The 57,671-nt window shown below is 55.3% G+C and carries 49 protein-coding genes, 6 tRNA genes and 3 rRNA genes (2 of these 58 running past the window's edge); 46 read left to right on the forward strand and 12 right to left on the reverse strand.

The features are described from left to right. From dapF to corA, 6 genes are all read left to right on the forward strand, one after another. Window positions 1-523: the 3' portion of a diaminopimelate epimerase gene (gene dapF, locus ACLI4M_RS10685; protein ID WP_133622253.1), read on the forward strand. The gene continues 302 nt to the left of window position 1, outside the view; only the last 523 of its 825 coding nucleotides appear in the window; the start codon falls outside the window, past its left edge; the stop codon is at window positions 521-523. Continuing rightward, window positions 520-1,230, forward strand: a complete 711-nt coding sequence (locus tag ACLI4M_RS10690) for a DUF484 domain-containing protein (RefSeq protein ID WP_048914365.1) — start codon at window positions 520-522, stop codon at window positions 1,228-1,230. The genes dapF and ACLI4M_RS10690 overlap by 4 nt, the downstream gene beginning before the upstream one ends. Continuing rightward, window positions 1,227-2,135 (forward strand): tyrosine recombinase XerC, encoded by a 909-nt coding sequence (gene xerC / locus ACLI4M_RS10695; protein ID WP_048914366.1) that lies wholly within the window; start codon window positions 1,227-1,229, stop codon window positions 2,133-2,135. Before ACLI4M_RS10690 ends, xerC begins: the two co-directional genes overlap by 4 nt. Then, window positions 2,135-2,851 (forward strand): 5-amino-6-(5-phospho-D-ribitylamino)uracil phosphatase YigB, encoded by a 717-nt coding sequence (gene yigB / locus ACLI4M_RS10700; protein ID WP_133622252.1) that lies wholly within the window; start codon window positions 2,135-2,137, stop codon window positions 2,849-2,851. The genes xerC and yigB overlap by 1 nt, the downstream gene beginning before the upstream one ends. Window positions 2,852-2,910: 59 nt before the next feature. Then, the gene (uvrD, locus tag ACLI4M_RS10705) at window positions 2,911-5,073 is read left to right on the forward strand and encodes a DNA helicase II (protein ID WP_048914368.1); all 2,163 of its coding nucleotides are present in this window, start codon (window positions 2,911-2,913) and stop codon (window positions 5,071-5,073) included. 288 nt (window positions 5,074-5,361) lie between these two features. After that, a complete protein-coding gene (gene corA / locus ACLI4M_RS10710) occupies window positions 5,362-6,321 on the forward strand; it encodes a magnesium/cobalt transporter CorA (RefSeq protein ID WP_048914369.1) in 960 nt (319 codons plus the stop codon). Between the two features lie 48 nt (window positions 6,322-6,369). On the opposite strand, the gene ACLI4M_RS10715 is transcribed toward corA, so the two are convergent. After that, on the reverse strand, window positions 6,370-7,095 hold the full coding sequence (locus tag ACLI4M_RS10715; RefSeq protein WP_413449789.1) for an ankyrin repeat domain-containing protein: 726 nt from the start codon (window positions 7,093-7,095) through the stop codon (window positions 6,370-6,372). Between the two features lie 230 nt (window positions 7,096-7,325). Between ACLI4M_RS10715 and ACLI4M_RS10720 the strand changes: the two genes are divergently transcribed. Then, a complete protein-coding gene (locus ACLI4M_RS10720) occupies window positions 7,326-8,369 on the forward strand; it encodes an AbrB family transcriptional regulator (RefSeq protein WP_048914370.1) in 1,044 nt (347 codons plus the stop codon). 1 nt (window position 8,370) lies between these two features. Here ACLI4M_RS10720 and ACLI4M_RS10725 read toward each other — a convergent pair whose 3' ends face one another. After that, window positions 8,371-8,841, reverse strand: coding sequence for a thioesterase family protein (locus ACLI4M_RS10725; RefSeq protein ID WP_099753792.1), 471 nt, complete (start codon window positions 8,839-8,841; stop codon window positions 8,371-8,373). Window positions 8,842-9,013: 172 nt separating this feature from the next. Here ACLI4M_RS10725 and pldA point away from each other — a divergent pair, with 172 nt between their 5' ends. Beyond that, window positions 9,014-9,889 carry a phospholipase A gene (gene pldA, locus ACLI4M_RS10730; RefSeq protein ID WP_048914372.1) on the forward strand — a complete coding sequence of 292 codons (876 nt, stop codon included), beginning with the start codon at window positions 9,014-9,016 and terminating at the stop codon, window positions 9,887-9,889. Window positions 9,890-9,958: 69 nt separating this feature from the next. Beyond that, window positions 9,959-11,791, forward strand: coding sequence for an ATP-dependent DNA helicase RecQ (recQ, locus tag ACLI4M_RS10735; RefSeq protein ID WP_048914373.1), 1,833 nt, complete (start codon window positions 9,959-9,961; stop codon window positions 11,789-11,791). Window positions 11,792-11,823: 32 nt separating this feature from the next. Here recQ and rhtB read toward each other — a convergent pair whose 3' ends face one another. Continuing rightward, window positions 11,824-12,447: a homoserine/homoserine lactone efflux protein gene (gene rhtB / locus ACLI4M_RS10740; RefSeq protein ID WP_133622250.1), complete on the reverse strand. Its 624-nt coding sequence runs from the start codon at window positions 12,445-12,447 to the stop codon at window positions 11,824-11,826. Window positions 12,448-12,560: 113 nt separating this feature from the next. On the opposite strand from rhtB, the gene pldB reads away from it, so the two are divergent. Both pldB and yigL read left to right on the forward strand, forming a co-directional pair. Then, a complete protein-coding gene (pldB, locus tag ACLI4M_RS10745; protein ID WP_133622249.1) occupies window positions 12,561-13,553 on the forward strand; it encodes a lysophospholipase L2 in 993 nt (330 codons plus the stop codon). A 59-nt stretch (window positions 13,554-13,612) separates the two neighbouring features. After that, window positions 13,613-14,413 (forward strand): sugar/pyridoxal phosphate phosphatase YigL, encoded by an 801-nt coding sequence (gene yigL / locus ACLI4M_RS10750; protein WP_133622248.1) that lies wholly within the window; start codon window positions 13,613-13,615, stop codon window positions 14,411-14,413. 38 nt (window positions 14,414-14,451) lie between these two features. Here yigL and glpQ read toward each other — a convergent pair whose 3' ends face one another. The 4 genes from glpQ to metR all read right to left on the reverse strand — a co-directional run bounded on the left by glpQ (window position 14,452) and on the right by metR (window position 18,739). Then, complete coding sequence (gene glpQ, locus ACLI4M_RS10755) at window positions 14,452-15,501, reverse strand: glycerophosphodiester phosphodiesterase (RefSeq protein WP_133622247.1); 1,050 nt, start codon at window positions 15,499-15,501, stop codon at window positions 14,452-14,454. Between the two features lie 14 nt (window positions 15,502-15,515). Next, window positions 15,516-16,862 (reverse strand): glycerol-3-phosphate transporter, encoded by a 1,347-nt coding sequence (gene glpT, locus ACLI4M_RS10760; protein WP_048914380.1) that lies wholly within the window; start codon window positions 16,860-16,862, stop codon window positions 15,516-15,518. Window positions 16,863-17,219: 357 nt separating this feature from the next. After that, a complete protein-coding gene (locus tag ACLI4M_RS10765) occupies window positions 17,220-17,702 on the reverse strand; it encodes a DUF1456 family protein (protein WP_048914381.1) in 483 nt (160 codons plus the stop codon). Window positions 17,703-17,800: 98 nt separating this feature from the next. Continuing rightward, window positions 17,801-18,739, reverse strand: a complete 939-nt coding sequence (gene metR, locus ACLI4M_RS10770) for an HTH-type transcriptional regulator MetR (protein ID WP_048914382.1) — start codon at window positions 18,737-18,739, stop codon at window positions 17,801-17,803. 136 nt (window positions 18,740-18,875) lie between these two features. Here metR and metE point away from each other — a divergent pair, with 136 nt between their 5' ends. Further along, window positions 18,876-21,146, forward strand: coding sequence for a 5-methyltetrahydropteroyltriglutamate--homocysteine S-methyltransferase (metE, locus tag ACLI4M_RS10775; protein ID WP_133622246.1), 2,271 nt, complete (start codon window positions 18,876-18,878; stop codon window positions 21,144-21,146). Between the two features lie 47 nt (window positions 21,147-21,193). On the opposite strand, the gene ACLI4M_RS10780 is transcribed toward metE, so the two are convergent. Then, on the reverse strand, window positions 21,194-22,030 hold the full coding sequence (locus ACLI4M_RS10780; protein ID WP_048914384.1) for a dienelactone hydrolase family protein: 837 nt from the start codon (window positions 22,028-22,030) through the stop codon (window positions 21,194-21,196). A 287-nt stretch (window positions 22,031-22,317) separates the two neighbouring features. Here ACLI4M_RS10780 and udp point away from each other — a divergent pair, with 287 nt between their 5' ends. The 9 genes from udp to tatD all read left to right on the forward strand — a co-directional run bounded on the left by udp (window position 22,318) and on the right by tatD (window position 30,405). After that, window positions 22,318-23,079 (forward strand): uridine phosphorylase, encoded by a 762-nt coding sequence (udp, locus tag ACLI4M_RS10785; RefSeq protein WP_133622245.1) that lies wholly within the window; start codon window positions 22,318-22,320, stop codon window positions 23,077-23,079. Window positions 23,080-23,257: 178 nt separating this feature from the next. Next, entirely contained in the window at window positions 23,258-24,787 is a 1,530-nt protein-coding gene (gene rmuC, locus ACLI4M_RS10790) for a DNA recombination protein RmuC (protein WP_133622244.1), read from the forward strand. Window positions 24,788-24,861: 74 nt separating this feature from the next. Then, the gene (gene ubiE, locus ACLI4M_RS10795) at window positions 24,862-25,617 is read left to right on the forward strand and encodes a bifunctional demethylmenaquinone methyltransferase/2-methoxy-6-polyprenyl-1,4-benzoquinol methylase UbiE (protein WP_048914387.1); all 756 of its coding nucleotides are present in this window, start codon (window positions 24,862-24,864) and stop codon (window positions 25,615-25,617) included. A gap of 12 nt (window positions 25,618-25,629) precedes the next feature. Then, window positions 25,630-26,235, forward strand: coding sequence for a ubiquinone biosynthesis protein UbiJ (ubiJ, locus tag ACLI4M_RS10800; protein ID WP_133622243.1), 606 nt, complete (start codon window positions 25,630-25,632; stop codon window positions 26,233-26,235). After that, window positions 26,232-27,869 carry a ubiquinone biosynthesis regulatory protein kinase UbiB gene (ubiB, locus tag ACLI4M_RS10805; RefSeq protein ID WP_048914389.1) on the forward strand — a complete coding sequence of 546 codons (1,638 nt, stop codon included), beginning with the start codon at window positions 26,232-26,234 and terminating at the stop codon, window positions 27,867-27,869. The genes ubiJ and ubiB overlap by 4 nt, the downstream gene beginning before the upstream one ends. Before the next feature lie 118 nt (window positions 27,870-27,987). After that, window positions 27,988-28,239 carry a twin-arginine translocase TatA/TatE family subunit gene (gene tatA, locus ACLI4M_RS10810; RefSeq protein ID WP_133622242.1) on the forward strand — a complete coding sequence of 84 codons (252 nt, stop codon included), beginning with the start codon at window positions 27,988-27,990 and terminating at the stop codon, window positions 28,237-28,239. A 3-nt stretch (window positions 28,240-28,242) separates the two neighbouring features. Continuing rightward, window positions 28,243-28,791, forward strand: coding sequence for a Sec-independent protein translocase protein TatB (gene tatB / locus ACLI4M_RS10815; protein ID WP_133622241.1), 549 nt, complete (start codon window positions 28,243-28,245; stop codon window positions 28,789-28,791). Continuing rightward, complete coding sequence (gene tatC / locus ACLI4M_RS10820) at window positions 28,781-29,545, forward strand: Sec-independent protein translocase subunit TatC (RefSeq protein ID WP_048914392.1); 765 nt, start codon at window positions 28,781-28,783, stop codon at window positions 29,543-29,545. The genes tatB and tatC overlap by 11 nt, the downstream gene beginning before the upstream one ends. 80 nt (window positions 29,546-29,625) lie before the next feature. Further along, complete coding sequence (gene tatD, locus ACLI4M_RS10825) at window positions 29,626-30,405, forward strand: 3'-5' ssDNA/RNA exonuclease TatD (protein ID WP_133622240.1); 780 nt, start codon at window positions 29,626-29,628, stop codon at window positions 30,403-30,405. A gap of 45 nt (window positions 30,406-30,450) precedes the next feature. Here the strand turns inward: tatD and rfaH are convergent, their stop codons facing one another. Then, the gene (gene rfaH / locus ACLI4M_RS10830; protein WP_048914394.1) at window positions 30,451-30,939 is read right to left on the reverse strand and encodes a transcription/translation regulatory transformer protein RfaH; all 489 of its coding nucleotides are present in this window, start codon (window positions 30,937-30,939) and stop codon (window positions 30,451-30,453) included. Between the two features lie 393 nt (window positions 30,940-31,332). On the opposite strand from rfaH, the gene ubiD reads away from it, so the two are divergent. Both ubiD and fre read left to right on the forward strand, forming a co-directional pair. Continuing rightward, window positions 31,333-32,817: a 4-hydroxy-3-polyprenylbenzoate decarboxylase gene (gene ubiD / locus ACLI4M_RS10835; protein WP_099753785.1), complete on the forward strand. Its 1,485-nt coding sequence runs from the start codon at window positions 31,333-31,335 to the stop codon at window positions 32,815-32,817. 45 nt (window positions 32,818-32,862) lie between these two features. Beyond that, on the forward strand, window positions 32,863-33,564 hold the full coding sequence (fre, locus tag ACLI4M_RS10840) for an NAD(P)H-flavin reductase (RefSeq protein ID WP_048914396.1): 702 nt from the start codon (window positions 32,863-32,865) through the stop codon (window positions 33,562-33,564). Window positions 33,565-33,654: 90 nt separating this feature from the next. Here the strand turns inward: fre and fadA are convergent, their stop codons facing one another. Further along, entirely contained in the window at window positions 33,655-34,818 is a 1,164-nt protein-coding gene (gene fadA / locus ACLI4M_RS10845; RefSeq protein ID WP_133622239.1) for an acetyl-CoA C-acyltransferase FadA, read from the reverse strand. Window positions 34,819-34,828: 10 nt separating this feature from the next. Continuing rightward, window positions 34,829-37,015, reverse strand: a complete 2,187-nt coding sequence (gene fadB / locus ACLI4M_RS10850; RefSeq protein WP_133622238.1) for a fatty acid oxidation complex subunit alpha FadB — start codon at window positions 37,013-37,015, stop codon at window positions 34,829-34,831. A gap of 186 nt (window positions 37,016-37,201) precedes the next feature. On the opposite strand from fadB, the gene pepQ reads away from it, so the two are divergent. The 11 genes from pepQ to birA all read left to right on the forward strand — a co-directional run bounded on the left by pepQ (window position 37,202) and on the right by birA (window position 49,185). Then, complete coding sequence (gene pepQ, locus ACLI4M_RS10855; protein WP_133622237.1) at window positions 37,202-38,533, forward strand: Xaa-Pro dipeptidase; 1,332 nt, start codon at window positions 37,202-37,204, stop codon at window positions 38,531-38,533. Further along, window positions 38,533-39,144: an IMPACT family protein gene (locus tag ACLI4M_RS10860; protein WP_133622236.1), complete on the forward strand. Its 612-nt coding sequence runs from the start codon at window positions 38,533-38,535 to the stop codon at window positions 39,142-39,144. Before pepQ ends, ACLI4M_RS10860 begins: the two co-directional genes overlap by 1 nt. Window positions 39,145-39,172: 28 nt before the next feature. Continuing rightward, on the forward strand, window positions 39,173-40,624 hold the full coding sequence (gene trkH, locus ACLI4M_RS10865) for a Trk system potassium transporter TrkH (RefSeq protein WP_048914401.1): 1,452 nt from the start codon (window positions 39,173-39,175) through the stop codon (window positions 40,622-40,624). 14 nt (window positions 40,625-40,638) lie between these two features. After that, window positions 40,639-41,175 (forward strand): menaquinone-dependent protoporphyrinogen IX dehydrogenase, encoded by a 537-nt coding sequence (gene hemG, locus ACLI4M_RS10870; protein WP_133622235.1) that lies wholly within the window; start codon window positions 40,639-40,641, stop codon window positions 41,173-41,175. Window positions 41,176-41,584: 409 nt separating this feature from the next. After that, window positions 41,585-43,125 (forward strand): 16S ribosomal RNA (locus tag ACLI4M_RS10875). 73 nt (window positions 43,126-43,198) lie between these two features. After that, window positions 43,199-43,275, forward strand: a tRNA-Ile gene (locus tag ACLI4M_RS10880). 134 nt (window positions 43,276-43,409) lie between these two features. Beyond that, window positions 43,410-43,485, forward strand: a tRNA-Ala gene (locus tag ACLI4M_RS10885). A 207-nt stretch (window positions 43,486-43,692) separates the two neighbouring features. After that, window positions 43,693-46,599: ribosomal RNA gene (locus tag ACLI4M_RS10890) — 23S ribosomal RNA — on the forward strand. A 208-nt stretch (window positions 46,600-46,807) separates the two neighbouring features. Next, window positions 46,808-46,923, forward strand: a 5S ribosomal RNA gene (gene rrf, locus ACLI4M_RS10895). Together the 16S, 23S and 5S rRNA genes with 2 tRNA genes alongside form the textbook arrangement of a ribosomal RNA operon. Window positions 46,924-47,188: 265 nt before the next feature. Next, window positions 47,189-48,226, forward strand: a complete 1,038-nt coding sequence (murB, locus tag ACLI4M_RS10900; protein ID WP_133622234.1) for a UDP-N-acetylmuramate dehydrogenase — start codon at window positions 47,189-47,191, stop codon at window positions 48,224-48,226. After that, a complete protein-coding gene (gene birA / locus ACLI4M_RS10905; RefSeq protein ID WP_133622233.1) occupies window positions 48,223-49,185 on the forward strand; it encodes a bifunctional biotin--[acetyl-CoA-carboxylase] ligase/biotin operon repressor BirA in 963 nt (320 codons plus the stop codon). Before murB ends, birA begins: the two co-directional genes overlap by 4 nt. A 23-nt stretch (window positions 49,186-49,208) precedes the next feature. On the opposite strand, the gene coaA is transcribed toward birA, so the two are convergent. Continuing rightward, window positions 49,209-50,159: a type I pantothenate kinase gene (coaA, locus tag ACLI4M_RS10910; protein ID WP_133622232.1), complete on the reverse strand. Its 951-nt coding sequence runs from the start codon at window positions 50,157-50,159 to the stop codon at window positions 49,209-49,211. Window positions 50,160-50,644: 485 nt separating this feature from the next. Here coaA and ACLI4M_RS10915 point away from each other — a divergent pair. The 12 genes from ACLI4M_RS10915 to rpoB form a co-directional block, all read left to right on the forward strand. Continuing rightward, window positions 50,645-50,720 (forward strand) — tRNA-Thr (locus tag ACLI4M_RS10915). 20 nt (window positions 50,721-50,740) lie between these two features. Next, a tRNA-Tyr gene (locus ACLI4M_RS10920) sits at window positions 50,741-50,825 on the forward strand. 212 nt (window positions 50,826-51,037) lie between these two features. Next, a tRNA-Gly gene (locus ACLI4M_RS10925) sits at window positions 51,038-51,112 on the forward strand. A 6-nt stretch (window positions 51,113-51,118) separates the two neighbouring features. Beyond that, window positions 51,119-51,194: transfer RNA gene (locus tag ACLI4M_RS10930), tRNA-Thr, on the forward strand. Between the two features lie 125 nt (window positions 51,195-51,319). Then, window positions 51,320-52,504 (forward strand): elongation factor Tu, encoded by a 1,185-nt coding sequence (gene tuf, locus ACLI4M_RS10935; protein WP_133622231.1) that lies wholly within the window; start codon window positions 51,320-51,322, stop codon window positions 52,502-52,504. A 269-nt stretch (window positions 52,505-52,773) separates the two neighbouring features. Beyond that, complete coding sequence (gene secE / locus ACLI4M_RS10940) at window positions 52,774-53,157, forward strand: preprotein translocase subunit SecE (RefSeq protein ID WP_048914308.1); 384 nt, start codon at window positions 52,774-52,776, stop codon at window positions 53,155-53,157. A gap of 1 nt (window position 53,158) precedes the next feature. Continuing rightward, window positions 53,159-53,704, forward strand: a complete 546-nt coding sequence (gene nusG, locus ACLI4M_RS10945) for a transcription termination/antitermination protein NusG (RefSeq protein ID WP_017803043.1) — start codon at window positions 53,159-53,161, stop codon at window positions 53,702-53,704. A 158-nt stretch (window positions 53,705-53,862) separates the two neighbouring features. After that, complete coding sequence (gene rplK, locus ACLI4M_RS10950) at window positions 53,863-54,291, forward strand: 50S ribosomal protein L11 (protein ID WP_012439921.1); 429 nt, start codon at window positions 53,863-53,865, stop codon at window positions 54,289-54,291. A gap of 3 nt (window positions 54,292-54,294) precedes the next feature. Further along, entirely contained in the window at window positions 54,295-54,999 is a 705-nt protein-coding gene (gene rplA / locus ACLI4M_RS10955; protein ID WP_048914309.1) for a 50S ribosomal protein L1, read from the forward strand. Window positions 55,000-55,295: 296 nt separating this feature from the next. Continuing rightward, on the forward strand, window positions 55,296-55,799 hold the full coding sequence (gene rplJ, locus ACLI4M_RS10960) for a 50S ribosomal protein L10 (protein WP_048914310.1): 504 nt from the start codon (window positions 55,296-55,298) through the stop codon (window positions 55,797-55,799). A 73-nt stretch (window positions 55,800-55,872) separates the two neighbouring features. Beyond that, entirely contained in the window at window positions 55,873-56,238 is a 366-nt protein-coding gene (gene rplL, locus ACLI4M_RS10965; RefSeq protein ID WP_048914311.1) for a 50S ribosomal protein L7/L12, read from the forward strand. Between the two features lie 338 nt (window positions 56,239-56,576). Next, window positions 56,577-57,671, forward strand: partial view of a DNA-directed RNA polymerase subunit beta gene (gene rpoB / locus ACLI4M_RS10970; protein WP_048914312.1) — the 5' end (the start) only. 2,934 nt of this gene lie beyond the right edge of the window; 1,095 of the gene's 4,029 nt are visible here — the first part of the coding sequence; the start codon lies at window positions 56,577-56,579; its stop codon lies beyond the right edge, outside the window.

The raw sequence follows: 57,671 nt of genomic DNA on the forward strand, positions 1-57,671 counted from the left end.
TGGCCGCATGGTGCTGAGCGTCAACCAGGATGAACTGGTGTGCGTGAATATGGGCGAGCCAAATTTTGAGCCGCAGCAGGTGCCGTTCCGCGCCAACAAAGCCGAATCTATCTACCTGATGCGCGCCGCCGAGCAGACCATCATGTGCGGCGTGGTGTCGATGGGTAATCCTCACTGCGTGCTGCAGGTTGAAAGCATTCAGACCGCCACGGTCGAGGTTCTCGGACCGGTGCTGGAAAGCCACGAGCGCTTTCCGGAGCGCGTCAATGTCGGCTTTATGGAAGTGGTCAGCCGTGAACACATTCGCCTGCGCGTCTATGAACGCGGCGCGGGAGAAACTCAGGCCTGCGGCAGCGGCGCCTGTGCAGCGGTGGCGGTGGGAATTCAGCAGGCGCTGCTGAGCGATAAAGTGCGGGTCGACCTGCCTGGCGGCACGTTGCACATCGCCTGGAAAGGTCCGGGGCATCCGCTATATATGACCGGGCCAGCCACTCACGTTTACGACGGGTTTATTCATCTATGAAATATGTCGGGGAGCCACAGCAGGAAGAGAGCGAACTTCTGCTGGACGATCGCGCCGTCAGCGATTTTCTGCTGCAAAATCCAGACTTCTTTATTCGCAATGCGCGCCAGGTTGAACAGATGCTGGTACCGCACCCGGTCCGCGGCACCGTGTCGCTGGTCGAGTGGCAGCTGGCGCGCCAGCGCAACCATATCCAGCAGCTGGAAGAAGAGATTACGCTGCTGATGGAGCAGGCGAGCGCCAACCAGCAGCTGTTCGATCGGCTGTTTGCGCTGCAGGCGCAGCTGGCTTCGGCCCCGAGCCTGCATGAGATGCTGAATCGTCTGCACCGCTGGGCGCGTGAATTTGGGCTGGCCGGGGCGAACATCCGCCTGTTCAGCGAGAAATGGCATATCGGTGCGCCATCCGATTTCACCCAGCTGGCGTTGCCGCGTCAGGCTTTCGAATCCGTGCGCATTCAGCGTCTTGGCAAGCAGAATCACTATCTCGGCAGCCTCAACGGCCCTGAACTGCTGCTGCTGTTACCGCAGGCGAAAGCCATCGGTTCAGTCGCCATGTCGCTGCTGGGCGAAGAGGGCGACCTCGGCGTGTTGATCTTCAGCAGCCGCGACAGCCAGCACTATCAGTCCGGGATGGGTACCGTCCTGCTCCAGCACCTGGCGCTAATGCTGCCGCAGCTGCTGTCGCGCTGGATTGAGCGCGTGTGAGCAGCGAATCGCCTCTGCAACCTGCCGTAGAGGGCTTCCTGCGTTACCTGAAGGTTGAGCGCCAGCTCAGCCCGCTGACCCAGATCAACTACCAGCGCCAGCTGACGGCAGTTATCGCCCTGCTGGACGAACTCAAGGTCAGCGACTGGCCGCGCCTCGATGCCGCGCTGGTACGTTCGCTGGCTGCACGCAGCAGCCGCAGCGGACTGAAACCCGCCAGCCTGGCGCTGCGCCTCTCTGCGCTGCGCAGTTTTCTTGACTGGCTGATTAGCCAGGGCGTGATTAAAGCGAACCCGGCGAAAGGGGTGGCGACGCCGCGTGCGCCGCGCCACCTGCCGAAAAATATTGATGTCGATGAAGTGGATCGCCTGCTGGAGATCGACCTTAACGATCCGCTGGCGGTGCGTGACCGGGCGATGCTGGAAGTGATGTACGGCGCAGGGCTGCGTCTGTCTGAACTGGTCGGTATCGACCTCGGTCATCTCGACCTCGCGACGGGTGAAGTCTGGGTGATGGGTAAAGGCAGCAAAGAGCGCCGCCTGCCGATTGGCCGCACGGCGGTGCTGTGGCTTGAACACTGGCTGGCGCTGCGCGAGCTGTTTGCACCCGAAGATAACGCGCTGTTCCTGGCGAAACAGGGCCGGCGTATCTCGGCGCGCAATGTACAGAAGCGCTTTGCCGAATGGGGGGTGAAGCAGGGGCTGTCGGGCCACGTACATCCGCACAAACTGCGCCACTCTTTTGCCACGCATATGCTGGAATCCAGCGGAGATTTGCGTGCGGTGCAGGAGCTGCTGGGTCATGCCAACCTGACCACCACCCAGATCTATACTCATCTCGACTTTCAACACCTGGCGTCGGTTTACGATGCTGCTCATCCCCGTGCGAAACGAGGAAAATCCTGATGCACTTTTACCGACCACTGCGCCCGATTGCGGCGATGACCTTCGATCTCGACGATACCCTGTATGACAACTCACCGGTGATCCGTCGTACGACTAAAGAGTCCCACGCTGCGCTGCAGGCGCATCATCCTTTACTGAAGGATTACAGCGTTGAACAGTATCAGCAGGTGCGCGATCGCCTGCTGGCCGCCGAGCCGGAAATCTATCATGACGTTAGCGAATGGCGCCGCCGTGCGGTTGAGCAGGCGATGCTGGATGTCGGCATTGCTGCGACCCAGGCCGCCAGCGGCTCGCGCGAGGTGATGGACGTGTTCGCCCACTGGCGCAGCCAGATCGACATTCCTGAAGAGACGCACCAGACGCTGAGCGCGCTGGCCAAACGCATTCCGCTGGTGGCGATCACCAACGGTAACGCTGAACCGCATCTGTGCGGGCTGGATCACTACTTCCAGTTTGTGCTGCGTGCCGGTCCGGACGGGCGTGCTAAACCTTATCAGGATATGTATCAAACGGCGGCTGAAAAGCTGAATCTGCGTCCTGAGCAGATCCTGCATATCGGTGACGATCTCACCACCGATGTTGCCGGTGCGGTTCGCTGCGGGATGCAGGCGTGCTGGATTAACCTGCGTGAAGGGAATCTGATGCATATCGACGATACCCGCCTGCTTCCCACGCTGGAAATTTCGCAGTTGGCTTCTTTAACTGCGCTTGTATAATAAGCTGGTTAAATATCCAGTGGGTGGCCTGACGCCGCCCCCGATCTCCGACGGTGCCTATGGACGTTTCTGACCTGCTCGACAGCTTGAATGATAAACAACGCGAAGCCGTAGCCGCCCCGCGCAGCAACCTGCTGGTGCTGGCCGGTGCCGGCAGTGGTAAAACCCGCGTGCTGGTGCATCGCATTGCCTGGCTGATGGCGGTTGAAAACTGTTCTCCGTATTCGATCATGGCCGTCACCTTCACCAATAAAGCGGCGGCGGAGATGCGCCACCGCATCGAGCAGCTGATCGGCACCAGTCAGGGCGGCATGTGGATCGGGACCTTCCACGGCCTGGCGCACCGCCTGCTGCGTGCGCACCACCTCGATGCTAACCTGCCGCAGGATTTTCAGATCCTCGACAGTGAAGATCAGCTGCGCCTGCTTAAGCGCCTGATCAAGGCGATGAACCTTGATGAGAAGCAGTGGCCGGCCCGCCAGGGGATGTGGTACATCAACGGCAAAAAAGATGAAGGGCTGCGGCCGAAACATATTGAGAGCTACGGCAACCCGATTGAGCAGACCTGGCTGAGGATCTACCAGGCCTATCAGGAAGCCTGCGATCGCGCCGGGCTGGTGGACTTCGCCGAGCTGCTGCTGCGTGCACACGAGCTGTGGCTGAACAAGCCGCATATCCTTAATCACTACCGCGAGCGCTTCACCAATATTCTGGTGGACGAGTTCCAGGATACCAACAACATCCAGTACGCCTGGATCCGCATGCTGGCGGGCGACAGCGGCAAAGTGATTATCGTCGGCGATGATGACCAGTCAATCTACGGCTGGCGCGGGGCGCAGGTGGAAAATATCCAGCGTTTCCTCAACGATTTTCCCGGCGCGGAAACTATCCGTCTTGAGCAGAACTACCGCTCGACCAACAACATCCTTAAAGCCGCCAACACCCTGATCGCTAACAACAACGGGCGCCTGGGTAAAGAGCTGTGGACCGAAGACAGCGACGGTGAACCGATCGCCATCTACTGCGCGTTTAACGAGCTGGACGAAGCGCGCTTTGTGGTAAACCGCATTAAGGTGTGGATGGAGAACGGCGGCGCGCTGAACGACTGTGCCATTCTCTACCGCAGTAACGCCCAGTCGCGCGTGCTGGAAGAGGCGCTGCTGCAAACCAGCCTGCCTTACCGGATTTACGGCGGGATGCGCTTCTTCGAACGGCAGGAGATCAAAGATGCGCTGGCCTATCTGCGTCTGATCTCTAACCGCAACGATGACGCGGCATTTGAGCGGGTGGTGAATACGCCAACGCGCGGTATTGGCGACCGCACGCTGGATGTGGTGCGCCAGACTTCGCGCGAGCGCCAGCTGACGCTGTGGCAGGCTACGCGTGCGCTATTGCAGGAGAAAGCGCTGGCCGGGCGTGCTGCCTCCGCGCTGCAGCGCTTTACCGAACTGGTCGACTCGCTGGCGCAGGAAACGGTTGAGATGCCGCTGCACGTACAGACCGACCGGGTAATCAAAGACTCCGGCCTGTGGATCATGTACGAGCAGGAGAAAGGTGAGAAGGGCCAGGCGCGTATTGAGAACCTTGAAGAGCTTGTAAACGCCACGCGCCAGTATGCCTATCAGGATGAAGATGAAGATCTAATGCCGCTTCAGGCGTTCCTGTCCCATGCCGCGCTGGAAGCGGGTGAAGGCCAGGCTGACAAATGGCAGGATGCGGTGCAGCTGATGACCCTCCATTCGGCCAAAGGGCTGGAGTTTATGCAGGTGTTTATCGTCGGCATGGAAGAGGGGATGTTCCCGAGCCAGATGTCGCTGGATGAGGGCGGGCGGCTGGAGGAAGAGCGTCGTCTGGCCTACGTTGGCGTGACGCGTGCCATGCAAAAGCTGACCCTGACCTATGCGGAAACCCGACGTTTGTATGGCAAAGAGGTGTATCACCGTCCGTCGCGCTTTATCGGCGAGCTGCCGGAAGAGTGCATCGAGGAGGTTCGCCTGCGCGCCAGCGTTACCCGCCCGGTGAATCATCAGCGCATGGGCACGCCGGTAGCACAAAACGACAGTGGCTTTGCCCTTGGTCAGCGCGTGCGCCACGCCAAGTTTGGTGAAGGGACTATCGTCAATCTGGAAGGCAGCGGCGAACACAGTCGTCTGCAGGTCGCGTTCCAGGGGCAGGGCATAAAGTGGCTGGTTGCGGCCTACGCGAAACTGGAAACAGTCTGATACTTTACGGGCGCGTGGCCTGCTTGACGGCTTTTTCGTCTCAGCGTAACATGCGCCCACCATTACCCTTAGAGGACACCCGCCTTGGACACACCCAGTACATACTGGCTCATTGACCTGCTCACCAGGTACAACTCCTAAGGCTATCCTCCTTTGCCGATAGCCTTCGTGGTTGTTGGCGACCCCCGTATATCGTCGCACTGAGTCAGTTTTGCTCGCTGACTGAAACGCTTGTTTCCCGTGTTCAACGCTTTGTCCCATTTGTTGTTACGAATTGGGAGTACAGCTATGCTGAGCGCATTTAAACTGCATCAAAACCGTCTGACCCGCCTTGAACTGGATGATGCTGATGCCAGTGAAGAGCTGACGGGGTCCGTTTGGGTCGACCTGATTGAACCCGAAGAAACCGAGCGTGACCGTGTGCAGACCGAACTGGGTCAGAGCCTTGCGACACGTCCGGAACTGGAAGATATCGAAGCCTCGGCGCGTTTCTTCGAAGACGAAGATGGCCTGCATATCCACTCCTTTTTCTTCTATGAGGATGCGGACGATCACGCGGGTAACTCCACCGTGGCGTTCACCATCCGCGAAGGGCGACTCTACACGCTGCGCGAGCGTGAGCTGCCGGCGTTCCGTCTCTACCGCATGCGCGCCCGCAATCAGACGCTAATCGACGGCAATGCCTTCGAGCTGCTGCTTGACCTGTTTGAAACCAAGATCGAACAGCTGGCGGATGAGATTGAAAATATCTACAGCGACCTGGAAAAGTTGAGCCGCGTGATTATGGAAGGGCAGCAGGGTGATGCCTTCGACGAAGCGCTGTCGACGCTGGCGGAGCTGGAAGATATTGGCTGGAAAGTGCGCCTGTGTCTGATGGATACCCAGCGCGCGCTTAACTTCCTGGTGCGCAAGGCCCGCCTGCCGGGTAACCAGCTGGAGCAGGCGCGCGAGATCCTGCGCGATATCGAATCCCTGCTGCCGCACAACGAGTCGCTGTTCCAGAAGGTCAACTTCCTGATGCAGGCGGCAATGGGCTTTATCAATATTGAGCAGAACCGCATTATCAAGATCTTCTCGGTGGTTTCGGTGGTATTCCTGCCGCCAACGCTGGTGGCTTCCAGCTACGGGATGAACTTTGAATTTATGCCGGAGCTGAAGTGGAGCTTTGGCTATCCAGGGGCGATTACCCTGATGATCCTGGCGGGGCTGGCACCTTACGCCTACTTTAAGCGTAAAAACTGGCTGTAAGATAAGAGTAAAAACCCCGCGTTCAGCGGGGTTTGCTTACGTAGACAATTACTGGCAGCTTGAACGACCGGTTTTATTGTTAACTGCACCGTTGCTGATGAGCAGCTGTGCCACATCATAAAAACCTTTCTCACAGGCCACGCTCAGCGAGCTGGTTTCATTACCGGTAGTGCTGTTTTTCACCACCACATTCAAATCGGGTTTGAACTGCAGCGCCCATTTTACAAAGTCGTAGCGGCCATCCACAGCGCCGACGAGGAATAATGTCTCCCCGTTTGATTCACGCGCATTCCAGTCGGTCTCTTTTTTTAACTTCTCGTAGAGATAGCTAATCACTTCGACGTGGCCCCCCATCACGGCAGACTTCAACGCGTTGTACACATCGGCGCGGTCAGTGGCGCGAATATCGGCCCCTTTATCCACTAAATAGTGAACAATGTCGCTATAACCAATGAAGGCCGCCCAGCCCAACGCGGTTTGCCCCTGTGATGCCTCGTCTTTAGCTTCAAGATTCTGACCCGCTTCGACCCGTTTTTTAATCTCGGCCAGATTCCCCTGCTTCACCGCATCAAACCACGCTGCATCCGGTCCGACAGAGGGCTTGTCATAGAAGGTGCGGTGCTGAAGAAGGTTAGGGTTAGCAATAAGGTACATTTCGTTAAAGCTGAGACGAAACTTTGAGTAATCAACCTGCATCAGCGGGTCGCTGTCGGCCGATACTGCGGTTGCCGATGCGCCTATCAGGGTGAGCATCACCATAATTCTTTTCAACATGTCCTTTCTTCCTTGTTAACTCATTATCAGTAAATAGCAGCACGACTCAGCTCATTAGCCTCGCGCTGAGGTTAAGGCTGACGAGGTTTCTCATCAGACGCGGCATTTTGCCACGGTTAGGGATGGTTGATGCGGCGGGACGATGAATACAAGACGGGTCCTGGGCTGGCGCATCCCGGCGGTAACGCGTACTCTTTAACCTCTTCTTTCAATAGATAAAGTTTTACTCTATGGAACGCATTTCCCTGCACGGGCAGTGGGCGATTCTGCTTGGCGTCTCGCTGTTACTCGGTTTTATACTCCAGACTTTTCACGTACCGGCGGCGCTGCTGCTTGGCCCGATGATTGTCGGCGTGGTAATGGGGCTATGTGGTGCAACCATCCGCATTGATAAACGTATTTTCGTGCTGTGCCAGGCGGTACTGGGCTGCATGATCGCTCAGAGCCTGTCGCCATCTATCCTGCAACCGCTGATTGCCGACTGGCCGATAGTGCTGGCGGTATTGATCCTGACGCTGGCGGCCAGTGCGCTCTCCGGGTTTTTACTGGTGCGCTTTAGTAGCCTGCCGGGGCCGACCGGGGCGTGGGGATCCTCCCCTGGCGGGGCATCCGCCATGGTGGCGATGGCAGGGGACTTTGGGGCTGATACCCGGCTGGTGGCATTTATGCAGTATCTGCGGGTACTGTTTGTCGCTACCGCTGCCGCCATTGTGGCGCGTATCGGCTTAGGCGACAGCGCACATGCGGCCGATACTGACTGGTTTCCCGCACTTGGCTCGCCGTTTGCCGCCACGATTGGCGTGATGCTGCTGGGCGCATTTCTCGGGCAAAAGTTTCGCATCCCTTCCGGCGCACTGCTGCTCCCGGCGATTATTGGCGCGACATTGCACTCCAGTGGAACGCTGAGTTTGCAGGTGCCGGAGTGGCTGCTGGCGCTGGCCTATGCGCTGATTGGCTGGACCGTCGGGCTGCGTTTTACCCGCCCGGTATTCCTGCTGGCGTTGCGCACGCTGCCGCAGATGGTGATATCGATAATTGGTCTGATGCTGCTGTGTGGCGCGATGGCATGGATGCTGACCAAAACGCTGCATGTCGATATGCTCACGGCCTATCTGGCAACCAGCCCCGGCGGGTTGGATACCGTGGCGATCATTGCGGCCGGCAGCCGGGTGGATATGGCGTTTGTGATGGCGATGCAGACGCTGCGCCTGTTTACCATTCTGTTCACCGGCCCGGCGCTGGCACGTTTTCTCTCGCGCTATGCGCGCAGCTGACTCAGCCAATCATATAGGTGGCCGTGGCGCTGGCGATATGCAGGCCCGCATCGTTATGCAGTTCGACGCGCGCCACCGACACTTTATTACCGCCGCGCAGCAGGCTGCTGCTGGCGATAAAGCGCTCACCGCGCCCCGGACGCAGGTAATCCACCCGTAAATCGATGGTGCCCATGCGCGATAATCGCTGGCGCAGCTCCTCTTCGGTAATACTCTCCTGGCGGGTCAGCGCGCTGGTGACGCACACCAGCCCGGCGGCGACATCCAGCACCGATGCAATCACCCCGCCGTGCAGGATCTTCTGCGCGGAGTTGCCGACCAGCATCGTCTGGTTGGCCAGGCTAAGCTCGGCGTAATCGGACTCCAGCCGGTCAAGTTCCAGCCCCAGGGCGCGATTGAAGGGCATGTGGTAGACAAAAATTTCACCGATCAGGCGGCGGGCGGCAGCCTGATCCATAGGTACTGCTGACATTATCGGCTTTTCCTGTGATGCGTGCTGAGTGAAAGTCAGGTTAACGGAGTGTGTATATTATGCTTCGTTGTTAGTGCTTTCCACTTTCGAAAATGAGCACTAATCCCTCATGATTTTTCTGTGTAGAATGGCGTGCTTTTTATTCAATCATTCGCCTCTCTGGGAGAACCCTATGGCTCTGCTGAAAGGATTGCTGGCGTCAGCAATTCTGTTTCCTACATTAGTGCTGGCTCAGGAAGCCACGGTTAAAGTGATTCATGACCGTCCTGCGGTGAAGGGCAGTATTATTGCCAACATGCTGGAGAAACACGACAACCCGTTTGTCCTGTTGCCTTATGAAAGCAACTATCTGCTGTATACCGATACCAGCAACATTAATAAGGAAGCGATCGAGTCTTATAACTGGGACAAAACGAAACACGATGAAGTGAAGTTTCAGCTGAGCCTCGCATTCCCGCTGTGGCGCGGCATTCTCGGTGAAAACTCGGTGCTTGGCGCATCCTATACTCAGAAATCCTGGTGGCAGCTCTCTAACCGCAGCGCCTCTTCGCCGTTCCGCGAAACTGACTACGAGCCACAGGTCTTCCTCGGCTGGGCAACAGACTACAGCCTGGGCGGCTGGACGCTGCGCGATGTGGAAACCGGTGTGAACCATCAGTCCAACGGCCGCTCCGACCCAACCTCGCGCAGCTGGAACCGCGTCTATGCGCGTCTGATGGCGGAAAACGGCAACTGGCTGGTGGAAGTGAAACCCTGGTACCGTATTCCAGAAAATGAAAATAATGACGATAACCCGGATATCACTAAGTACATGGGGTATTATCGCCTGACGGTGGGATATCAGTGGGGCGAGAGCATCTTCAGCGTGAAGAGCCAGTATAACTGGAACAGCGGCTACGGCGGCGCTGAACTGGGCTGGAGCTACCCAATGACTGAGCATGTGCGTTTTTACACGCAGGTGTATAGCGGTTATGGTGAATCCCTGATCGATTACAATCATCGTCAAACGCGCGTCGGTGTCGGCGTGACGCTCAACGACCTCTTCTAAGGTCGCCGCTTACCGGGCAGGCACTGCCGCCCGGTTAAAAATTCAGTCACTTCAGATTTTGGGGACAATGTGTCTACGGCAGCAGTCATCAATAAAGAAACGCTGGCAGAGCAGGTATTACGCGATACCTTCGGCTACCAGCAGTTTCGTCCGGGGCAACAAACTATCATTCAGGAATCGCTTAACGGCCGCGACTGTCTGGTAGTCATGCCGACCGGCGGCGGAAAGTCACTCTGTTATCAGATCCCGGCGCTGGTGCGCGAAGGGCTGACGCTGGTGGTGTCGCCGTTGATCTCGCTGATGAAAGACCAGGTGGACCAGCTGCTGGCAAACGGCGTGGCGGCAGCCTGCCTCAACTCGACGCAGAACCGTGAAGAGCAGCAGGAAGTGATGGCGGGCTGCCGCACTGGCCGCATCCGCCTGCTGTACATTGCTCCTGAACGTCTGATGATGGACAACTTCCTCGACCAGCTGACGCACTGCAACCCGGCAATGCTGGCGGTCGATGAAGCTCACTGTATCTCCCAGTGGGGCCACGATTTCCGTCCGGAGTATGGCGCTTTAGGCCAGCTGCGCCAGCGTCTGCCGGATGTGCCGGTGATGGCGCTGACCGCGACCGCCGATGAAACCACGCGTAACGATATTGCCCGCCTGTTACAGCTCGACGATCCGCTGATCCAGATCAGTAGCTTTGACCGTCCCAATATCCGCTACACGCTGGTGGAAAAATTCAAACCGACCGAACAGCTGCTGCGCTATGTGCAGGATCAGCGCGGTAAGTGCGGCATTATTTACTGTAACAGCCGGGCAAAAGTGGAAGACACCGCAGCCCGACTGCAAAGCCGTGGGCTCAGCGTCGGGGCTTATCATGCCGGAATGGATAACGCTCACCGTGCGCACGTGCAGGAAGCGTTTCAGCGCGACGATCTGCAAATCGTGGTGGCGACCGTCGCATTCGGCATGGGCATCAACAAACCCAACGTGCGCTTCGTGGTGCACTTTGATATCCCGCGTAATATTGAATCCTACTATCAGGAAACCGGCCGCGCCGGGCGTGACGGTCTGCCTGCTGAAGCGCTGCTGCTGTACGATCCGGCCGATATGGCCTGGTTACGTAAGTGCCTGGAAGAGAAAGCGCCAGGCCCGCTGCAGGATATCGAGCGCCATAAGCTGAATGCGATGGGCGCGTTTGCCGAAGCGCAAACCTGCCGCCGCCTGGTGCTGCTGAACTACTTCGGCGAAGGCCGTCAGCAGGCGTGCGACAACTGTGATATCTGCCTCGATCCGCCGCGCCGCTACGACGGACTGGTGGAGGCACAGAAAGCGCTGTCCTGCATTTACCGCGTGGGTCAGCGTTTCGGGATGGGCTATATCGTCGAGATCCTGCGCGGGGCCAACAACCAGCGCATCCGCGATATGCAGCATGATAAATTGCCAGTCTATGGCATTGGCCGCGAGCAGACGCACGAGCACTGGACCAGCGTGCTGCGCCAGCTCATTCACCTCGGTCTGGTGACGCAGAACATTGCGATGCACTCGGCGCTGCAGCTGACCGAAGCCGCCAGGCCAATTCTGCGCGGGGAAGCGCCGCTCCAGCTGGCGGTGCCGCGCCTGGTCAGCATCAAGCCGCGCAGCAGCAGCCAGAAGTCGTTCGGCGGCAACTACGACCGCAAGCTGTTTGCCAAACTGCGCAAGCTGCGTAAAGCGATTGCGGATGAAGCGAACGTGCCGCCATACGTGGTGTTTAACGATGCGACGCTGATTGAAATGGCGGAGCAGATGCCGATTACCGCCTCAGAGATGCTGAGCGTGAACGGGGTCGGTCACAAGAAGCTGGAACGTTTTGGCAAGCCGTTCCTGGTGATGATCAAAGAGCACGTCGACGGCGACGATGTGGAGTAATCCGTAGGGGCGGGCATGCCCGACCCTGTTGGTTACGCTATTCTGCGCGCCGAAGCCAGCAGTGCACCCACCGCGATAAACAATCCGCCAAAGGTCCGGTTCAACAACTTCATCTGATGCGGGCCTTTAATCCACACCGCAATGCGCGTCGCCAGCGTGGCGTAGCCAATCATCACAATGATATCGACCACCACCGTGGTGACGCCGAGCACCAGATACTGCATCGCCTGGGGCTGATGCGGAATAATGAACTGCGGGAACAGCGCGGCGAGGAATATGATGCTCTTCGGGTTGGTCAGATTGACCAGCACGGCGCGGCGAAACAGCTTGCGGCGTGGCATCGCCTTCGCCACCGCGCTGAGATCAATCGCGCCGGATGAGCGCCACTGCTGAATGCCCAGCCACACCAGATAGGCGGCACCCGCCCACTTAAGAACTTCAAACGCCAGCACTGACTGAGAAAACAGCGCGCCCAGCCCGACGCCGACCAGCACGATATGCAGCGAAAGCCCGACCTGCAGCCCGGCAATGGAGGCCACTGCACCGCGATAGCCGTGGCTGATGCCGGTACTCATGGTGTTAATCGCCCCGGAACCGGGCGACAGGCTTAAGATGCTGGTTGTTAATAAATAGGTCAGCCACCATTCGATGGTCATGGGGTAAAGCTCCCTGATAACGCTCAATTGTGACACAATACGACATTGTTGAATGTTGCGCTATGGGTAACAATGTCCGCTGCCCGCAGTTTGTCTCTTCTGGGAAACGCCCGATGGAACATCTTAAAAACAGCTGGCTGACGCGGGAGAGAGCCTTCGCCGCTTTTGCCACCGGCCCGCTGCTGGATTTCTGGAAGCAGCGTGAAGAGGGTGAGTTTGCCGGCGTGGAAAATGTGCCTATTCGCTATGTCCGCTTCATCTCCCCGCAACACGATAAAGTTATTTTGCTGTGTCCCGGCAGGATTGAAAGCTATGTGAAATATCCCGAGTTGGCCTACGACCTGTTCCACAGTGGGTACGACGTGGTGATTATCGACCATCGAGGCCAGGGGCGCTCCGGTCGACTTCTTGCTGATTCACATCGCGGCCACGTGGTGGAATTTGAAGATTACGTCGACGATCTGGAAACCCTGTACCTGAAAGAGATCGTCGCACGCCACTATCGTCACCGCTACGCACTGGCCCACTCGATGGGCGGGGCGATCCTCGCACTGATGCTGGCGCGTCAGCCAGCAGCCTTCGACGCGGTGGCGCTGGCTTCGCCGATGTTCGGGATTTATCTGCCGATGCCGCTGTGGATGGCGCATCAAATTCTGAACTGGGCGGAGAAACGCCCGGCGCTGCGCGATGGCTACGCGCTCGGCACCGGGAAATGGCATGCGCGCCCCTTTGCCATCAACGAGCTGACGCACAGCCGCGAACGCTATCGCCGTAATCTGCGCTTCTACGCTGACGACCCGGGGCTGCGCGTCGGCGGACCCACCTATCACTGGGTGCGTGAAGGCGTGCGCGCCGGGCAGAGCATCCTCAGCCAGGCCGCGCAGATTGCCACGCCGCTTCTGCTGTTGCAGGCGTCAGAGGATAAGGTGGTGGATAACCGCGCTCAGGATCTGTTCTGCCAGACGATGGTGGCGGCAGGCCAGCCCTGTGCCGGAGGCAAGCCGTGGGTGATTGACGGTGCCCGGCACGAGATCCTGTTTGAGAGCGACCGGATGCGTGCCGAAGCGCTGGAAGCGATCCTCACCTTCTTTGCACGCCACCCGTAAGTGGCCAGTATTCAGTTACCGGCGGGGAGTTCCGCCAGAAAATGTTAACCAGAGGATTTATGTTCCATATTGTTGCTTCAGACCTGGATGGCACGCTGCTGTCACCGGATCACACCCTTTCTTCTTTCGCGCGCGAAACGCTACAGCTGCTGACGCGTAAAGGCGTGCACTTTGTCTTCGCCACCGGTCGTCACTATATTGATGTGGCGCAGATGCGCGACAGCCTCGGCATCGACGCTGACATGATCACCTCAAACGGCGCGCGCGTGCACAACACCGCCGGTGAGCTGGTGTTCAGCCATAATCTGGATGAAGATATCGCGCAGGAGCTGTTTGCCATGCAGCACGCCAACCCGGATATCTACACCAACGTCTATCGCGATGAAGAGTGGTTCCTTAACCGCCATCGTCCGGAAGAGGTGGATTTCTTCCGCGAATCAGACTTTAACTACCAGATTTTTCAGCCGGGCCAGCTGCAGACCGACGGTATCAGCAAGGTGTTCTTTACCTGCGCGATCCCTGAGCTGCTGGTGCCGCTGGAGCAGGCGCTGATGGCGCGCTGGGGCGACCGGGTAAATGTCAGCTTCTCGCTGCCGACCTGTCTGGAAGTGATGGCGGGCGGCGTGTCGAAAGGGCACGCGCTGGATGCCGTCGCAAAATCGCTCGGCTATTCGCTGCAGGAGTGCATCGCCTTTGGTGACGGCATGAACGATAAAGAGATGCTGAGCATGGCGGGTAAGGGCTGCGTGATGAGCAACTCGCATCAGCGCCTGAAGGATATTTTGCCGGAGCTGGAAGTGATTGGTTCAAATGCCGATCTGGCGGTGCCGAAGTATCTGCGCGAGCTGTTTGACGTCTAAGCTTTTAAAACGGGTCAGGCATGCCTGACCCCTACGTTTTATCGTCCTAAAAAATGCACCGCTTTATCCGGGAAGTCGGTAAACAGCCCGTCGACGCCGGCCTTGTGATAGAGCAGGTCATACAGCTGGTCGACATCACTGACATACGGCGGCAGCTGATCGGCGCGCACGGTGTAAGGGTGCACCACCATCTTATTCAGATGTGCTTCTTTGACCATGTCGGTGAAGCGCACGTCGCCGCGCTGCGATCCGTCCGCTATCAGCATGTGGTAATCTGGCCCGATACCGTCGGCATACTGCGCAATCGTCTTCATCGCGCCCGGTTTAAACATCCAGTCGTAGCTGTAGTTAACCCACTTGCCGTTCTGCTGCTCCTGGGTTTCATCCCATTTGGTATAGGCAATCAGCTGCACCAGCTTGAGGTTCATCGCGCGCTGCGGCTCCAGCTCAGTTTTGATGCGCTTCACTTCGTTATAGTCAAAGCACTGCAGATAAACCTTATCGTCCTTGCCGCTGTAACCGTATTGCTTCAGCACATCCAGCACCTTCGCCGAGATGTCTTTGCCCTCCTTACGGTGGAACCACGGTGCTTTGATTTCGGTATAGATACCGATGTTCTTGCCGGTGGAGTGGTTCAGACCCTGGATAAACTCCAGCTCCTCCTCGAAGGTGTGCACGCGGAAGTCCGATTTTCCCATCGGGAAACGACCGGGGAAGGTCTGCACTTTTTTGCCGTTCTCAATCTCAAACCCTTCGCTGAATTTGAGGCTTTTGATCTCGGCCAGCGTAAAGTCGATGGCGTAATAGCGCCCGTCGGGACGGGCACGCTGTGGGAAGCGCGTGGCAACATCGGTGACGCGATCGAGGTAGTGGTCATGCAGCACCACCAGACGATCGTCTTTGGTCATCACCAGATCCTGCTCAAGATAATCGGCACCCTGGGCGTAGGCCATCGCCTTCGCCGGCAGCGAATGTTCCGGCAGATACCCGCTGGCCCCGCGATGGGCAATCACGATGGGTGCGGTACTCGCGGCAGTAGCCGCGAGAGAGGTCGAAAGCAGTAAAGTTGCGATAACGTTTTTCAACATAATGGCGTCTCCTTTCAGCGAGTTTTCAGTGCCTGCTTGTGTTTGTTCTCACTTACCATGGTCATAAACAGCAGGATCACTGCCAGTACGCAGCCGCCGATCATCACCATAAAGCCGCCGTCCCAGCCGAAGAAGTCCACGGTGTAACCGACGATGGCGCTGGCCGCGACGGAACCGCCGAGGTAGCCAAACAGCCCGGTGAATCCGGCCGCCGTCCCTGCCGCTTTCTTCGGTGCCAGCTCCAGCGCATGCAGTCCAATCAGCATCACCGGGCCGTAGATCAGGAAGCCGATAATCGTCATACACGCCATATCAACGCCCGGATTGCCGGCCGGGTTCATCCAGTACACCACGGTGGCAATCGTCACCAGTACCATAAAGAACACGCCGGTGGCACCGCGATTGCCCTTGAAGACTTTATCCGACATCCAGCCGCACAGCAGCGTCCCTGGAATACCGGCGTACTCGTAGAAGAAGTAGGCCCACGAAGATTTATCCAGCGTGAAGTGCTTCACCTCTTTCAGGTAGGTCGGTGACCAGTCGAGGATGCCGTAACGCAGCAGATAGACGAACACGTTCGCCAGCGCGATATACCACAGCAGCTTGTTGGGCAGGATGTACTGCATAAAGATCTGTTTCGCCGTCAGCTCTTCTTCATGCTTTTCGTCATAGTCCGGCGGATAGTCGTTCTTATACTCTTCAATCGGCGGCAGGCCGCAGGACTGAGGGGTGTCACGCATTAAAGCAAAGGCAAAGATGGCGATAAGAATGGCGCCGAAGGCAGGCATATACAGTGCGGCTTTCCAGTCGTTAAACCACGCCATCCCCAGCAGGAACAGCAGTGGAGGGATCCCGCCGCCAACGTTGTGCGCGCAGTTCCACACCGACACGATACCGCCGCGCTCTTTTTGCGACCACCAGTGCACCATGGTGCGTCCGCACGGTGGCCAGCCCATTCCCTGGAACCAGCCGCACAGGAACAGCAGCACGAACATCACCATAATGCTCGACGTCGCCCACGGCACGAAGCCCATAAACAGCATCACCACCGCGGCCAGGATCAAGCCAGCAGGCAGAAATACGCGCGGGTTTGAGCGGTCCGATACCGAACCCATAATAAATTTGGAGAAGCCGTAAGCAATGGAGATCCCGGACAGGGCAAAGCCGAGGTCGCCGCGCGAAAAGCCCTGCTCAACCAGGTAAGGCATTGCCAGTGCGAAATTCTTTCGCACCAGATAGTAGGCGGCGTAGCCAAAGAAAATACCCAGAAAGATCTGCCAGCGCAGTTTGCGGTACAGCGGATCGACGCGGCTGTCATCGACACGCGGTTGATGTGCAGCAGGTTTGAAAATACTTAGCATGTAAACGGCCTCCCGTGGCTTATAAAACTGACACCCTGATGGATGTACAGCAAAAGGAACAAAATCCGGCCAGTGCAGGGTTAAATGTTCCATTTCGCGCACAGCCTAGTGGTTATCAGCACAAAGGACTGTGAAGAAGGGCGCAGATGTTACACTTTTATGACAAAGTGGCTATATGTGCATCACAAAATGATGAAATATTTTCGCAATGAAACGATAAAGCGTGATGACTATCACGTTTTGAGCGAGAGGGGATGCTGCGGTGTTCGTTTGGTGAGTGGTTATGTTCTAAATGGAAGATATGGCGAAGGGAAGATAAATGCGATTAACGCAGTCGGGCGTTAATCGCATCAGGCGTTAAGCCTGCGCTTTAGGTTTGGCCGGGCGAATTTTCATCGTCAGGCCTTTGAGGAAGTTACGCAGGATCTGATCGCCACATTCGCGGTAGTTTTTATGCCCCGGTTTACGGAAGATCGCGCCGATCTCTGACTGACCTACCGCAAAATCGGTGCTTTTCAGCAGCTCAATAATGTCGGTAGTTTTCAGGTCGAATGCCACGCGCAGCTTTTTCATCATGATGTTGTTGGTCATCTTGCGTTCGATAGAGGGCGCCGGGGCATCTTCGCTTTTGCCGCGACGCTCGAAAATCAGACCGTTGAGAAAGTAACCCATGATGACATCCGGGCAGGCGCGAAAACCGGGCTCTTCCTCTTTCTTCAGGAAGCTGGCAACTTCGGCTTCTGTTACTTCGCTCTCTGCCAGCGCCAGAATGCTTACCACTTTCGCATCGCTTAAATTCAGCATGTAACGCACGCTGCGCAGGACATCATTATTCGTCATAGGAACTCTCTTTCATTGAAACCATAGCAATGAGCGCATTATAGAGACAATTCGTGAGTTAAACAGGAAAAACCGCCAGCGGCAGGCTGGCGATGGTGTTACAGAGGATTGATCGCGGATAACGGCGTGCCGGGGCGTGAAGCGTCACGCACCAGCGGCAGGTGATCGCAGGCGTGCTGACGGGCGGAACGGATAAACGCCTCCACGATTGGCTGGCGCTGTTCGCCGTCGCGCACGGCGGCATACAGCCTGCTCCACAGGCCGTCCCCTAACGTTTTCGTCACCACCAGCCCCTGGTGTTCAAAACTTTCTACCACCCAGTGCGGCAGTGCGGCAATGCCCATCTGCGCGGAAACCATCTGAATCAGCAGCAGCGTATTATCGACGTTTTTCAGCGCCGGGCTGATGCCCGCGGGCTGCAGGAAATGGCGCCAGATATCCAGGCGCTGGCGCTGTACCGGGTAGATCATCAGCACTTCACTGGCCAGATCCTCCGGCGTGATGTGATCCTTCTGTGCCAGTGGGTGATCCGGGGCCAGCACCAGGCGTACCTCAAAATCAAACATCGGCGTATAGAACAATCCGCTGCGCGGCAGAATATCTGAGGTCAGGACGATATCCAGCTCGCCCTGCTGTAAAGCGGGCTGTGGATCAAAGGTCACGCCCGACTTGAAGTCCATCACGACCTGCGGCCAGCTCTGACGGAAGTTATTCAGCGCGGGCGTCAGCCACTGAATACAGCTGTGACACTCAATGGCAATGCGCAGCGTGGTCTGATGCGGCTCGTGGCATGCCTGAAGCGCGTGCTGGATCTGCGGCAATACCTGCTCTGCCAGCTGAAGCAGGATCTCCCCCTGTGGCGTAAAGCGCAGCGGCTGGCTTTTTCGCACAAACAGGCGAAAGCCAAGGCGCTGCTCCAGATCGCTGAACTGGTGAGATAACGCTGATTGCGTCTGGTGGAGCTGAGCGGCAGCGGCGGCCAGCGACCCGGTATTTCGCAGTGCCTGCAGCGTTCGCAGGTGCTTGAGTTCGATCATGAGAGTCCTTCACATCGACAGTGAACATTTTGCGCTTGTGGTGAATACACTACCTGCGGATTATAGCGGTGTAAACATCTGGATGGCTAAATGAGTCAGCCAGCCCGGTAAATATGGATTCTACGAGGCAAAACTGATGACTATTCTGAACCATACACTTGGATTTCCGCGTGTCGGTCTGCGCCGCGAACTGAAAAAAGCACAGGAAAGCTACTGGGCGGGTAACAGCTCTCAGGAAGCGCTGTTGGCGACCGGTCGTGAACTGCGCGCCCGCCACTGGCAGCAGCAGAAAGAGGCCGGTGTTGACCTGCTGCCGGTCGGCGATTTCGCCTGGTACGATCACGTCCTGACGACCAGCCTGCTGCTGGGGAACGTTCCGGCGCGCCATCTCAATAAAGACGGTTCAGTTGACCTCGACACCCTGTTTCGCCTGGGCCGTGGCCGTGCACCCGGCGGTGAACCGGCGGCGGCGGCAGAAATGACCAAATGGTTTAACACCAACTATCACTACATGGTGCCGGAATTTGTGCAGGGCCAGCAGTTCAAGCTGAGCTGGACTCAGCTGCTGGACGAAGTGGATGAAGCGCTGGCGCTTGGACACAAAATCAAACCTGTGCTGCTTGGCCCGGTAACCTATTTATGGCTGGGGAAAGTGAAGGGCGCCGCGTTTGACCGCCTGAGCCTGCTCAAAGCGATCCTGCCGGTTTACCAGCAGGTGCTGGCTGAGCTGGCAAAACGCGATATCGAGTGGGTGCAGATTGACGAGCCAGCGCTGGCGCTGGAACTGCCAGCCGTATGGCTTGCGGCCTTCAAACCTGCTTATGCTGCATTGCAGGGCCATACCAGACTGCTGCTGACCACCTACTTCGACAGCATCGGCCAGAATATCGATACCATTCGCGTACTGCCGGTGCAGGGCCTGCATGTGGACCTGGTGCACGGTAAAGACGATATCAACGCGCTGAACCGCCAGCTTCCGGCGAGCTGGCTGCTGTCGGTTGGGGTGATCAATGGCCGTAACGTCTGGCGTGCCGACCTCAGCCGCTGGTTTGAGCGCCTGCAACCGCTTGTCGCCGCCCGTAAGCAGCTGTGGATTGGCTCTTCCTGCTCGCTGCTGCACAGCCCGATTGACCTGAGCGTGGAGACCCGCCTCGATGACGAGGTCAAAAGCTGGTTCGCCTTTGCCCTGCAGAAATGCGCAGAGCTGTCGCTGTTGAGCCATGCGCTAAATAACAGTGACCCGGCCTCGCTGGAAGCCTGGAGCGCCCCAATCCGCGCCCGAAAATCCTCGACCCGAGTGCACAATCCGGCAGTAGGCCAGCGCCTGGCGGCAATAACCGCTCAGGACAGCCAGCGTAATCACCGCTATGCGGTGCGCGCGGAGGCTCAGCGCCAGCGCTTCCAGCTGCCTGCGTGGCCCACCACCACCATCGGTTCGTTCCCGCAGACCAGCGAAATTCGTGGCCTGCGCCTCGATTTTAAGCAGGGGCGTCTGGATGCTAACCACTACCGCACCGGTATCGCTGAGCACATCAAGCAGGCGATTGTCGAGCAGGAGCGCCTGGGGTTGGACGTGCTGGTCCACGGGGAAGCCGAGCGCAACGACATGGTGGAGTACTTTGGGGAAAACCTCGACGGCTTCATCTTTACGCAAAATGGCTGGGTGCAGAGCTACGGCTCACGCTGCGTGAAGCCACCGGTGATTATTGGCGACGTCAGCCGCCCTCAGGCCATCACCGTGGAGTGGGCAAAGTATGCCCAGTCGCTGACCAACAAGCCGGTGAAAGGCATGCTGACCGGTCCGGTGACCATTCTCTGCTGGTCATTCCCGCGTGAAGACGTTTCGCGTGAAACCATCGCTAAGCAGATTGCCCTGGCGCTGCGTGATGAAGTGGCAGACCTGGAAAAAGCGGGAATTGGCATCATCCAGATTGATGAGCCAGCGCTGCGAGAAGGGCTGCCGCTGCACAAATCCGACTGGGCCGCCTACCTGGAGTGGGCAGTGGACGCTTTCCGCCTGAACGCCGCCGTGGCGCAGGATGACACTCAGATCCACACCCACATGTGCTACTGCGAGTTCAACGACATTATGGATTCGATCGCTGCGCTGGACGCCGACGTGATCACCATTGAAACCTCACGGTCCGATATGGAGCTGCTGGAGTCGTTCGAAGAATTTGAGTACCCGAATGAGATTGGCCCGGGCGTGTACGACATTCACTCGCCGAACGTGCCGTCGATAGAGTGGATAGAAGCGCTGCTGCTGAAAGCGGCTCAGCGCATCCCGACTGAACGTCTGTGGGTTAACCCGGACTGCGGCCTGAAAACCCGTGGCTGGGCAGAAACCCGCCAGGCGCTGGCGAACATGGTACAGGCGGCGCAAAACCTGCGTAACGCCAAAGCGTAATTATCTGTGTTGTTGATGTGTATTTGGGGCGCTAAGCGCCCCCTTTTTTATGCCTTTGGCGCAACGCCATACTGTTTAAACCACGCCAGCATACGTTGCCAGCCGTCCTGGGCGGACTCGGCGTGATAGCTGGCGCGATAGTCAGCATTAAAGGCGTGACCGGCATCGGGATAGACAATAATTTCCGCATTCGCATTGGCTGCCCGCAGTGCCTGACGCATGGTTTCCACGCTCTCCTGCGGGATGCTGTCATCTTTACCCCCGTACAGCCCTAATACCGGGGCATTCAGATCGACGGCGATATCGACCGGCTGCTTCTGCTGCTTCATGGTTTTATCACCGACCAGCTTGCCGTACCAGGCGACGGCAGCCTTCAGCTGCGGATTGTGCGCCGCATAGAGCCAGGTAATGCGCCCGCCCCAGCAGAAACCGGTAATCGCCATATTGCGCATATCGCCGTCGTGACGCGATGCCCAGTTAGCCACATGATCCAGGTCGGCCAGCACCTGATTGTCCGGCACTTTACTCACCAGCTCTGAGAACAGGGTTGGGATATCGTCATATTCGCTCGGGTCGCCCTGGCGGAAGTAAAGCTCAGGAGCGACAGCCAGATATCCCTCCGCCGCCAGGCGGCGACAGATATCGCGGATGTGTTCGTGAACGCCGAAGATCTCCTGGACGACTAACACCACCGGCAGCGGGCCCGTGGCATTACGCGGTTTGGCGTGAAACGCCGGCATATTCTCCCCCTGAGTGGGAATCGAGGTTTCCCCGGAGATAATCCCGGCGCTGTCGGTAATAATTGTGGTGGCAGCCGTCGGCAGGACTGCGGGCGCAAAGCCTTTTTCGCTCAGTTCTTGAGTCATGTTATCTTCGTTTTTCATGGTTCTCTCCGTGCAGGCGCGAATGCAATCAGCTAACTATAGCCAGGAATGCGATGGGGTCAGAGCTTGAGTGAGGGTATCTCTTTATCACCTGATAAAGCTGAACCACAGGGCAAGTTGTGTCAAAGTGGCATGAGCAAATAATGAAATGTGATGCTGGTCACTATTTTCAGTGTAAGGCGTGTAACTTTCATTTTAATCAGCGACATTAATCACACTAAAGAGCGCCGTTATTCCTTACAGTAGCGCTTAATTACTATCCCCGCTTTCCGCGACAGGAGTTTGAAATGGCACATTCTGACGTTTTCCATCTTGGCCTCACTAAAGCCGATCTCCAGGGCGCGACGCTGGCCATCGTGCCTGGCGACCCGGAGCGCGTAAAGAAAATTGCTGCCCTGATGGACAATTCTGTCCACCTGGCTTCACACCGTGAATTTACCACCTGGCGCGCCGAGCTTTCCGGTAAGCCGGTGATCGTCTGTTCGACCGGTATCGGCGGTCCTTCGACGTCTATTGCCGTGGAGGAGCTGGCGCAGCTCGGCGTACGCACCTTCCTGCGCGTAGGTACCACCGGTGCTATTCAGCCGGACATCAACGTTGGCGATGTGCTGGTGACGACCGGTTCCGTACGTCTCGACGGTGCCAGCCTGCACTTTGCGCCGCTGGAGTTCCCGGCGGTAGCGGATTTCACCTGCACCACCGCGCTGGTCGATGCGGCGAAAGAGGCCGGCGCGCGCACCCACATCGGCATCACTGCTTCATCTGATACTTTCTATCCGGGCCAGGAACGTTACGACACCTGGTCAGGCCGGGTGGTGAGCCGCTTCCAGGGGTCGATGAAAGAGTGGCAGGAGATGGGCGTGCTGAACTATGAAATGGAGTCCGCTACCCTGCTGACCATGTGTGCCAGCCAGGGGCTTCGCGCCGGAATGGTCGCTGGGGTGATTGTTAACCGTACCCAGCAGGAGATCCCGGATGCGGAAACCATGAAAAAAACCGAAAGCGATGCGGTGAAAATCGTGGTTGAGGCTGCACGCCGCCTGATCTAAATTTCTCACTTTGCGGGCAGCGTCTGAAAGCTGCCCGCAAACCGCAACCGCCCCCTCATTTATCTGCGTACCCTCTCCAAAATTTCTCCTAAGCCCGTGAGCAAGTTGCTTTTTATCTGGACATTTATACAGTGCGCCTCTATTTTTCCCCTGTCAGGGTTTCAGCAGGAGAAGCAGGGTGGATCCAACAATCGTTTATAGCGCAGGTATCGGTCTGGTCGGGCTACTGGCAGGGTGGCTGTTCGCCTCTTATCGCAGCCAGCAGCAGCTGGCGAAGGGCGAGACGGAGCGACAGCTGCTGTTACAGGCGTCTGAGCAGGCGCAGGCTGAACGTCAGCGCTTACAGCAGCAGCTTGAGGCCCAGTTACTTGTCCATAAGCAGAGCGAGCAGGAGCTGCGCCAGCTGCACGCTGCGCATGCCGCAGCCGGTGAAAAGCTACAGCACCTCGATCACTGGCGCGCAGAGAGCGACCAGCTCACGCGTGAATTGCGCACTCAGCTGGAGATCAACAGCGCCCAGGAGGCGGAGCTGCGTGAAGTTACCATCCGCCTGGAAGAGACGCGCATGGCGGCTGAAGAGAAGCAGCGCCTGCTGGTCAACAGCGAGCAGCGCCTTAATGCGCAGTTTGAAAACCTGGCAAACCGAATTTTTGAAAACAGCGGCCGTCGCGTCGATGAACAGAACCGCCAGAGCCTGAATGGGCTGATTACGCCGCTGCGCGAACAGCTGGAGGGCTTCCGCCGTCAGGTGCAGGAAGGTTTCGGTCAGGAAGCGCGCGAACGCCATACGCTTTCTCACGAAATTCGTAACCTGCAGCAGCTCAATGCCCAGATGGCGCAGGAAGCGATTAACCTCACCAAAGCGCTGAAGGGCGATAACAAAACTCAGGGCAACTGGGGGGAAGTGGTACTCAGCCGGGTGCTGGAGGCTTCCGGCCTGCGCGAAGGTCATGAGTATGAGACTCAGGTGAATATACAGCTGGAACAGAGTGGCCGCATGCAGCCGGATGTCATTGTGCACTTGCCGCAGGGCAAAGACGTAGTGATCGACGCCAAGATGACGCTGGTGGCCTATGAACGCTACTACAATGGTGAAGATGAAGCCGGGCGTGAAGCGGCGATTAGCGAGCACATCGCCGCCATCCGCAGCCACCTGCGGGGCCTTAGCCGAAAAGATTACCAACAATTGCCCGGTTTACGCTCGCTGGATTATGTGTTGATGTTTATCCCGGTGGAGCCGGCCTTTCTGCTGGCTATCGACCGTCAGCCAGAGTTGATCAACGAGGCGCTAAACCTCAATATCATGCTGGTCAGCCCGACCACGCTGCTGGTGGCGCTGCGCACGATCAACAACTTATGGCGCTATGAGCATCAGAGCCGTCATGCCCAGCGCATTGCCGACCGGGCCGCCAGGCTCTATGACAAAATGCGCTTATTCGTTGACGATATGAGTGCTATCGGCCAGAACCTGGATAAAGCTCAGGATAGCTACCGTCAGGCGATGAAAAAGCTGTCGGAAGGGCGCGGCAACCTGATTGCGCAGACGGAAGGCTTCCGCCAGATGGGCGTTGAGATCAAACGCCCGATAAATCCTCGTCTGGTCGAGCAGGCGCTGCCCGCGGAACAGGGGGAGGAAGATGACGCTGCCGGGGAAGCAGAAAGTGAAGAATTTTCTCCTGCCGCAATGCCACACCGCATCAATGAATAAGCGAGTGGCAAGTGCCTGGTCTGCGTGACTCTGGTACACTTGGCAAATATTTGATTGTAGAGCAGGCAAAACAAATGGCAGATGAATCAAAGGACACCACCCACTTCGGCTATCGCACGGTAGCGAAAAACGAAAAGGCCGAGATGGTGGCTGATGTTTTCCATTCCGTTGCGGCCAAATATGATCTGATGAATGACCTGATGTCTATGGGCATCCACCGCATCTGGAAGCGTTTTACCATCGACTGCAGCGGCGTGCGCCGTGGGCAGCGCGTACTTGATTTAGCAGGCGGCACCGGCGATCTCACGGCAAAATTCTCACGTCTGGTCGGTGAGACCGGTGAAGTGGTGCTGGCCGATATCAACAGCTCAATGTTGAAAGTGGGCCGTGAAAAGCTGCGCAACAAAGGCGTCATCGGCAACGTAAATTACGTTCAGGCCAATGCCGAAGCACTGCCGTTCCCGGATAACTACTTTGACTGCATTACTATCGCTTTTGGTCTGCGTAACGTGACCGAAAAAGAGAAAGCGCTGGCCTCGATGTTCCGGGTGCTGAAGCCGGGCGGGCGTCTGCTGGTGCTGGAGTTCTCCAAGCCGCAGTTCGAACTGCTGAACAAAGCCTATGACGCTTACTCTTTCCACATCCTGCCGCGTATTGGCGAGCTGGTGGCGAAAGATGCAGGTAGCTACCGCTACCTGGCAGAATCCATCCGAATGCATCCCGATCAGGAAACCCTGAAGCAGATGATGATGGACGTTGGCTTTGAAAACACCACGTATCACAATCTGACGGGCGGCATTGTTGCCTTGCACCGCGGATTTAAGTTTTAAGCAGGAAAACGCATGACATTAACGCCGCTGTTAACTGCCAGTCTGGAGAGCGCGCTTAACCAGATTTTATACCGCGATCGCGGCCTGAAGGCGGCGCGTCAACGTCTTAACGGGCGTAGCCTTGCTATCGTTCTTGCGGAACTGCAACAGCCCGTCACCTTCGTCTTCAGTGAAAACCAGGTGGATGTGATAGGTGCGTGGGGTGACACGCCAGACTGTACGGTGAAAACCCGTCTGGCAACCTTGCCCAAACTGCGCGACCGCCAGCAGCTGACGGCCCTGATCCGCAGCGGCGAGCTGGAGGTGGAAGGTGACCTGCAGCTGGTGCAGCAGTTCTCTGCACTGCTGGACCTCGCAGAACTCGACCCGGCGGAATATCTTGCCCCGTGGATTGGCGACATAGCTGCGCAAGGGCTGACAAAGTTTGCCCGCCGTGGTTTCAACGCGCTGCGCCGTGATGTCGAGCGTAAGCAGAGTTATCTGGGCCAGACGCTGACGGAAGAGTGGCGGCTGGCACCGGGTAAGCTCGAGCTCGCCTGGTTCAGTGAAGAAGTGGATGCCTTAACCCGATCGTTGGATGCCCTTGATGCCCGAATTAATCAGCTGGAGGTCAAATGACCTTCGGTGAACTGCGTCGTCTCTACCTGATTATCCGCGTTTTTCTCAGCTACGGCCTGGATGAACTGATCCCCAAAACCCGCCTGACTTTACCCATTCGCCTGTGGCGCAAATGCCTGTTCTGGATGCCAAATCGCCACAAAACTCAGCCGCTGGGCGAGCGTTTGCGTCTTGCGCTGGAGCAGCTCGGGCCGGTGTGGATCAAGTTTGGTCAGATGATGTCGACCCGCCGCGATCTGTTCCCGCCACATATCGCTGACCAGTTGGCAATGTTGCAGGACCGCGTGGCGCCGTTTGATGGTGCCAAAGCGTTGAAGCTGATTGAACATTCACTCGGTGCGCCAATTGAAAGCCAGTTCGACGACTTCGAGATCGTCCCGCTGGCTTCCGCCTCGATTGCTCAGGTTCACACGGCGACGCTGAAAGAAAACGGTCGCGAGGTGGTGATCAAAGTGATCCGCCCTGACATTCTTCCGGTCATTAAAGCGGATATGCGCTTGATCTACCGCCTGGCCCGCTGGGTGCCGCGCCTGCTGCCTGATGGCCGCCGTTTGCGCCCGCAGGAAGTGGTCGCCGATTATGAAAAAACGCTGCTGGATGAACTGAATCTGCTGCGCGAAGCCGCGAACGCCATTCAGCTGCGGCGTAACTTTGACAACAGCAGAATGCTGTATGTCCCAGAAATCTATTCCGATTACTGCAGTGAAAATATGCTGGTTATGGAGCGTATTTATGGCATCCCGATCTCTGATGTGGTGACGCTGGAGCAGCACGGTGTCAACATGAAGCTGCTGGCCGAGCGCGGCGTGCAGGTGTTCTTTACCCAGGTGTTCCGCGACAGCTTCTTCCATGCGGATATGCACCCGGGCAATATTTTCGTCAGCTATGAACACCCTGAAGATCCGCAATATATCGGCATTGACTGCGGTATCGTCGGCTCGCTGAACAAAGAAGATAAGCGCTACCTGGCGGAAAACTTTATCGCCTTCTTCAACCGCGATTATCGCAAAGTGGCTGAACTGCACGTCGATTCAGGCTGGGTGCCGCCGGATACCAATGTTGAAGACTTCGAGTTCGCCATTCGTACCGTGTGTGAGCCGATCTTCGAGAAGCCGCTGGCAGAGATCTCTTTCGGCCACGTGCTGCTTAACCTGTTTAACACTGCGCGACGTTTCAATATGGAAGTGCAGCCGCAGCTGGTACTGTTACAGAAGACGCTGCTGTATGTTGAAGGCGTCGGCCGCCAGCTTTATCCACAGTTGGATCTCTGGAAGACAGCCAAGCCGTTCCTTGAAGACTGGATTAAAGACCAGATCGGCATTCCCGCTATCGTGCGTGCACTGAAAGAGAAAGCGCCGTTCTGGGCAGAGAAGATGCCGGAGCTGCCGGAGCTGTTTTATGACAGCCTGCGGCAGCATAAGCAGCTGCGTCACAGTGTTGACCGCCTGGCAAGCGATCTCAAAGGGGAGAGGACCAGGCAGCATCAGTCACGCTATCTGTTTGGCGTGGGTGCCACGCTCCTGCTGAGCGGAACGGCTATTTTGCTGACGCGCCCTGAGTGGGATATGTTCTCCGCCGCCCTGATGGCTGCAGGTGCTGTCGCCTGGCTGATAGGTTGGCGCAGAACAAACTGATTGTCATGAAAGGTAAATAGGCAGTTTATTGTGCGTGGGTGGGGTTTGCGCATCGTCAGCACGACATAAGCTGTTATATACTCGAAATTCGCATCAATTATTGATATCAGAGGTAATAATGGGTGGCATTACACTTCCACATTTGTTGATCATCGCCGTACTGGTTGTCCTGCTGTTCGGTACTAAGAAACTGCGTTCGCTGGGTTCTGACCTCGGTTCATCTATCAAAGGCTTTAAAAAAGCCATGAGCGATGAAGACGACAAGGAAAAGGACAAAGCGAATGCTGATGATGCTGACTTCAACGCTAAACTGGCGGACAAACAGCATACTGAAGCAAAAAAAGAAGACGTTAAGAACGACAGGGTATAAACCGTGTTCGACATAGGCTTTAGTGAGCTGGTACTGGTATTCGTTATTGGCCTGGTGGTTCTGGGTCCGCAGCGTCTACCTGTAGCGGTTAGGACAGTGATGGGCTGGATCCGCGCACTGCGTTCGCTGGCGACCAGCGTGCAGAATGAACTGGCGCAAGAGCTGAAAATTCAGGAGCTGCAGGATGGCCTGAAGAAAATCGAACAGGCGAGCAAAGACAGCCTCTCCCCTGAGCTTAAAGCCTCGGTGGAGGAGCTGAAGCAGACGGCTGACTCGATGAAACGCTCTTACCTCGGTGATAATGAAAAAGCTGACGATGAAGCGCACACCATTCATAACCCGCTGGTAAAAAACCCGCAGGAATCCCATGAAGGCGTGACGCCAGCCGAAGCGGACCATCAGGCCAGCGCGCCAGCACAGGCTCCGGTCACCGTGACCCAGACCGCCGCGACGCCGCAGCCTGAAGTCAGCCCTGAGCCGGCTGTACCCGCTGAACCAAGAGCCCCCGTGAATTCCACTCAAGCGAGCGATAACGTAAAACATGGCAGTTGAAGATACCCAACCGCTTATCAGTCATCTGATCGAGCTACGTAAGCGCCTGCTGAACTGCATCATTGCTGTTCTGGCAATATTTCTGTGCCTGGCTTACTTCTCCAACGATATCTACCAGCTGGTTTCCGCACCGCTGATTAAGCAGATGCCTGCGGGCGCCAGCATGATTGCCACCGATGTTGCCTCGCCATTCTTTACGCCGATTAAGCTGACAATTATTGTCTCGCTGTTCCTGTCGGTACCGGTGATCCTCTATCAGGTCTGGGCATTCGTTGCGCCTGCGCTATATCGCCACGAGCGCAAGCTGGTTATGCCGCTGCTGTTTTCCAGTTCATTCCTATTCTACCTGGGGATGGCTTTCGCCTACTTTATTGTCTTCCCGCTGGCGTTTGGCTTCTTCGCCAAAACCGCGCCTCAGGGCGTACAGATTGCCACCGACATCAATAACTATCTCGACTTCGTGATGACGTTATTTATGGCGTTTGGTGTGTCGTTTGAAGTGCCGATTGCTATCGTGCTGCTGTGCTGGACCGGTGTGACCACGCCAGAAGATCTGCGCGCTAAGCGCCCTTATGTGCTGGTCGGTGCGTTCGTCGTCGGGATGTTGCTGACGCCGCCGGACATCTTCTCCCAGACGCTGTTAGCCATCCCGATGTACTGCCTGTTTGAAGTCGGGGTTTTCTGCGCACGCTTCTATGTGGGTAAAAATCGTCGCGACGGAGATGAAGAAGAGCAGGACGCCGAATCGGAGTAATTGCCGCGAACGGCTGCCTCTGGCAGAACATATTGAGTTTACTAACCGCCCGTCAGGGCGGTTACTGTTTGGAAGAGACTATGTTTGATATTGGTGTGAACCTGACCAGCACGCAGTTTGCTAAAGATCGTGCTCTGGTGGTGAAACGTGCGCGCGAAGCGGGCGTTGAAGGCATGTTGATTACCGGGACCAGCGCGCTGGAGAGCCAGCAGGCCTGCAGTCTGGCGCAGCAGCACCCGGACTATTGCTGGTCCACTGCCGGCGTGCATCCACATCACGCCAGCGAGTGGTCGGCGGAAACCGCGTCAACCTTACGCCGCCTGGCAGAGAATCCACAGGTCGTCGCCATTGGCGAATGTGGCCTGGACTTCAACCGCAACTTCTCTGACCCGCAACAGCAGGCCTACGCGTTTAACGCGCAGCTGGAGCTGGCGGCTGAGCTGGCGCTGCCTGTTTTCCTGCACTGCCGGGAAGCGCACCAACGTTTTATTGAGATCCTTGAACCCTGGCTGACAAAACTTCCGGCGGCGGTGCTGCACTGTTTTACCGGCACGCGTGAAGAACTGGAATCCTGCCTGTCGCTGGGATTGTCGATTGGCATTACTGGCTGGGTATGTGATGAGCGGCGCGGGCAGGAACTGCGTGAGCTGATGCCATTGATCCCGGCAGAGCGCCTGCTGCTGGAAACCGATGCACCGTGGCTACTGCCGCGTGATATGCGCCCGCGCCCGGCGACGCGCCGAAATGAGCCCTGCTTCCTGCCGCATATCGTTCAGCAGGTGGCGCTGCTACGGGGTGAGGATGCACACACCCTGGCGCAGCAAACGGCGCTGAATGCGCGCACGTTGTTCCGGCTTTAAGGGGTGAAGTCTGTCGCTGAGAAGAGTGACGCTCTTGCGGATGAATTACAGTTTTTGAAACTGGCGATTGCCAACGCTGCGAACCACCTGCTTATTAAGCAGGTTAAGCAACAGCATCGACCGGGCTTCACCATCGGGCTCGGTAAAGATTGCTTTTAATCCTTCAAATGCCCCTTCGGTTATGATCACGGTATCACCGGGCTGCGGCAGGTCGTGATCGATAACAATTTCTACCGGGTCATTTTGCAGCGCGGTGATCACATCCAGCGGCACGGTGGCGGGCTGGTTTCCAAAGCGGACAAAATGGCTTACGCCACGCGTTGCGCTAATGGTGGTGGTGTGGATGGATTCCGGATCAAACTCAATAAAAAGATAGTTGGGAAATAGCGGCTCGCTGACCTGAGTACGTTTTCCGCGCACGGTTTTCTCTAAAGCAATCATTGGGCTAAGGCAATGCACGGCCTGACGCTCAAGATGTTCTTTCGCGCGCAGCAGCTGACCTCGTTTGCAATAAAGTAAATACCAGGATTCCATAACGTCACTTTCCAATTATCTGGCCGATAAGGATAGCAAAATCGCTCACATAGATATAGCGGGATTGGCAGTAACCGCGGGTTTTCACGCGCGTTCTTATTAACGAAACGCATAACCCTATGGCTTTAAATTAGCAATAATAAGCCGCGCCGTTTGCCAATATACGCGCTATTTGAATTTGACGTCATCTGGCAAGTTGTATCAGTATCCAGCTCTGTCTATTGGCAACGTTGAACAGGCGAAAGTGGAACTGTTCCTGCTGCGTAATGACAAAATGGCGCATGGTGAGCCGCAGGTGCCGTTCCACTGCGGCTAAACTTCATAACAAAACTAACGACGAGCGCAGGATCGGCACTATAATGACCGACTCACTGACCGTACTGATGGAAAGTCATGAAATACCACGACTTACGCGACTTCCTTTCTCTGCTTGAACAGCGTGGGGAATTAAAACGCATCAAACACGAGATCGATCCCGATCTGGAAATGACCGAAATTGCCGACCGCACGCTGCGTGCCGGCGGCCCGGCGCTGCTGTTCGAAAACCCCAAAGGTTACGACATGCCGGTGCTGTGCAATCTGTTTGGTACCCCGGATCGCGTGGCGATGGGCATGGGCCAGGAAGATGTCAAAGCGCTGCGTGAAGTTGGCCGCCTGCTGGCCTTTCTGAAGGAGCCGGAGCCGCCGCGCGGTTTTCGCGACTTCTTCGACAAAATGCCGCAGTGGAAACAGGTGCTTAATATGCCGACCAAACGGCTGCGTAATGCGCCGTGCCAGGAGCAAATCTTCGAAGGAGATGAGGTGGACCTGAACCGCATCCCGGTGATGAAATGCTGGCCGGATGATGCGGCCCCGCTGGTCACCTGGGGGCTGACGGTCACCCGTGGGCCACTTAAAGAGCGGCAGAACCTCGGTATTTATCGCCAGCAGGTGATTGGCAAAAACAAACTGATTATGCGCTGGCTGTCACACCGTGGCGGCGCGCTGGACTTCCAGGAGTGGTGCCAGCAGCATCCGGGCGAACGCTTCCCGGTTTCGGTAGCATTAGGCGCTGACCCGGCCACTATTCTGGCGGCCGTCACACCGGTGCCGGATACCCTGTCGGAATATGCTTTTGCTGGCCTGCTGCGCGGGACCAAAACCGAAGTGGTGAAATGCGTTTCTAACGATCTTGAAGTTCCCGCCAGTGCTGAAATTGTGCTGGAAGGCTACATCGAGCCGGGCGAAATGGCGCCGGAAGGACCCTACGGTGACCACACGGGTTACTATAATGAAGTAGACAGCTTCCCGGTGTTCACCATCACGCATATCACGCAGCGCCGCGATGCTATCTATCATTCGACCTATACCGGGCGTCCGCCGGATGAACCTGCGGTGCTGGGCGTGGCGTTGAATGAAGTGTTTGTGCCGATCCTGCAAAAGCAGTTCCCGGAAATTGTGGATTTCTATCTGCCGCCAGAGGGCTGCTCTTATCGCCTGGCCGTGGTGACGATCAAGAAACAGTATGCCGGGCATGCCAAACGCGTCATGATGGGCGTCTGGTCTTTCCTGCGGCAGTTTATGTACACAAAATTTGTTATCGTTTGCGATGACGACGTTAATGCGCGTGACTGGAACGATGTGATCTGGGCCATCACTACGCGCATGGATCCGGCTCGTGATACGGTACTGATCGAGAATACGCCGATCGACTATCTCGATTTTGCCTCACCGGTTTCCGGCCTGGGGTCAAAAATGGGGATGGATGCGACTAATAAATGGCCTGGCGAAACGCAGCGCGAGTGGGGCACGCCAATCCGTAAGGACCCGGCGGTGACTGCTCGCATTGATGCGATTTGGGATGAGTTAGGCATCTTGAGTGATACACCAGCGCGCTGAAGCGCTGGCGGTCAAATGATAATGACGACCCGACAGAGGGAACGCATGACAACCTTAAGCTGTAAAGTGACCTCAGTAGAGGCGATTACCGATACCGTGTACCGCGTACGACTGATCCCGGAGGCGGATTTCAACTTCCGCGCCGGTCAGTACCTGATGGTCGTGATGGACGAGCGTGATAAGCGTCCGTTCTCACTGGCTTCTACGCCGATGGAAAAAGATATTATCGAACTGCATATCGGTGCTTCCGAGCTGAATCTGTATGCGATGGCAGTCATGGAGCGCATTCAGCAACAGCGTCAGATCACCGTAGATATTCCTCACGGTGACGCGTGGCTGCGCGAGGAGGGCGATCGCCCCCTGGTGCTGATTGCAGGCGGTACCGGTTTCTCCTATGCGCGTTCTATTCTGCTGACCGCACTGTCGCAGCAGCCGGATCGCCATATCGCCATTTACTGGGGCGGGCGCGAGCTGAAGCACCTGTATGATTTGGATGAACTGAACGCGCTGGCAGTTAAGCACCCGAATCTGCAGGTGATACCGGTTGTTGAGCAGCCGGAAGAGGGCTTCACCGGTCGTAACGGCACCGTGCTGACTGCCGTAATGCAGGATTATACCAGCCTTGCCGGGCACGATATCTATATTGCCGGTCGTTTTGAAATGGCGAAAATTGCCCGTGAGCGTTTCTGTGCCGAGCGTGGCGCACTGGAAGCGCACATGTTTGGCGATGCCTTTGCCTTTATCTGATGGTTCAGGGGGCTGCAATGCTGCCCCCGCAGGATAAAAAAACCGCCCTGACGGGCGGTAAATTAGCAATAAAACTGCCAGATCAACGTATCACAGACGCTCGAAAACCGTCGCGATCCCCTGGCCCAGGCCAATACACATTGACGCTAAACCAAACTGTGCATCGCGGCGCTCCATCAGATTAAGCAAGGTAGTACTGATACGTGCTCCCGAGCAGCCCAGTGGATGCCCTAACGCAATGGCACCGCCGTTCAGATTGACCTTCTCATCCAGTTGCCCCATCAGCCCCAGATCTTTAATGCACGGCAGTACCTGCGCAGCAAAAGCCTCGTTCAGCTCAAAAATATCGATATCTGCAGCGCTCAGCCCGGCGCGTTTCAGCGCCAGCTGCGAGGCCGGAACCGGGCCGTAACCCATAATCGACGGATCGCAGCCCACGACTGCCATCGAGAGAATACGTGCGCGCGGCTTCAGGCCCAGCTCCAGCGCACGGGATTCGCTCATAATCAGCATCGCGGCTGCACCGTCGGAAAGTGCCGAACTGGTACCTGCCGTCACGCTGCCGTTAACCGGATCAAATGCCGGGCGCAGTGCGGCCAGGCTTTCAACGGTGGTTTCAGGGCGGATTACCTCATCAAAGTCATAGCGTTTGAGGACGCCGTCGGCGTCGTGCCCGGAGACCGGGGCGATCTCATTGGCGAAATGCCCAGCCTGGGTAGCGGCAGCTGCACGCTGATGCGAACGGGCAGCAAACTGATCCTGCATTTCACGGCTGATACCGTGCAGGCGTGCCAGCATTTCTGCGGTCAGTCCCATCATGCCTGCGGCTTTTGCTACGCTGCGGCCCAGGCCAGGGTGGAAATCCACGCCGTGATTCATCGGCACATGGCCCATGTGCTCCACGCCGCCGATCAGACAGGCGCGGGCGTCACCGACCATAATCATGCGCGCCGCATCGTGCAGCGCCTGCATGGATGAACCACACAGGCGGTTAACGGTGGTGGCAGGAACGCTGTGAGGGATTTCCGCCAGCAGCGCGGCATTACGGGCAATATTGAACCCCTGCTCCAGCGTCTGCTGCACGCAGCCCCAGTAAATATCATCCAGCGAGGCGGCTTCCAGCGCCGGGTTACGGCTCAATAGGCTACGCATCAGATGGGCGGAGAGATCCTCAGCGCGCACGTGGCGGAAGGCTCCCCCTTTCGAACGGCCCATCGGCGTGCGGAGGGCATCAACGATGACTACTTTTTCCATTTTGCTTTCCTCACGCAGTTTTCAGAGTGGCGTCAGCCAGGGGGGTTGCCTGTGGATACCAGCTGGCACGTTGCGCCGCCTTGTCACGCAGTGCCTCCGGCACCTGATACAGCGCACCCAGTTCGGCAAAAGGTTCGGCACCCGCGACAAAAGTATCGCTGCCCAGGGTATCCAGATAGCGGAATGCTCCGCCGTGGAACGGAGGAAAACCGAGGCCATACACCAGCGCCATATCGGCTTCCGCCGGGCTGGCAATGACGCCCTCTTCAAGGCAGCGCACCACTTCATTAATCATCGGGATCATCATGCGGGCGATAATTTCCTCATCGCTGAACACCCGTTTCGGCTGGCAGACGCTCTGCAGCAGACGATCGGTTTCGCTATCGCCGACCTTTTTCGCTTTGCCTTTGCTGTCGGTTTCCCAGCGCCAGAAGCCCTGCTGATTTTTTTGTCCATAGCGTTTAGCGTCGAACAGCACATCAATGGCATCGCGGTAATCTTTCTTCATACGCTGAGGGAAGCCATCGGCCATCACGCTTTGGGCATGGTGCGCAGTATCAATACCGACCACATCGAGCAGCCACGACGGGCCCATTGGCCAGCCAAACTGTTTTTCCATCACCCTGTCGATTTGGTGAAAATCGGCACCGTCGCGCAGCAGCAGGCTGAAGCCGGCAAAGTAGGGGAACAGCACGCGATTGACGAAGAAGCCTGGGCAGTCATTCACCACAATCGGCGTTTTGCCCATTTTGCTGGCCCAGGCAACCACTTTGGCGATGGTCGCATCGGCAGTTTTGTTACCGCGGATCACTTCAACCAGCGGCATACGCGGTACCGGGTTAAAGAAGTGCATGCCGCAGAAGTTTTCCGGGCGGGTTAAGGCTTCCGCTAACTGGCTGATGGGAATAGTTGAGGTGTTCGATGCCAGAATCGTATCCGGGCGAATATGACTTTCCGTCTCCGCCAGCACGGCGGCTTTGATCCTGGGATTTTCCACTACCGCTTCCACCACCACATCGACGCGGTCAAAACCGGCATAATGTAGCGTTGGCTGAATGGTGCTGATGACGCTGGCCAGCTTCATGCCGTCGATTTTGCCGCGCGCCAGCTGTTTGTTCAGCAGCTTGGCAGCCTCGCCCATGCCCAGCGCCAGCGATTTCTCACTGATATCTTTCATCATCACCGGCACGCCTTTCCAGGCCGACTGATAAGCAATACCGCCGCCCATAATCCCGGCGCCCAGCACGGCTGCCTGTTTGGGTGTTTCCACATCGCGCGTCAGTTTTTTCGCTTTGGCTTTCACTGCCTGATCGTTAAGGAAGATGCCAACCAGCGCCCGCGCTTCATTAGAACGCGCCAGCGGAACAAAAGCGGCGGTTTCCAGCTGTAATGCTGCATCACGACCCATCCCGGCGGCGGCTTCAATGGTTTTGACCGCGGTGATTGGCGCCGGATAGTGTTTCCCGGCGGTCTGCATCACCAGCGCTTTGGCCGTGCTGAAGCTCATTGCCGCTTCGATTTTGCTCAGCTTCAGCGGCTCCAGCTTCGGCTGGCGGCGTTCACGCCAGGCCTGTTGACCCGCAATCGCCTCTTTTAATACGCTTAGCGCTGCGGCGTGTAGTTTTTCTGCTGCGACCACGGCGTCCACCAGGCCCAGCTTCAGCGCCTGAGCAGCATCGATATCTTTACCGGCAGCGATAATTTCCAGCGCGCTATCCGCCCCTAACAGGCGTGGCAGGCGTACCGAACCACCGAAGCCCGGCATAATACCCAGTTTGGTTTCTGGCAGACCGATGCGCGTGTCCGGCGTGGCGATGCGGAAGTCTGTGGCCAGCACGCATTCGCAACCGCCGCCGAGCGCATAGCCGCTGATGGCGGAAACTGTCGGAACCGGCAGATCCTCCAGACGGTTAAAGATACCGTTGGCAAAGGCCAGCCACTGCGTCAGTTTTTCGGCCGGTGCCGCAAACAGAGAAAGAAATTCTGTAATATCGGCACCGACGATAAAGGCCGATTTGCGCGAGCTGAGTAGCAGCCCGCGCAGCTGCGGCTGCTGTTCCAGCACGGTAAGCGCGTCGCCCAGGCTGGCGACGGTTTGGGTATCCAGCTTATTGACCGAGCCGGGGGCATCAAATACCAGTTCGGCTATGCCGTCTTCCAGCCAGTCGAGGGAAAGGGTTTCGCCTTGGTAGAGCATGTCTGTCTCCTGAGCCGCGATTAAGGGATCTGGTCATACCAGATGATCGTGAGTGTGGGAGCGATGTTAATTATTTGCAAACGATACGTTGTCGATTTGCAAACAAGATCACAGCTGCGCCAAAACGGCATACCCCAGCGGGCTGTGATAAGATGCGGGCACTATCGCCACAACGGAGACAGGGGTATGGAGTCGCTAGTTACGCTCTATCAGGAGCATGTGAAAACACTGCAACAGCGCGCGCAGCAGGTTCTGGCGCGTCACCATCTTGATGCAATGCTGATTCATTCCGGGGAATTACTGACGGTATTTCTCGACGATCACACCTATCCATTCAAGGTCAATCCGCAGTTTAAAGCCTGGGTGCCGGTTACTCAGGTGCCGAACTGCTGGCTGTGGATTGATGGGGTGAACAAACCCAAGCTGTGGTTTTACTCTCCTGTCGACTACTGGCATAACGTCGAACCCCTGCCAAACAGCTTCTGGACGGGTGCGGTGGAGGTTATCGGCCTAAAGAATGCCGATGATATCGGCCAGCAGCTGCCAGCGCAGCGCCAGAACGTGGCCTATATTGGCCCGGTCGCCGAGCGCGCGCGCCAGTTGGGCTTCAACAGCGATTCGATTAACCCTAAAGGGGTGATCGACTTCCTGCACTATCATCGCGCCTATAAAACCGGTTATGAGCTGTACTGCATGCGCCAGGCGCAGAAAATTGCGGTTACCGGCCATCGTGCGGCAAAAGAAGCCTTCAAATCGGGGATGAGTGAGTTTGATATTAATGTCGCTTACCTCAGTGCGACCGGCCACCGCGATACCGACGTGCCGTATGGCAATATCATTGCGCTGAACGAGCATGCGGCGGTGCTGCACTACACTAAACTCGATCAGCATGTGCCTGAGCAGCTGCGCAGCTTCCTGATTGACGCCGGAGCCGAGTATAACGGTTATGCCGCCGATCTGACGCGCAGCTACGCGGCGAATAGCGGTAGCGAATATGCCCAGCTGGTGAAAGAGATGAATGCCGAAGAGCTGGCGCTGATCGGCACCATGAAAGCTGGCGTACGCTACAGCGAGTATCATGAGCAGATGCATTTTCGTATCGCCAGCCTGCTGATTAAGCATCAGTTGGTCAACGGCATCAGTGCGGAAGCGATGGTGAAGGACGATCTTACCGGGCCATTTATGCCGCACGGTATTGGTCATCCACTTGGCCTGCAGGTGCATGATGTCGCCGGCTTTATGCAGGACGATCGCGGCACGCATCTGGCTGCGCCGCAGCAGTATCCCTATCTGCGTTGCACGCGTATGGTGGAGCCGGGCATGGTGCTGACTATCGAGCCGGGCATTTACTTTATTGAGTCACTGCTTGCACCATGGCGCGCCGGGAAGTTCAGTAAACATTTTGACTGGGCGAAAATCGATGCGCTGAAGCCTTACGGCGGTATCCGCATTGAGGATAACGTGGTGATCCATGCACACAGCGTGGAAAACATGACGCGCGACCTGAACCTGGCCTGATGGACGCTTACGACATCCCGGCGGAGCTGTTCAGCTACAGCGAAGAGATCAAGAAAAGCCGCTTTATTACGCTGTTAGCACATACTGACGGCGTGGAAGCGGCCCGGGCTTTTGTTCAGCAGGTTAAACAGCAGCACCCAACGGCCCGGCATCACTGCTGGGCCTTTGTCGCCGGGGCACCGGATGACTCGCAGCAGTTGGGTTTTTCTGATGACGGTGAGCCTTCGGGTACCGCAGGCAAACCGATGCTGGCGCAGCTGATGGGTAATAATATCGGCGAAGTCACGGCCGTTGTGGTGCGCTACTATGGCGGCATTATGCTGGGCACCGGGGGGTTGGTAAAAGCCTACGGCGGTGGCGTACAGCAGGCATTACGCTTGCTACCACGTACGATTAAAGTGCCGATGCTCAGTTTTCAACTTATCTGTGATTATGCGCAACTGAGCGATATTGAACGCATGGTGGGCCGGTTTGACGGGCAGCTGTTACACAGTGAGTTTTTACACAATATCACCCTGACGCTGGCGCTGCCTCATGCGCAGGTTGCAGGTTTCAGGCAGAATTTATCCGACTTTAGCCGGGGCGCACTGCAGCTAGCCCCGCTCAAATAACTCTTAACGTCAGGAAAGGAACGGCAGAATGCATTTTCGTGCCATAACCCGCATAGTGGGTTTGCTGGTCATCTTATTCTCAGGGACGATGATCGTGCCCGGACTGGTGGCACTGATCTACCGCGACGGGGCGGGGCGTGCATTCACGCAGACGTTCTTTATGGCGTTGATGATCGGAACACTGCTGTGGTGGCCGAACCGTAAGCAGAAAAGCGAGCTTAAGCCACGCGAAGGCTTCCTTATCGTAGTGCTGTTCTGGACCGTGCTGGGCAGCGTAGGGGCAATGCCCTTTATCTTCGCCGAGCAGCCGAATCTCTCGTTAACCGACGCCTTCTTTGAATCTTTCTCCGGTCTGACAACCACGGGTGCGACGACGCTGGTGGGGCTGGATTCCTTGCCGAAAGCGATTCTCTTCTATCGCCAGATGCTGCAGTGGCTGGGGGGGATGGGGATCATCGTACTGGCCGTTGCCATTCTGCCGATCCTCGGCGTCGGTGGCATGCAGCTTTATCGTGCGGAAATGCCAGGCCCGCTGAAAGACAACAAAATGCGGCCACGCATTGCGGAAACCGCTAAAACGCTGTGGCTAATCTATGTACTGCTGACCGTGGCCTGCGCGCTGGCGTTATGGCTGGCGGGGATGCCGTTGTTTGATGCCATCGGTCATAGTTTTGCCACTATCGCGATTGGCGGCTTTTCCACCCATGATGCCAGCATCGGCTTTTTTAATAGTCCGACGATTAACACCATCATCGCTATCTTCCTGCTGATCTCCGGCTGTAACTATGGTCTGCACTTCTCATTATTAAGTGGACGTAGCCTGCGAGCATACTGGCGCGACCCGGAGTTTCGCATGTTTATTGGCGTGCAGATCACGCTGGTGGCTATCTGTACCGTGGTGCTCTACTTCCATAATGTTTACCAGACCGGGCTACAAACGCTGAATCAGGCATTCTTCCAGGTGGTCTCTATGGCCACCACCGCCGGCTTTACCACTGACAGTATTGCTCGCTGGCCACTATTCTTGCCGGTGCTATTGCTGTGCTCAGCGTTTATTGGGGGCTGTGCCGGCTCAACCGGCGGCGGCCTGAAGGTGATCCGCATTCTGCTGCTGTTCAAGCAGGGCTCGCGTGAGCTGAAAAGGCTGGTGCACCCGAATGCGGTATACACCATCAAGCTCGGCAACCGTGCGCTGCCGGAACGTATTCTGGAAGCGGTGTGGGGGTTCTTCTCCGCCTACGCGCTGGTGTTTATTCTCAGCATGCTGGCGATCATTGCCACCGGCGTTGACGACTTCTCGGCGTTTGCTGCGGTCGCTGCGACGCTCAATAACCTTGGCCCCGGTCTGGGCGTGGTCGCGGACAACTTTACTTCCATGAACGACACCGCGAAGTGGATCCTGATTTTAACGATGCTGTTCGGGCGTCTTGAAGTCTTTACCTTGTTAGTCCTGTTTACGCCGACCTTCTGGCGCGAATAATTGAGAGTGTAATCATGAAAGCGTTAATCCTGTTTTCCAGCCGCGATGGCCAGACCCGTGAAATTGCCTTCTATATAGCTAACCAGATAAAGGGAGAGCGCGAGTGTGACGTGTTCAATATCCAGCTGGTTGATGAGATTGAATGGGCGCAGTATGACCGCGTGCTGATCGGCGCGTCTATCCGCTATGGACACTTCCAGCCGGTGGTAGCGAAGTTTGTGAAAACACACCTTAAAGAGCTGCAGCAGCGTTCAAGTGGCTTCTTCTCAGTAAATCTCACTGCGCGTAAACCAGAAAAGCGTACTCCGCAGACCAATGCATATACCCGTAAGTTTTTACTACAGTCGCCATGGGAGCCAGATTGCTGCGCAGTTTTCGCAGGTGCGCTGCGCTATCCACGCTATGGCTTCTTTGATCGCATCATGATCCAGCTGATTATGCGTATGACAAACGGCGAAACCGATGCGAGTAAGGAAGTGGAGTATACCGACTGGCAACAGGTGACACGATTTGCCCATGAATTCGCTGCTTTACCGAGCAAATTGTCGTAAAAAACCACGCTTCGCTGAAAAATGACGCGCTCAGTCATTTATTTGCAATAAACGCTTGTCACGCGTCAGGATCTCCCTATAATGCGCAACCACTGAGACGGCACAACGGCTTACAGGCCAGCGGCTCAGGAGGTTCAGGAAGTATCTGAACCGCCGGAAAAACTTCTCAAAAAGAAGTTGACTCCGAAGGAGGAAAGCGTAATATACGCCACCTCGCGACAGGAAGCCTCGGCACTGCTCGCAACGCTCTTTAACAATTTATCAGACAATCTGTGTGGGCACTCGCAGGATTGATATCAGCGTCTCCGGGCGTAAAAAATATCAAGCCTCACGAGTGAACACATAATGAAATTCATTATGACGTTTTACAGATGAGCACCGCTGAACTTGTTTCAGCAAATCGAACTTTTAATTGAAGAGTTTGATCATGGCTCAGATTGAACGCTGGCGGCAGGCCTAACACATGCAAGTCGAACGGTAGCACAGAGAGCTTGCTCTTGGGTGACGAGTGGCGGACGGGTGAGTAATGTCTGGGAAACTGCCCGATGGAGGGGGATAACTACTGGAAACGGTAGCTAATACCGCATAACGTCTTCGGACCAAAGTGGGGGACCTTCGGGCCTCACACCATCGGATGTGCCCAGATGGGATTAGCTAGTAGGTGGGGTAACGGCTCACCTAGGCGACGATCCCTAGCTGGTCTGAGAGGATGACCAGCCACACTGGAACTGAGACACGGTCCAGACTCCTACGGGAGGCAGCAGTGGGGAATATTGCACAATGGGCGCAAGCCTGATGCAGCCATGCCGCGTGTATGAAGAAGGCCTTCGGGTTGTAAAGTACTTTCAGTGGGGAGGAAGGCGAAGAGGTTAATAACCTTTTCGATTGACGTTACCCGCAGAAGAAGCACCGGCTAACTCCGTGCCAGCAGCCGCGGTAATACGGAGGGTGCAAGCGTTAATCGGAATTACTGGGCGTAAAGCGCACGCAGGCGGTCTGTCAAGTCGGATGTGAAATCCCCGGGCTCAACCTGGGAACTGCATTCGAAACTGGCAGGCTAGAGTCTTGTAGAGGGGGGTAGAATTCCAGGTGTAGCGGTGAAATGCGTAGAGATCTGGAGGAATACCGGTGGCGAAGGCGGCCCCCTGGACAAAGACTGACGCTCAGGTGCGAAAGCGTGGGGAGCAAACAGGATTAGATACCCTGGTAGTCCACGCCGTAAACGATGTCGACTTGGAGGTTGTGCCCTTGAGGCGTGGCTTCCGGAGCTAACGCGTTAAGTCGACCGCCTGGGGAGTACGGCCGCAAGGTTAAAACTCAAATGAATTGACGGGGGCCCGCACAAGCGGTGGAGCATGTGGTTTAATTCGATGCAACGCGAAGAACCTTACCTGGCCTTGACATCCACGGAATTTGGCAGAGATGCCTTAGTGCCTTCGGGAACCGTGAGACAGGTGCTGCATGGCTGTCGTCAGCTCGTGTTGTGAAATGTTGGGTTAAGTCCCGCAACGAGCGCAACCCTTATCCTTTGTTGCCAGCGAGTAATGTCGGGAACTCAAAGGAGACTGCCGGTGATAAACCGGAGGAAGGTGGGGATGACGTCAAGTCATCATGGCCCTTACGGCCAGGGCTACACACGTGCTACAATGGCGCATACAAAGAGAAGCGACCTCGCGAGAGCAAGCGGACCTCATAAAGTGCGTCGTAGTCCGGATCGGAGTCTGCAACTCGACTCCGTGAAGTCGGAATCGCTAGTAATCGTAGATCAGAATGCTACGGTGAATACGTTCCCGGGCCTTGTACACACCGCCCGTCACACCATGGGAGTGGGTTGCAAAAGAAGTAGGTAGCTTAACCTTCGGGAGGGCGCTTACCACTTTGTGATTCATGACTGGGGTGAAGTCGTAACAAGGTAACCGTAGGGGAACCTGCGGTTGGATCACCTCCTTACCTGAAGATACCTTCCCGCGTAGTGCTCACACAGATTGTCTGATGAAAAAGTAACGAGCAGAAAAACCTCTACAGGCTTGTAGCTCAGGTGGTTAGAGCGCACCCCTGATAAGGGTGAGGTCGGTGGTTCAAGTCCACTCAGGCCTACCAAATTTGCACTCATGCGGCGTTATGCACTCGGTCGTTTACCAAAGTAAACTTCCCTCCTGCATGCCTTGCCTGAGCACAAATTACATTTCTTATTTGGAATGTAATGGTAGTAAAAGGTTTCTGTAAGACTGTATGGGGCTATAGCTCAGCTGGGAGAGCGCCTGCCTTGCACGCAGGAGGTCAGCGGTTCGATCCCGCTTAGCTCCACCATACTGTTTTTCTAAATAAAATACTTCAGAGTGTGCTGGATAACAGCATGCTGCGAAGTATTATGCTCTTTAACAATCCGGAACAAGCTGAAAATTGAAACGACGCGTCGTATTCATTCTCCGTAATAAGAATGAAGTTAACGATGCGTTCGAGTCTCTCAAATGCTCACGACAGCATGCTGTCCTTCGGGACGCTTGTGGGTTGTGAGGTTAAGCGACTAAGCGTACACGGTGGATGCCTAGGCAGTCAGAGGCGATGAAGGGCGTGCTAATCTGCGATAAGCGTCGGTAAGGTGATATGAACCGCAACAACCGACGATACCCGAATGGGGAAACCCAGTGTGATACGTCACACTATCATGTCATGAATACATAGTGGCATGAGGCGAACCGGGGGAACTGAAACATCTAAGTACCCCGAGGAAAAGAAATCAACCGAGATTCCCCCAGTAGCGGCGAGCGAACGGGGAACAGCCCAGAACCTGAATCAGCTTGTGCATTAGTGGAAGCGTCTGGAAAGTCGCAGGGTACAGGGTGATACTCCCGTACACAAAAATGCACTCGCTGTGAGTTCGATGAGTAGGGCGGGACACGTGACATCCTGTCTGAATATGGGGGGACCATCCTCCAAGGCTAAATACTCCTGACTGACCGATAGTGAACCAGTACCGTGAGGGAAAGGCGAAAAGAACCCCGGCGAGGGGAGTGAAACAGAACCTGAAACCGTGTACGTACAAGCAGTGGGAGCACCTTCGTGGTGTGACTGCGTACCTTTTGTATAATGGGTCAGCGACTTATATTCTGTAGCAAGGTTAACCGTATAGGGGAGCCGCAGGGAAACCGAGTCTTAACTGGGCGTTAAGTTGCAGGGTATAGACCCGAAACCCGGTGATCTAGCCATGGGCAGGTTGAAGGTTGGGTAACACTAACTGGAGGACCGAACCGACTAATGTTGAAAAATTAGCGGATGACTTGTGGCTGGGGGTGAAAGGCCAATCAAACCGGGAGATAGCTGGTTCTCCCCGAAAGCTATTTAGGTAGCGCCTCGTGAACTCATCTTCGGGGGTAGAGCACTGTTTCGGCTAGGGGGCCATCCCGGCTTACCAACCCGATGCAAACTGCGAATACCGAAGAATGTTATCACGGGAGACACACGGCGGGTGCTAACGTCCGTCGTGAAGAGGGAAACAACCCAGACCGCCAGCTAAGGTCCCAAAGTCATGGTTAAGTGGGAAACGATGTGGGAAGGCACAGACAGCCAGGATGTTGGCTTAGAAGCAGCCATCATTTAAAGAAAGCGTAATAGCTCACTGGTCGAGTCGGCCTGCGCGGAAGATGTAACGGGGCTAAACCATGCACCGAAGCTGCGGCAGCGATACGCAAGTATTGTTGGGTAGGGGAGCGTTCTGTAAGCCGTTGAAGGTGTGCTGTGAGGCATGCTGGAGGTATCAGAAGTGCGAATGCTGACATAAGTAACGATAAAGCGGGTGAAAAGCCCGCTCGCCGGAAGACCAAGGGTTCCTGTCCAACGTTAATCGGGGCAGGGTGAGTCGACCCCTAAGGCGAGGCCGAAAGGCGTAGTCGATGGGAAACGGGTTAATATTCCCGTACTCGGTGTTACTGCGAAGGGGGGACGGAGAAGGCTATGTTAGCCGGGCGACGGTTGTCCCGGTTTAAGCATGTAGGCGGAGAGTTTAGGTAAATCCGGACTCTTACTAACGCTGAGGTGTGATGACGAGGCACTACGGTGCTGAAGTAACAAATGCCCTGCTTCCAGGAAAAGCCTCTAAGCATCAGGTAACATCGAATCGTACCCCAAACCGACACAGGTGGTCAGGTAGAGAATACCAAGGCGCTTGAGAGAACTCGGGTGAAGGAACTAGGCAAAATGGTGCCGTAACTTCGGGAGAAGGCACGCTGTCGCTAGGTGAAGTCACTTGCTGACGGAGCTGAAGGCAGTCGAAGATACCAGCTGGCTGCAACTGTTTATTAAAAACACAGCACTGTGCAAACACGAAAGTGGACGTATACGGTGTGACGCCTGCCCGGTGCCGGAAGGTTAATTGATGGGGTTATCCGCAAGGAGAAGCTCTTGATCGAAGCCCCGGTAAACGGCGGCCGTAACTATAACGGTCCTAAGGTAGCGAAATTCCTTGTCGGGTAAGTTCCGACCTGCACGAATGGCGTAATGATGGCCAGGCTGTCTCCACCCGAGACTCAGTGAAATTGAACTCGCTGTGAAGATGCAGTGTACCCGCGGCAAGACGGAAAGACCCCGTGAACCTTTACTACAGCTTGACACTGAACATTGAGCCTTGATGTGTAGGATAGGTGGGAGGCTTTGAAGCGTGGACGCCAGTCTGCGTGGAGCCAACCTTGAAATACCACCCTTTAACGTTTGATGTTCTAACCTGGCGCCGTGATCCGGCGTGGGGACAGTGTCTGGTGGGTAGTTTGACTGGGGCGGTCTCCTCCTAAAGAGTAACGGAGGAGCACGAAGGTTAGCTAATCACGGTCGGACATCGTGAGGTTAGTGCAATGGCATAAGCTAGCTTGACTGCGAGAGTGACGGCTCGAGCAGGTGCGAAAGCAGGTCATAGTGATCCGGTGGTTCTGAATGGAAGGGCCATCGCTCAACGGATAAAAGGTACTCCGGGGATAACAGGCTGATACCGCCCAAGAGTTCATATCGACGGCGGTGTTTGGCACCTCGATGTCGGCTCATCACATCCTGGGGCTGAAGTAGGTCCCAAGGGTACGGCTGTTCGCCGTTTAAAGTGGTACGCGAGCTGGGTTTAGAACGTCGTGAGACAGTTCGGTCCCTATCTGCCGTGGGCGCTGGAGAATTGAGAGGGGTTGCTCCTAGTACGAGAGGACCGGAGTGAACGCACCACTGGTGTTCGGGTTGTCATGCCAATGGCATTGCCCGGTAGCTAAGTGCGGAAAAGATAAGCGCTGAAAGCATCTAAGCGCGAAACTTGCCTCGAGATGAATTCTCCCTGACTCCTTGAGAGTCCTGAAGGGACGTTGAAGACTACGACGTTGATAGGCCGGGTGTGTAAGCGCAGCGATGCGTTGAGCTAACCGGTACTAATGACCCGTGAGGCTTAACCTTACAACGCCAGAAGCGTTCTGGTGCGCGTTATGAGAGACGCAAAGAGATTTTCAGCCTGTTTACCGGAATTAAGTCCGAAGTATTTTGCGCTGAGGCAAGGCGGCAAGCGAAGGAAAGGAGGGAGCATACTGAAGTATGTGACTGACTTTGCGAGCGCGGCCAACGCAGCATCAGCACAAAAGACACAGGACAGAGCACAAAGAATTTGCCTGGCGGCTTTAGCGCGGTGGTCCCACCTGACCCCATGCCGAACTCAGAAGTGAAACGCCGTAGCGCCGATGGTAGTGTGGGGCCTCCCCATGCGAGAGTAGGGAACTGCCAGGCATCAAATAAAGCAATAACCCCGACCGAAAGGCCGGGGTTTTTTGCGTTTTTCGCCTGCCAAAATACGCAATAGTATTCACTGCGCCTCCACTTGAACTGCATATTTTATTGGATAGCCATATTAGCTGTTTAATATTCCCCCAGATTGCGAGCGATAACTGCACAAAACTCGATGAATTCACCCCTGTTTGCGGCGATAAAATCCTCAACTCCCCCCTGATGAATCGGGTACACTACCCGCAGTTTAATATTTAAAGGTTTTATTATGTCCTGCCAGCAGCACTCATTAAAAACATGGAATACATTCAGCCTCGACGCCTGTGCCAACAAGATCAGCGTGGCAGAAAGTGCCGAGGCTCTTTGCCAGTTTTGGCAGCAGAGCACCAATCAAAATGAACCGGTATTACTGCTGGGAGAAGGAAGCAACGTACTGTTTCTGGATGATTTCTCTGGGCAGGTCATCATTAACCGCATCAAAGGCATCCGCGTATCTGAAACGGCTGATGCATGGTCTCTGCACGTGGGCGCGGGTGAGAACTGGCATCAGCTGGTTGAAACGTCTCTGGAGCAGGGACTCTCTGGTCTGGAAAATCTGGCACTCATTCCGGGCTGTGCCGGTTCAGCGCCGATTCAAAATATCGGTGCTTATGGCGTCGAGCTGGATCGGGTCTGTGAATATGTGGATATCGTTAGCCTTGCCGACGGTGTACAGCAGCGTTTAACTGCCGCCGAGTGCCAGTTTGGCTACCGTGACAGCATATTTAAACATCAGTACCGCGACGGGTATGCCATTATCGCTGTCGGCCTGCGCCTGGCAAAAATCTGGCAGCCGGTGCTGAGCTATGGCGATCTGCGTACTCTCGACCCGCTAACGGTCACGCCGCGCGAAGTGTTTAACGCCGTCTGCCAGATGCGCCGCAGTAAACTACCTGATCCAAAAGTGACGGGAAATGCCGGGAGTTTCTTCAAAAACCCACTGGTGAGCGCTGAAGTTGCCGCTAAGTTGCAAGCAGAGTATCCGCATATTCCGCACTATCCTCAGGTCAGTGGCGATGTGAAGTTGGCCGCCGGTTGGCTGATCGATCAGTGTGACTTAAAGGGTTTCCATATGGGGGGAGCGGCGGTGCATGCCCAGCAGGCGCTGGTGCTGATTAACGCCAACGAAGCGACGGGGCAGGACATCGTCAACCTTGCCCGGACCATACGTCAGCGCGTGGCAGAGAAATTCAACGTCTGGCTGGAGCCTGAAGTGCGCTTTATCGCAGCACAAGGCGAAACAGATGCCTTAGAGGTTATTGCATGAAAGACAACACCGTACCGTTAACGCTGGTTGGTATTCTGGCAGACGGCGAGTTCCATTCTGGTGAGCAGCTGGGCGAGCAGCTGGGCATGAGCCGCGCGGCAATCAATAAGCATATTCAAACCCTGAAAGAGTGGGGCATTGATGTCTTCACCGTGACCGGCAAAGGCTATAGCCTGCCCTCGGCCATGCAGTTATTGAATGAACAGGCCATTAATGCCCAGCTGGATAACGGGCGCCTGGCGGTCATCCCAGTGATTGATTCCACTAACCAGTATCTGCTCGATCGCATGGATACGCTGCAATCTGGCGACGCCTGCGTAGCCGAATATCAGCAGGCTGGACGTGGTCGCCGAGGTCGTCAGTGGTTTTCACCCTTTGGCTCTAACCTCTATCTGTCTATGTACTGGCGTCTTGAACAGGGTCCGGCGGCTGCCATGGGGCTGAGCCTGGTCATTGGGATTGTGCTGGCGGAGGCGTTACAGGAGCAGGGCGCGCCCGATATTCGCGTGAAATGGCCGAATGATATCTATCTGGACGATCGTAAACTGGCCGGTATCCTCGTTGAATTGACGGGAAAAACGGGTGATGCTGCGCAGATCGTGATTGGCGCCGGAATTAACCTGGCCATGCGCGCACCCGCTGCAGACGTCATCAATCAGGGCTGGATAAACCTGCAGGAAGCCGGAGTAAACGTTGATCGTAACGCGCTCTCTGCGCTGATCGTCAATAAAATGCGCACCGCACTGGTCGAGTTTGAGCAGGAGGGGCTGGCACCGTTTATCGAGCGCTGGGCGCGGCTCGATAACTTTATTAACCGGCCGGTAAAACTGTTGATTGGCGATCGGGAAATATTCGGCATTGCCAGAGGTATTGACCAGCAGGGTGGCTTGATTCTGGAACAGGATGGCGTCAGAAAGTCCTGGGTTGGCGGGGAAATATCGCTGCGACCGCAGAGTTAAAAAAAGGGCCTCAGGCCCTTTTTTTATTTGCGTAATCTGACAAGGTCAACCGCATGACCGATGCTCTTGGTCATTATCAGGCTGGCACGCTCGCGCGTAGGCAGGATGTTTTCCTTCAGATTCAGGTAGTTGATCTCTTTCCACAGCTGGCTTGCGACACCTACCGCCTCGTCTTCAGGCAGCTGTGCATAGTGGTGGAAATAAGAGTCGGGATCGGTAAACGCGCCCTGACGGAATTTCAGAAAACGATTGATATACCAGTGCTCTAATAAATCTTCCGGCGCATCGACATAGATCGAGAAATCAACGAAGTCTGAAACAAATACGTGATGCGGATCGTGGGGATAATCCATCCCACTCTGCAATACATTCAAACCTTCCAGAATCAAAATATCCGGCTGCTTAACGACTTTATCCCCATCCGTAATCACATCATAAATCAGATGCGAATAGACCGGCGCAGTGACCTGTGCAGCCCCGGATTTCAGGTCGGAAACAAAGTTCACCAGGCGGTGCATGTCATAAGAGAGGGGAAAACCCTTTTTCTTCATCAGGCCGCGCTCTTTCAGCACCGCATTCGGATGGAGAAAACCATCAGTGGTGATCAATTCGACCCGACGATGCTCCGGCCAGCGGCTGAGTAAAGCCTGCAGCACGCGTGCTGTCGTGCTTTTCCCGACCGCGACGCTGCCTGCAATGCTGATGATATAAGGGATCTTCTGTCCTTTGGTGCCGAGGAACTGCTCCAGCACCGTCTGACGACGCGAATTTGAACTGATATAGAAATTCAACAGACGAGACAAAGGCAGATAAATCTCCGCCACTTCTTCCATGGAGAGATCTTCGTTAATGCCTTTCAGACGGGCAATCTCGTCTTCAGAAAGGGTCATTGGCACCGAATCACGCAGCGCAGCCCACTGGGAGCGATTGAACTGGAGGTAAGGCGTAGTTAACAAGGAATCTTTTTTGCTCATATGCGTGCTTCTGCCAGCAATTAATGCCCTTCGATAGGTTCGCCTGTTAATCACAGTGAATGGCACCACTGCCAGGCTGGCGTACTAAGGGAAATTTCATCAAACAATGGGCGGAGGGTATCACCAGACGGGGATGAATAAGAAGGAAAAAAGATGCTCAGCGGATGCAAACGTAACCGTACCCGCATTAATGATAATTTTAGCTGGCAATTGCAGGGGCAATGCGCACAGTGCCGCACAGAACAAAAATAAACCAACGGTTGGCAAATCACATGCTGCCGGCGCAATTTCCTGCGAAAAGTTTTATCGCAGAGAACACTCTGTGGTGAGGTGATAAACGTCAGAACTGATGTTTCTTTAAACGAAATGACTGTGCAACAGCGCCATTTTGAGTAGAATTGCACAAATAGTAAGCGTAAGAACATTTATCGCAATTTTTTTGTTGCATACTGCGCCCGGTCTTCCTAGAATGCGCACCACTTGATGCCGGCTTAGCTCAGTTGGTAGAGCAACTGACTTGTAATCAGTAGGTCACCAGTTCGATTCCGGTAGCCGGCACCATCAAGTAACGAAATACCCCAGGTGGGGTTCCCGAGCGGCCAAAGGGAGCAGACTGTAAATCTGCCGTCATCGACTTCGAAGGTTCGAATCCTTCCCCCACCACCATTTCGACCCAGCTTTCAGGGGTTGAGACCAGAAGAGAGAATCATCACTCGACTGGGAAGATGGCTTCCTCCAAAAGGTTGTTCATCAAGATTTCCGACTGAGCTCAAGCACAGTCAAAGTCAGCAAGCTAATGCGGGTTGACTGGAGCAACGAAGAGGGCATCTTCTTAGTTGTTCAAGCTACAGACAGAACAGGTAGCCGAGTTCCAGGATGCGGGCATCGTATAATGGCTATTACCTCAGCCTTCCAAGCTGATGATGCGGGTTCGATTCCCGCTGCCCGCTCCAAGCCGTGCTGATATGGCTCAGTTGGTAGAGCGCACCCTTGGTAAGGGTGAGGTCCCCAGTTCGACTCTGGGTATCAGCACCACTTTCAAAATCTCCCTCCCTGCTTCTTTTCTCTGTACATTAAATTCAAAAAAATTCAACAATTCAGGCGATGCCTGGTTGATGTGGTGATATCACCGATTAATCCGTGTCTTAGAGGGACAAGCGATGTCTAAAGAAAAATTTGAACGTTCCAAACCGCACGTCAACGTTGGTACTATCGGCCACGTTGACCACGGTAAAACTACCCTGACTGCTGCTATCACCACCGTTCTGGCTAAAACCTACGGCGGTTCTGCTCGTGCGTTCGACCAGATCGATAACGCGCCAGAAGAAAAAGCACGTGGTATCACCATCAACACTTCTCACGTTGAATATGACACCCCAACTCGCCACTACGCGCACGTTGACTGCCCAGGCCACGCCGACTATGTGAAAAACATGATCACCGGTGCTGCTCAGATGGACGGCGCGATCCTGGTTGTTGCTGCGACTGATGGCCCAATGCCACAGACTCGTGAGCACATCCTGCTGGGTCGTCAGGTAGGCGTTCCTTTCATCATCGTGTTCATGAACAAATGTGACATGGTTGATGACGAAGAGCTGCTGGAGCTGGTAGAAATGGAAGTGCGTGAGCTGCTGTCTGCTTACGATTTCCCTGGTGATGACCTGCCAATCGTGCGCGGTTCTGCACTGAAAGCCCTGCAGGGCGAAGCTCAGTGGGAAGAGAAAATCATCGAACTGGCTGGTTACCTGGATAGCTACATCCCAGAGCCAGAGCGTGCGATTGATAAGCCATTCCTGCTGCCTATCGAAGACGTATTCTCCATCTCCGGCCGTGGTACTGTTGTGACCGGTCGTGTAGAGCGCGGTATCGTTAAAGTGGGTGAAGAAGTTGAGATCGTGGGTCTGAAAGACACCGTGAAATCTACCTGTACCGGCGTTGAAATGTTCCGTAAGCTGCTGGACGAAGGTCGTGCAGGTGAGAACTGTGGTATCCTGCTGCGCGGTATTAAGCGTGAAGACGTTGAGCGCGGCCAGGTTCTGGCTAAGCCAGGCTCAATCAAGCCACACACCAAGTTCGAGTCAGAAGTTTATATTCTGTCTAAAGAAGAAGGCGGCCGTCATAGCCCATTCTTCAAAGGTTACCGTCCACAGTTCTACTTCCGTACAACTGACGTGACCGGTACCATCGAACTGCCAGAAGGCGTTGAGATGGTCATGCCAGGCGACAACATCAAACTGGTTGTTGAACTGATCAAACCAATCGCAATGGACGACGGTCTGCGTTTCGCAATTCGCGAAGGCGGCCGTACCGTTGGTGCGGGTGTTGTTGCTAAAGTTATCGCTTAATCGCTGATAATATTTGACGCAATGCACATGGAAAGGGCATCATTTGATGCCCTTTTTGCACGCTGTAACATAGAACCTGACTCATCAGTGATTTTTTCGACCATAATCATTGCTGAGGCAGGCTCTGTAGCACGGCGTTAAGCCAATAGTTTTCAAGCTACGGCTTGGGATTAAAGGATATGCCGAGTTAAGCCTAACAGCATTATTCGGTTCGGTTGCCTCGTCTTTCGGGGCAAAAGTGTTTCTGATTTATTGTGGCAGGTTGGTTTATGAGTGCTAATACCGAAGCTCAAGGAAGCGGGCGCGGCCTGGAAACGATGAAGTGGTTAGGTGTAGCCGTCCTTCTGGCCGTGGCTATCGCCGGCAACTACTACTATCGTGAAGTAACATTACCTCTGCGTGCCCTGGCTGTCGTTGTTCTGATGGCTGCAGCAGCTGGCATTGCCCTGCTGACCACCAAAGGTAAAGCAACGTTGGCTTTCGCCCGTGAAGCGCGCACTGAAGTTCGTAAGGTCATCTGGCCTACTCGTCAGGAAACGTTGCACACCACGTTAATCGTTGCCGCGGTCACTGCCGTGATGTCACTGATTTTGTGGGGACTGGATGGAATTCTGGTTCGTCTGGTATCGTTTATCACTGGCCTGAGGTTCTGAGATGTCTGAAGCTCCAAAGAAGCGCTGGTACGTCGTTCAGGCGTTTTCCGGTTTTGAAGGCCGTGTAGCACAGTCGCTGCGCGAGCATATCAAGTTACATAACATGGAAGAGCTGTTTGGCGATGTCATGGTTCCGACCGAAGAAGTGGTTGAGATCCGTGGTGGCCAGCGTCGCAAGAGCGAGCGTAAGTTCTTCCCAGGCTACGTGCTGGTACAGATGGTAATGAACGATGCAAGCTGGCACCTGGTGCGCAGCGTGCCGCGTGTCATGGGCTTCATCGGTGGTACTTCTGACCGTCCGGCACCGATTAGCGACAAAGAAGTTGACGCGATTATGAACCGCCTGCAGCAGGTTGGTGATAAGCCACGTCCGAAAACCATGTTTGAGCCTGGTGAAATGGTGCGCGTGAGCGATGGTCCATTTGCAGACTTCAACGGCGTGGTCGAAGAAGTTGACTACGAGAAAAGCCGCCTGAAAGTGTCTGTTTCCATCTTTGGCCGTGCAACACCGGTTGAGCTGGACTTCGGCCAGGTCGAGAAAGGCTGATAAAAAAGTAACCGATCGCCTGCATCAGGTGGTTGCGAGAGGCGCGAAATTGCACTATAATTTCGCGCCTTTTGTTTTTATGCGCTGCTAAAAGCGTGTGAAAAATTTAATCACGGGGAGCTCCACCAGGAGCGTTATTACCCAATAGAGGAATTATCATGGCGAAGAAAGTACAAGCCTACGTGAAGCTGCAGGTTGCAGCTGGTATGGCAAACCCAAGTCCTCCGGTTGGTCCAGCACTGGGTCAGCAAGGCGTTAACATCATGGAATTCTGTAAAGCGTTCAACGCCAAAACAGAATCCCTGGAGAAAGGTCTTCCAACACCAGTTGTGATCACCGTTTACTCTGACCGTTCTTTCACCTTCGTTACCAAAACCCCTCCTGCAGCAGTACTGCTGAAGAAAGCGGCTGGTATTAAGTCTGGTTCTGGCAAGCCGAACAAAGACAAAGTAGGTAAAGTATCGCGTGCTCAGGTACGTGAAATCGCAGAAACCAAAGCTGCGGACATGACTGGTGCTGATATTGAAGCGATGACTCGCTCAATTGAAGGTACTGCTCGTTCCATGGGCCTGGTAGTAGAGGACTAAGAAATGGCTAAGCTGACCAAGCGCATGAGCGTGATCCGCGACAAAGTTGATGCAACTAAACAGTATGACATCAACGAAGCTGTTGCTCTGCTGAAAGAACTGGCTACTGCCAAGTTCGTTGAAAGCGTTGACGTAGCGGTAAACCTGGGCATTGATGCTCGTAAATCTGACCAGAACGTTCGCGGTGCAACTGTACTGCCACACGGTACTGGCCGTTCCGTTCGCGTTGCCGTATTTGCCCAGGGCGCAAACGCTGAAGCTGCTAAAGCAGCCGGCGCTGAGCTGGTAGGTATGGAAGATCTGGCTGACCAGATCAAGAAAGGCGAAATGAACTTCGACGTTGTTATTGCATCTCCAGATGCAATGCGCGTTGTTGGCCAGCTGGGTCAGGTTCTGGGCCCACGCGGTCTGATGCCAAACCCGAAAGTGGGTACTGTAACCCCTAACGTTGCTGAAGCGGTTAAGAACGCTAAAGCGGGTCAGGTTCGTTACCGTAACGACAAAAACGGTATCATCCATACCACCATTGGTAAGGTTGACTTCGATACCGATAAGCTGAAAGAAAACCTGGAATCCCTGCTGGTTGCGCTGAAAAAAGCAAAACCTTCTCAGGCGAAAGGCGTTTTCATCAAGAAAGTTAGCATCTCCACCACTATGGGTGCAGGTGTTGCAGTTGATCAGGCTGGCCTGAACGCTGCTGCTAACTAATCAGCTTTACGCGGGCGAAATTTTCATCTAGAATCTTACGCCCGTTGTTCTGTAAATATACAGAACCCGAATTTTTAGGTTGGAGCCAGGCCTATCCTGGCCTCCGTCCAAGACCGCAGGTGTTTCGTAAGAAACTTAATCTCCTGCGTAGACGGTGACAGAGCCAAAAGAATATTTTTATAGTCTTTGCTGGATTCTGCTCACCGTGTTTTAGCGCCTGTCCGTGGTAACGCGGTTCAGGTGAAGTGAGTTCCGGGGAAATCCATCCCCGGCCAAAAATCCAGGAGCACAAGCTAATGGCCTTAAATCTTCAAGACAAACAAGCGATTGTTGCTGAAGTCAGCGAAGTAGCCAAAGGCGCGCTGTCTGCGGTAGTTGCGGATTCTCGTGGCGTTACCGTAGACAAAATGACCGAACTGCGTAAAGCAGGACGTGCAGCTGGCGTATACATGCGTGTTGTTCGTAACACCCTGCTGCGCCGCGTCGTTGAAGGTACTCAGTTTGAGTGCCTGAAAGACACGTTCACCGGTCCTACCTTGATTGCATACTCTATGGAACACCCGGGCGCTGCTGCTCGTCTGTTCAAAGAGTTCGCGAAAGCGAATGCAAAATTTGAGGTTAAAGCTGCGGCCTTTGAAGGCGAGCTGATCAGTGCGGCTCAGATCGACCGCCTGGCAACTCTGCCAACTTACGATGAAGCAATCGCACGCCTGATGGCAACCATGAAAGAAGCCTCTGCTGGCAAACTGGTTCGCACTCTGGCTGCTGTACGCGATCAGAAAGAAGCAACTGCTGCTTAATAGCTGCACTGCTCTTCTTATCCGTATATTTGCTAACGTACAAAAAATTACTTTCTGAATTTAGGAACACGAAATGTCAATCACTAAAGACCAAATCATTGAAGGCGTTGCAGCTCTGTCTGTAATGGAAATCGTTGAACTGATCTCCGCTATGGAAGAGAAATTCGGCGTGTCAGCTGCTGCTGCTGTTGCAGGTCCTGCTGCTGCTGCTGAAGCTGTAGAAGAAAAAACTGAGTTCGACGTTGTACTGAAAGCTATCGGCGCTAACAAAGTTGCCGTGATCAAAGCAGTACGTGGCGCAACTGGTCTGGGCCTGAAAGAAGCCAAAGACCTGGTTGAGTCTGCACCTGCTGCCCTGAAAGAAGGCATCAGCAAAGACGACGCTGAAGCTCTGAAGAAAGCACTGGAAGAAGCTGGCGCAGAAGTTGAAGTTAAGTAAGCCAACCTTTCAGGTTGCAGCTTGATTAATCCTTCGGGGTGATTCAGGCTGATGGCTGGTGACTTTTTGGTCACCAGCCTTTTTGCGCTCTACAGCGTCAATGACATTTCACACTGTTTAGTCATTGATTAGCTTAATATCTTTCTCTATCGACGACTTAATATACTGCCACCCTGCATGGGCTCCCTGTCCAGAACGGCAATGAAATGATTTGAGCGTGATAGAAAGAGGTATTACAGAAGGCGATCTGCTTTCTGCACAATACAAAACAGCGTTGCATGAACTGTCCCCCCTGGACGGACAGAGAGGTTCTACTTTTCAGCGAGCTGAGGAACCCTATGGTTTACTCCTATACCGAGAAAAAACGCATTCGTAAGGATTTTGGAAAACGTCCACAAGTTCTGGACATTCCCTATCTCCTTTCTATCCAGCTTGACTCGTTCCAGAAGTTCATCGAGCAAGATCCGGAAGGTCAATATGGTCTGGAAGCAGCATTCCGTTCCGTATTCCCGATCCAAAGCTATAGCGGTAATTCTGAGCTGCAGTACGTCAGCTACCGTTTAGGCGAACCAGTATTTGATGTTAAAGAGTGTCAGATTCGTGGCGTCACGTACTCTGCACCTCTGCGCGTAAAACTGCGCCTGGTGATCTACGAGCGCGAAGCGCCGGAAGGCACCGTTAAAGACATCAAAGAACAAGAAGTGTACATGGGTGAAATTCCACTCATGACAGATAACGGTACCTTTGTCATCAACGGTACAGAACGCGTTATCGTTTCTCAGCTGCATCGTAGTCCTGGTGTCTTCTTCGACAGCGATAAGGGTAAAACCCACTCGTCGGGTAAAGTGCTGTATAACGCACGTATCATCCCTTACCGTGGTTCATGGCTCGACTTCGAGTTTGACCCGAAAGACAACCTGTTTGTCCGTATTGACCGTCGCCGTAAACTGCCTGCGACCATCATTCTGCGCGCGCTGAATTACACCACTGAGCAGATCCTTGATCTGTTCTTCGAAAAAGTGGTTTATGAAATTCGCGACAACAAGCTGCAGATGGAGCTGGTTCCAGAGCGCCTGCGCGGTGAAACTGCGTCCTTCGACATCGAGTCGAACGGCACCGTTTACGTCGAAAAAGGTCGTCGCATTACTGCGCGTCATATTCGTCAGCTGGAAAAAGATAACATCCAGCACATCGAAGTTCCGGTTGAATACATCGCGGGTAAAGTCGTCGCTAAAGATTACATCGACGAAAGCACCGGCGAGCTGCTGATCGCGGCGAACATGGAGCTGTCGCTGGATCTGCTGGCTAAACTGAGCCAGTCCGGTCACAAGCGCATTGAAACTCTGTTCACCAACGATCTGGATCACGGCGCCTACATGTCTGAGACTGTACGCGTCGACCCAACCAGCGATCGCCTGAGCGCGCTGGTTGAG

Origin of the sequence: Erwinia sp. LJJL01, from assembly GCF_047300805.2 — a bacterium.
In the GTDB taxonomy this organism is placed as follows: Bacteria; Pseudomonadota; Gammaproteobacteria; order Enterobacterales; family Enterobacteriaceae; genus Erwinia; species Erwinia aphidicola.

Coding starts and splice junctions, on each gene's coding strand:
- glpQ (WP_133622247.1), bottom strand. CDS start 15,501: ATGTTGAAAAACGTTATCGCAACTTTACTGCTTTCGACCTCTCTCGCG.
- tatD (WP_133622240.1), top strand. CDS start 29,626: ATGTTTGATATTGGTGTGAACCTGACCAGCACGCAGTTTGCTAAAGAT.
- coaA (WP_133622232.1), bottom strand. CDS start 50,159: ATGAGCAAAAAAGATTCCTTGTTAACTACGCCTTACCTCCAGTTCAAT.
- ubiD (WP_099753785.1), top strand. CDS start 31,333: ATGAAATACCACGACTTACGCGACTTCCTTTCTCTGCTTGAACAGCGT.
- yigL (WP_133622248.1), top strand. CDS start 13,613: ATGTTCCATATTGTTGCTTCAGACCTGGATGGCACGCTGCTGTCACCG.
- ubiB (WP_048914389.1), top strand. CDS start 26,232: ATGACCTTCGGTGAACTGCGTCGTCTCTACCTGATTATCCGCGTTTTT.
- ubiJ (WP_133622243.1), top strand. CDS start 25,630: ATGACATTAACGCCGCTGTTAACTGCCAGTCTGGAGAGCGCGCTTAAC.
- secE (WP_048914308.1), top strand. CDS start 52,774: ATGAGTGCTAATACCGAAGCTCAAGGAAGCGGGCGCGGCCTGGAAACG.
- metR (WP_048914382.1), bottom strand. CDS start 18,739: ATGATCGAACTCAAGCACCTGCGAACGCTGCAGGCACTGCGAAATACC.
- ACLI4M_RS10690 (WP_048914365.1), top strand. CDS start 520: ATGAAATATGTCGGGGAGCCACAGCAGGAAGAGAGCGAACTTCTGCTG.
- pepQ (WP_133622237.1), top strand. CDS start 37,202: ATGGAGTCGCTAGTTACGCTCTATCAGGAGCATGTGAAAACACTGCAA.
- rplA (WP_048914309.1), top strand. CDS start 54,295: ATGGCTAAGCTGACCAAGCGCATGAGCGTGATCCGCGACAAAGTTGAT.
- ACLI4M_RS10765 (WP_048914381.1), bottom strand. CDS start 17,702: ATGACGAATAATGATGTCCTGCGCAGCGTGCGTTACATGCTGAATTTA.
- ACLI4M_RS10715 (WP_413449789.1), bottom strand. CDS start 7,095: ATGTTGAAAAGAATTATGGTGATGCTCACCCTGATAGGCGCATCGGCA.
- ACLI4M_RS10725 (WP_099753792.1), bottom strand. CDS start 8,841: ATGTCAGCAGTACCTATGGATCAGGCTGCCGCCCGCCGCCTGATCGGT.
- udp (WP_133622245.1), top strand. CDS start 22,318: ATGGCACATTCTGACGTTTTCCATCTTGGCCTCACTAAAGCCGATCTC.
- fadB (WP_133622238.1), bottom strand. CDS start 37,015: ATGCTCTACCAAGGCGAAACCCTTTCCCTCGACTGGCTGGAAGACGGC.
- ACLI4M_RS10780 (WP_048914384.1), bottom strand. CDS start 22,030: ATGAAAAACGAAGATAACATGACTCAAGAACTGAGCGAAAAAGGCTTT.
- tatA (WP_133622242.1), top strand. CDS start 27,988: ATGGGTGGCATTACACTTCCACATTTGTTGATCATCGCCGTACTGGTT.
- pldB (WP_133622249.1), top strand. CDS start 12,561: ATGGAACATCTTAAAAACAGCTGGCTGACGCGGGAGAGAGCCTTCGCC.
- trkH (WP_048914401.1), top strand. CDS start 39,173: ATGCATTTTCGTGCCATAACCCGCATAGTGGGTTTGCTGGTCATCTTA.
- fadA (WP_133622239.1), bottom strand. CDS start 34,818: ATGGAAAAAGTAGTCATCGTTGATGCCCTCCGCACGCCGATGGGCCGT.
- tatC (WP_048914392.1), top strand. CDS start 28,781: ATGGCAGTTGAAGATACCCAACCGCTTATCAGTCATCTGATCGAGCTA.
- glpT (WP_048914380.1), bottom strand. CDS start 16,862: ATGCTAAGTATTTTCAAACCTGCTGCACATCAACCGCGTGTCGATGAC.
- corA (WP_048914369.1), top strand. CDS start 5,362: ATGCTGAGCGCATTTAAACTGCATCAAAACCGTCTGACCCGCCTTGAA.
- ACLI4M_RS10720 (WP_048914370.1), top strand. CDS start 7,326: ATGGAACGCATTTCCCTGCACGGGCAGTGGGCGATTCTGCTTGGCGTC.
- ACLI4M_RS10860 (WP_133622236.1), top strand. CDS start 38,533: ATGGACGCTTACGACATCCCGGCGGAGCTGTTCAGCTACAGCGAAGAG.
- yigB (WP_133622252.1), top strand. CDS start 2,135: ATGCACTTTTACCGACCACTGCGCCCGATTGCGGCGATGACCTTCGAT.
- nusG (WP_017803043.1), top strand. CDS start 53,159: ATGTCTGAAGCTCCAAAGAAGCGCTGGTACGTCGTTCAGGCGTTTTCC.
- tuf (WP_133622231.1), top strand. CDS start 51,320: ATGTCTAAAGAAAAATTTGAACGTTCCAAACCGCACGTCAACGTTGGT.
- hemG (WP_133622235.1), top strand. CDS start 40,639: ATGAAAGCGTTAATCCTGTTTTCCAGCCGCGATGGCCAGACCCGTGAA.
- ubiE (WP_048914387.1), top strand. CDS start 24,862: ATGGCAGATGAATCAAAGGACACCACCCACTTCGGCTATCGCACGGTA.
- fre (WP_048914396.1), top strand. CDS start 32,863: ATGACAACCTTAAGCTGTAAAGTGACCTCAGTAGAGGCGATTACCGAT.
- birA (WP_133622233.1), top strand. CDS start 48,223: ATGAAAGACAACACCGTACCGTTAACGCTGGTTGGTATTCTGGCAGAC.
- rhtB (WP_133622250.1), bottom strand. CDS start 12,447: ATGACCATCGAATGGTGGCTGACCTATTTATTAACAACCAGCATCTTA.
- rplL (WP_048914311.1), top strand. CDS start 55,873: ATGTCAATCACTAAAGACCAAATCATTGAAGGCGTTGCAGCTCTGTCT.
- rplJ (WP_048914310.1), top strand. CDS start 55,296: ATGGCCTTAAATCTTCAAGACAAACAAGCGATTGTTGCTGAAGTCAGC.
- murB (WP_133622234.1), top strand. CDS start 47,189: ATGTCCTGCCAGCAGCACTCATTAAAAACATGGAATACATTCAGCCTC.
- metE (WP_133622246.1), top strand. CDS start 18,876: ATGACTATTCTGAACCATACACTTGGATTTCCGCGTGTCGGTCTGCGC.
- uvrD (WP_048914368.1), top strand. CDS start 2,911: ATGGACGTTTCTGACCTGCTCGACAGCTTGAATGATAAACAACGCGAA.
- pldA (WP_048914372.1), top strand. CDS start 9,014: ATGGCTCTGCTGAAAGGATTGCTGGCGTCAGCAATTCTGTTTCCTACA.
- rfaH (WP_048914394.1), bottom strand. CDS start 30,939: ATGGAATCCTGGTATTTACTTTATTGCAAACGAGGTCAGCTGCTGCGC.
- rplK (WP_012439921.1), top strand. CDS start 53,863: ATGGCGAAGAAAGTACAAGCCTACGTGAAGCTGCAGGTTGCAGCTGGT.